The organism is Mesorhizobium sp. M1227 (assembly GCF_040318315.1).
Lineage (GTDB): Bacteria > Pseudomonadota > Alphaproteobacteria > Rhizobiales > Rhizobiaceae > Mesorhizobium.
In genome coordinates this window covers 1-57,671 of sequence record NZ_JAMYLZ010000022.1, presented here as the reverse complement: position 1 = coordinate 57,671, position 57,671 = coordinate 1, and the positions used below count along the sequence as shown (strand labels likewise).

The following is a 57,671-nucleotide window of genomic DNA, read 5'->3' as shown; positions in this document are numbered from 1 at the left end:
TGGTGTTGTGTTCCCGGAAAACGGCTTGCAGTTCCGAGGAGCTTTCAAGCGCGGTATCGCCGTTCTGCGTTCCCCACTTGTAGGTATAGTCGAAGGCGGGTGACGGAACCAGCTTGGCCCAATGATCCATCATGGTTTGCATCTGTTCGGTGGTGGGCATGACCTGTCTGCCGCCATCGGAAGTCTCCCAATTGCCGCCGCCAAAGGCCTGGAAGACCGGAACGATGTTGCTGATCGGGATGCCCGACTTCACCGCTGCAGCCACGGCTCGGTCGATCATGTCGTAGTCGACCGTGTCCGTTCCCGTGCGCACCGGATAGGGGTCTATTCCAAAATAGTCGATATGCGTGTTGGCCGGATTGTAGGTGTTGGTAAAATCCGGATTGGTAGGGGATCCCATATTCATCATGGTGACGAAGGTCTTGGCGCCTGGAAAATGCTCATGGATCCAGTCGGATTCCGCCTTCAGGTTCTCGGCGGTTGCATAGGTGCCCCACCTGCCCGTGGGATCGGGCTCGTCAACCAGATAGAATCCGAACACATTCGGATTGCCGAGGAAGGGGGTCATTTTCTCGATGAAGGATGAAGTTACGCCCTCGTGCTCGTTGAGGTACACCAGACCCTTCATGCCGTCCGGCAACGCGTCGACTTGCGAAGCGTACTGAACGTCAGCCAGATTGAAGCCGGCAGTTGCGATTTCGGTGGCGGATCCACCCGACGTATAATGCAGAGTTGCCATCCAATATTCCTTTTTCTGATTTCGATAGCGCCCGGCGTCTACCTACAGACGGCGTATATTAGCGCCAAATCACATACAGACACCCGTCGATAGAATCATTGACCGTTTGTAGGAATGCTGCACGGATTGTGACTTATTTTGACAGCAGCGACTTAGGACAAGATGCTTATTGTCTTCTGATGTCAGAATGATGCCAGAATTGCGACTTTATTTTGAAGGCGCTGTAGTTTTTGAAGTTCCTCGATATTTTTATAATGGCTATACATTTATAGATTTTAATGCGTTAGACGTCAACTTTCGTACGGAAATTCAAAATGACGTTAACCTCTGACTCCGGGCCCCTCCACAGTTTCACTGCCCAACCAATTAGCTGTGGACAATTCGTAGGCATCTGCGCGCTCGTCACCTGGTATCGGTCGGCAGATCTCCGTGATCGAAATCAAATCAATTTAGGAAACCTCCCAAAAGGTGAGAGTAGGGCTGGTTCCCAGCTGGAGAGCCTGAGGGCCTTGGCCGCCTGAGCACCGTCATGTGTCCGCCGCTCCGCTAAACACGGGGGCTGCGCGGCGGACACGCCGACGTCACCGCAATGCCACGCCATTTTGCTGAACTTGACGCACACAACTCGAACCCGCTGGGTGACGAAGGTTGAGCATCAGCCAGAAATGGGCATCCCGCTTTGGAAAAATCCGGTGCTTGAACAAAGATAAGGCGGCGGACCGTCTCGAATTGAAGGTCCGCCGTTCCGGGTCGTTCAGATCACAAGGAACGAACCTGCCGTAAGCGACAGACCTGGAGAGAGAGTGGCGAACTGTATTTGAGCTGCGCCACCGATCCCGTCGCTGTCGAAAGAGAGCGCCCCGGTTGAGCTGTTGTAGATTATATGGTCGGAGCTGTCATGCGCAGCCGTGCCAGCAAAGAAAGCATCGGATGAAAGGCCGCCCAACTTAAGCCCGGCAAAAACGGCGTCGTCGAGCTGGATCTTGTCCTGGAGCTTGTTGAAGTCGGTGACCTTGTCGATATTGCCGGCTCCAAGGGCGCTGTTGAACACGAAGGCATCATTGCCTCCGTTACCGGTCAAGATGTCGGCACCGCCGCCACCATTGATGACATTGGCGCCGGCATTGCCCTGGATGGTCTGGGCAAAGGCGTTGCCGGTCAGGTTGATTGCAGACGTACCGGACGGGCTGGTGGTGGCGAGGAGCTCGACCTGCGAGCCGGCCAAAAGGGCATGGCTCACCGAGGCGAGCACTTTGTCGCTGCCGCCGCCCACTGCCTCGTAGACTTTGTCGCCGGCGTTGTCGACATAGAAGGTGTCGTTGCCGCCATAGCCGACCATCTTGTCGGCGCCGCCGCCGCCATTGATGATGTTGGCGCCGGCGTTGCCCTGGATGGTCTGGCCGAATTCGTTGCCGCTGAGGTTCATTGCCGTCGTCCCGGACGGGTTGTTGGTGGCAAGAATCTCAATCTCCGAGCCTGCTAAAAGCGTATGGCTCACCGAAGTGACCACCCTGTCGGCGCCGCCACCCACCGCCTCAATTACCCTGTCGCCGGCATTGTCGACATAGTAGGTATCGGGGCCGCCATAGCCAGCCATCGTGTCGGCGCCACCGCCGCCATTGATGATATTGAATCCGGCATTGCCCTGGATGATTTGGCCGAATTCGTTGCCCGCGAGGTGGATTGCCGTGGTGCCGGACGGGCTGTTGGTGGCGAGAAGTTCGATTTCCGATCCGGCCGCAAGCGCATGACTTACGGAGGCGAATGCTTTGTCGGTACCGCCGCCCGCGGCCTCGATCTCCTTGTCGCGGATGTCATCGACATAATAGGTGTCATTGCCGCCATAGCCGATCATCGTGTGGCCGCCGGCGCCGTGAAACACATCGTCGCCGCTGGTGCCATACAAGGTGTCGCTTGTGTCGACGGGAGGCGGTTCGGTCCCAGTCGTTGCGAGGTTGTGCTCCCGGAAAACGGCTTGTAGTTCCGGAGAGCTCTCTAATGCGGTGTCGCCGTTCTGCGTTCCCCATTTGTAGGTGTAGTCGAAGGCAGGTGACGGAACCAGCTTGGCCCAATGATCGATCATGATTTGCATCTGTTCGGCGGTGGGCATGACCTGTCTGCCGCCGTCGGAAGTCTCCCAGTTGCCGCCGCCGAAGGCCTGATAGACCGGAACGATGTTGCTGATCGGGATGCCCGACTTCACCGCTGCAGCCACGGCTCGGTCGATCATGTCGTAGTCGACCGTGTCCGTTCCCGTGCGCACCGGATAGGGGTCTATTCCAAAATAGTCGATATGCGTGTTGGCGGGATTGTAGGTGTTGGTAAAATCCGGATTGGTCGGGGATCCCATGTTCATCATGGTGATGAAGGTCTTGGCGCCTGGAAAATGCTCATGGATCCAGTCGGATTCCGCCTTCAGGTTCTCGGCGGTTGCATAGGTGCCCCACCTGCCCGTGGGATCAGGCTCGTCAACCAGATAGAACCCAAACACATTCGGATTGCCGAGGAAGGGGGTCATTTTCTCGATGAAGGATGCGGTTACGCCCTCATGCTCGTTGAGGTACACCAGGCCTTTCATGCCGTCAGGCAATGCGTCGACCAGCGAAACATACTGAACGTCAGCCAGATTGAAGCCGGCGGTTGCGATTTCGGTGGCAGAACCACCCGATGCATAGTGCAGAGTTGCCATCCATAATCCCTCATTTTGATTCGATAGCGCCCCGCGGATGTCTGCCTACTAGAGGGTGTATATTAGCGCCAAATCACATACCTGCAGGCTCTGATAGAATGGTTGATCGCCAATAGGAATGCTGCACGGAAGGAGTAACTTCCATGGACATAATAAATAAGTAACAAGAATATGATCCCATCAAAGGGCCGTGTTTTATCCAGCCCATCTGGTTAGATTGAAAGACAGATAGTTAAATATCTAGAGCGTATCTTGCAGATCGCTGAAATAAACTTGTAAATTATGTTTCTATCTAACTGTTCACCCGCGCATTGAGAGATCAGACAGACGTTCACCTAAGAGCCAGACCCCTCCACAGTCTCAATCCCGCAACCAATTAGTTGTGGATAATTCGTAGGTGTCCGCGCGTTCGTCGCGTGAAATCGGTCGGCAGATCAGGTCGCCGGCGTCGGAACGGTCCGAATCGGCTTATCCGCTGGTCGCAAGGAGGCAGGTTGCGCCAGGAGTTGTGGCTGAGGGGTCGACTATCATGCCTGGTAGCACAAGCGGGACAAGCTGAGGCGCGAACCCGGACCGGGAGCTTAGGAATCCGACGCGCCCAGCGTAGAGCAGCCGTACAACGCACGACTGTCGGAAGCGCTTTCTTCGGTTGCCTTATCAGTTGCAAGTCCGGCTTGGCCGAACCCCTAGAGTTCGAGGCGCAATTCATCACCGTACCCGTTCCTATGCACCACCAGATGCCGTCGAGGCGGTTCGCGATACCCGTAAGGCCGTGATCCCCATGCAGTTTGCCTCATTCAAACAGACGAGGACAGTATGCAAGCCTCCTCCTACCGTATCCTTTCACGCGCACAGAAGTAACGAAGCAAAACCATGAAAGCAGATGCGAAAGGCAGTTACTTCACGCGACCGGAACACGGCGCACGGACGGGAGCTTCGGGATGAATCCGCATCTCGTTTGTGTGGGAGGCGAAGATCACGCCCTGAGAATTCCGTTCCTAATGTCGCTGCGCGAAAGCGGCTTCCGGGTCACGGCAGTTTCAACCGGCGATGAGGCTGCGTTTTTGCGGCATGGCATTCCGCATCGCCGCTACGGTTTCGACCGATTTGCCAGCGGCACTGGCGAGTGGACCGCTGTAAGAGTGATTCGGAAATTGCTTGCGGAACTCCGGCCTGACATCGTCCAAAGCTTCGATACCAAGCCTAACCTGCTGACACCCATTTCGGTGCGCGGAACGGTCCCGGTCGTGCGCACGATCAACGGCCTGGGCTGGACATTCTCATCGTTGGAACCGCGGGCTCTGGCCTTACGTCCAATTTTTTGCGGACTACAATGGCTTGCCTCCTTCTGGACGGCAGCGACGGTATTTCAGAATCGGGACGATGAGGCTTTCTTCAAGCGCTTTCGATTGATTGAACCTGGCAGCGGAAGAGTGATCCGCAGTTCTGGCATCGATGTCGATGCGTTCGCTATGGCCAGGCAGCTTGCTCCGCCGGCGGCGAAAATGCGCCAGGAACTCGGGCTCCAGTCAGCAGAGATCGTAATTTTTGTGGGCCGGCTAACCCGCCAGAAGGGCATCCCGACGCTGCTCCAAGCAGTCCCCCGCGTCCTTTCTAAAAGGCCTAATGCGCGTTTCGTGCTTGTCGGCCCTTGGGAGTCCGAAGGTCCATTTGCAGTCGACAAGTCGGAAATCGATAGACACGCTCCTCATATCATCGCGCTAGGCCCACGACGCGATGTTCCAGCCCTTCTTGGCATGGCCGACGTGTTCGCCTTCCCCACACAATATCGAGAAGGAATCCCGCGCGTCCTGCTCGAGGCAGGGCTGGCGGGATTGCCCATGGTCGCCTCAAAGATGCCCGGCTGCAATGAGGTGGTCGAGGATGGATGGAACGGCTACCTAGTCCAACCCTACGACGCCGATGGCCTTGCATCTCGAATAGTCGACATCCTGTCCGACCGCAGTCACGGAAAAATCATGGGCGGTCGTTCTGTCGAACTCGTCCGTGAGCAGTTCGCGCTGCCGCGGGTGGTCGCTCAGTATTGCGATCTGTACGAAAATATCCTTGGCGCCAAATCCCACGGTGGCCTCGCCCGACCGGCGTATCCGATCTTAATTAGAGACGATGCTGTCAGCGGTAGATTGGATGTGCGCCGATGATCCGGGACGCGATCCTGGCCTGCGGGCTCGCAACGACCTATGCGGAGCAACTCGACATTCCCGGGTCGCCCTTGGGGATTGGCGAACTGTTCCTCGTGCTTTGGATCATGCTGTCGATCGCGCGCGTCCTTGCCGGCGGTCGCCTGGAGACCAGGCCGGCGCTGACACTCCTTGCAAGTTACTGGACGATCATGGCGCTGGCTCTGGGGGTCGGCACCGTTGTCGGCTATCTGACCACAGTTCTATACCTGACGGGCCTGATGCACGATACGATGGCCTACCTGCTGTTGGTCAGCGTCACCTGCCTTGCCGTTGCAGAACCCGACGCCGACCGCCATCTCCGTCGTACTGGCTGGTGGGTCGTGGGTATCGCGAATATGGCCCTTGCCATTCAGCTGGGACAGGGCTGGGGCTGGATCCCCCGAGCTGGCGTCGATCCCTGGTACTGGGACCGCTTTCGCGGCTGGTCGCACAATCCAAATCAGCTCGCGCTCTACTGCGCAATCTTTGGCCCGCTAGCCTTGCATCTTGCGACCACCACCAGCAATCGATGGGGCAGGTTTCTTGGGATCGCCAGCCTGTTCCTAACCTTCTATGTCGGGAGGCTGACAAAGAGCGATACCTATTTGTATACCAGCATCCTGACTTGCCTGACGTTCCTCGGGCTGCGGATCAGGACATGGCTCAAGACCGGTGGTAACAGGGGCAGCTTTTCACGGCAAGCCGTCCTCCTGTTGCTCGTCGGTATCCTTCCGTTGGCGATCGCGATAACTCCCTACGCCGTGACGGAGGCGAGCGTCCTCGAAAACTTCGCCAAGGGCCTGACCAAGGACAAGGGCGGCGAGGCCACTGCCGAAACCGCCGCACTCCGCGTGCATCTCTGGGACGAAGCAATAGAGAAGGGCGCGGAATCCGGGTCGTTGGGCCTTGGTCCAGGTCCGCATCTCGAGCGCCCATCAGTGTTCGAATCGCAATTTCTGGAACGACCCTTCGAGGCTCACAACACGATCCTCGACCTGTACACTCAAGGTGGACTTATTGCGGTTCTGGCGCTGGTCTGGATCGTCAGCGCCGCCATCGTGTCGGTATGGCGTGCGAAGCTCGACGCGCTGTTAGCGCTCGTGGTGTCAATCGCTATTTTCGGAATGCCGCACCTGATCATCCGTCACCCGATCGTGTGGTTTGCGCTGACCATCTGCCTTGTCGCCGGTGCTCCGAAAGCAGTTTCTGCAATCTCCAACAATCCGGGTTAATGGCATGTGTGGTATTGCCGGAATTCTTCTTGCCCCCGATTCAGCCGACACGAAGCCGCTCAAGGCAATAGAGCAAATGACGGCCGCGCTTCGTCACCGCGGACCGGATGGCGAGGCATTCTGGATACATAGCGAAGCCGGGCTTGCCTTCGGTCACAGGCGTTTGGCCATTGTTGATCTGTCGGAGGCGGGCTGCCAGCCAATGCATTCCGAAAGCGGCAGATACGTCATTACGTTTAACGGCGAAATATACAATTTCCGCGATCTGCGCTGCGAACTGGAAAGTACAGGTCGTCATTTCAGGGGCACCAGCGATACCGAGGTCATGCTTGCCGCTATTGAGAATTGGGGCCTCGAAAAAGCACTCACACGCTTCGCCGGCATGTTCGCGCTAGGACTATGGGATCTGAAGACGAGGACGCTCCATCTCGCCCGCGACCGAATGGGCAAAAAGCCGCTTTATGTCGCCTCAACACGTGATGCGCTTGTTTTTGCCTCTGAGTTGAAGGCGATCACCCGTTTTCCAGGTTTTTGTCAGGAGCTCGATATCAATGCGGCCGCGGCGATGCTTTCGAACGGATGGGTACCGGATGACAGCTGCATCTGGCGAGGCGTGTTCAAATTACCGCCGGGTTCGGTCCTGTCGGTGACGGCCGCTGACTTCGCCGCGTCGCGAAGTGCCGCCTCGCTAGCGCATCGTATTCGATACTGGTGGTCGCTAGCCGAAACCGCCGCCAAAGGGCGGGCGGAGCAGGTCGTCGGCAGTGACGAAGAACTTACCACTGAACTGGATGGCCTGCTTCGACTTGCCGTTCGGGAGCGCATGATCGCTGACGTTCCGCTCGGGGCCTTCCTGTCGGGCGGAATAGACAGCTCGACGGTTGTAGCCCTGATGCAGGCTCAATCGGACAAGCCGGTGCGCACGTTCACGATCGCTTTCGGAGAGGGCGGGTTCGATGAGGCTCCCCACGCGGCGGAAGTCGCGCGGCATCTGGGCACCGACCATACCGAACTCCACCTTTCGGCTGCCGTAGCGCGCGAAGTCATTCCAGAATTGCCGCAGATCTGGGACGAGCCTTTCGCTGACGAATCGCAGATACCAACTCTGCTGGTGGCGCGGCTCGCCCGCCGGCACGTTACGGTGGCTCTGTCGGGTGACGGTGGCGACGAATGCTTCGCCGGCTACGCCCGCCACTTCATGGCTGCCCGCCTGCGACGACAGCATACTCTGCCGTCGGCACTGCGTCGGGCGCTCGCGGCAGGCACTGGGTTACTGGCCCGTGCAGCCCGTCACGATCTCGTCGGGAAGCTGCCGCTTTCGGAGGGTGCACGGCATGCGCTGCGGGGCGACCGGCTGGATCGCCTCGCTCAGCTACTCGCTGCAGCCGATGAGGACGAGTTGTTTCGGCGACTGACGAGATCGTCGACCGAGAACCTCAGCCTGCACCAGCCCCCCTCATCAATCCACGTCGAGCACCGGCTTGATGGGCTGCTGTCCCGTCTTTTGTATGACGATATGGACGGCTACCTGCCCGGCGATATATTGGTGAAGCTGGACCGCGCCAGCATGGCCAACAGCCTCGAGGGGCGGTGCCCGCTACTCGATCATCGGGTTGTCGAATTCGCCTGGCGCCTGCCGACGAATACCAAGGTTCGTAATGGCAAAGGTAAGTGGATCCTTCGTCAGTTGTTGCGCCGGTACGTTCCGCAGCGACTGATCGAGCGGCCAAAGCAAGGTTTCGATGTTCCTATAGCAGTCTGGCTGAGGGGCCCGCTGCTCAGTTGGGCAAACGATCTTGTCGCCGATATGCGCATCTCCGGAGACGGAATTTTCGACCTTGCGAAGGTGGATGCGTGCTGGCGCGGTCACGTCGATGGCAGGCACGACCATTCTCGCGAATTGTGGCCGGCTTTGATGTTCCAGGCCTGGCACAACGAGGCAAGGCGGCCATCGCCGCCAGCAACGGGTTCTCGCGTGCCCGAACTTACAGGAGATTAAGATGGAAGGGTCCATAGTTAGCCGCATCCACCTTCCGCACGTTACCGAAATGCACTTGCCTGCGCGCGAAATCACTCCGCGCATGAAACGGCCGTTACGTGAGCAGATGGACACGCAAACCCCGCTCCATCAGCTCCTCGTCACCCTCTCAAGAAAAAAGTGGTTCCTCCTGGCCATGGTCGTCGCAGGCGGTGTCTTGGCCGCGCTTGGAGGGCTTGCACGGCCTGCCCTATACGAGGCCACCACGCAGGTAATCGTCGACGCACCTAGTAGAGCAGCCCCTGCCGGCGGCTTGATCTCTGCTCAGGATCAGCTGGATTCCAGCATTGACGACCATATCACCATGCTCTCATCGCAAAGCCACCTGCGAAGCGTAGTGGCAGCGCTGCGCAAAACAGATGCTGCCAATGGGGCTAAACAGGCTGGTGCTCGAACCGGAAACCATCCTCCGAAGCCTGTTGGCGTCGAGCCGCTGAATTTGCGCTCGGTTCCAGCCGATTTGCTGGCCAAAATTTGGCCGCGAAGCACGCCGGCGGCGCCAGATGCGGCTGAACTCAAGGTGCTGCGTGAAGGTATGAGGATCGGCCAGGAGCTGCGATCGAGAGTTATCAGTGTCGGCTTCACCGATCACGATCCGGCGCGAGCCGCTCTGATCGCCAACACGTTCGTCGAAGTGTATATTGGCGATCTGGCAAGGAAAAGCCAAGCGTCGGACAGGCTGGAACTCGACTCGATAGTCTCCGGGCTGCCGACTATACAAAGCAGTCTGGCAGAAGCGACCGATCGTCTGGAGAGATATCGGTTGAGCCATGGCGCGGTCGATCAAGGTGCGGCGGACAATGCTGCCAAGGAGACAGCCGAACTCACTCAGCAAATTTCCTTGTCGAAAGCGGACCTCTCCGCAACGGAATCCCGACTCCAACACATTCAGGACTTGCGAAAGGGGGGCGCGCCCGTTGCCTCGGTAGCCGAAGCCATCGGATCACCCTTGCTGGCCGATCTCTTGGCAGGCCAGGCCAACGGCACGGCAGATGAGAATGTCACAAATGCGATCGATCGTGAGATCGAACAAGAAATCGCCCGCGTCGCTGCTGAGGCAAACATCTATCGCTCCCAGATTGCGGCGCTGCAAAAGCGTAAGGATGTCCTAGATGCGGTTGTGGCCGATACAGCCGGCCGGCTTTCCGGACTGCGTGCTCTCGAGCCGCAGGTCAGCATCCTGACGCAGCGCTACAACGACCTTTTGACCCGGCAACAGGACTTGATGCGGCGTATTGCAAGTCCATCCCCCGGAGTCAGGCTTCTCTCAGCGGCGTGGCCCCCTACCAATCCAACGACTCTTTCGCCAATTTTTCTTATTCCGCCTGGCATGGTCGTGTTTGGCCTGATTGGAGGGATTTTCATACTTGTCCGCCAACGCTTCGATCGCACTTTGCGCGGAGAGGCCGAAGCTGAAGCAGCGCTCAAGGTTCCGTGCCTCGGGCTAATACCCCAGGCTCCCACAACGCACGCGAAGCGACTGCAGCAGCTGGTTTCAGGCCAGCAGGGGTGCAGATACAGCCGCGCCGTGACGTCCCTGCTTGTCGCCGCGGCGCCCCAACAGGCAAGGGATTACTCGAACATAATCTTGATAACATCCTGCGGTGAGGATGATGGCAAGACCGAGCTCGCATGGAGCATGGCCTTGGCGGCCACCAGACTTGGAGGGCGAGTACTCTTCATTGATCTGGACCGCACGGACCACCGCCTTACGGGCGAGTTTGTGAAGGAATTCAGCGCACGTAAGCCGCACAATTTTTTCGGAGACTATGTGAGTGACCGTTGTGCACTGCACGATGCGATAGCAGGAATGTCGGCGATCGGGATCGACTTCATGGCGCTCGCACCGTCGGAGGATCTGCTGCCCTTGCTGTCCAGTGTCGACGGCTCCCCTTTCAAAGATGAACTGCACTCGATCTATCGGGTCGTCATCATAAATGGACCGCTGGGGCTTGAGGGACCAGAGGCCAGGCTCCTGACAGGCTGGGGTGACGTGGTTCTTTTCGCCGTTCGCTGGGCGAAAACGCGACGCAGCATCGCGCGAGGCGTTCTGGACCTGCTTGCGGGCGATGCACCAGCTTCGGTCCCCGTCGCAAGCGTTCTCACGAAGGTTAATCTCAGGAAGCACGCTGGTTACCGGTTCGGGGACAGCGCTGACCTCTTGCTGGAGAGGACATGACGAGCGCGGCTCTTGTTGTTGCGCACTTCCCGCTTGGTTGAAAATCACCGCGCTAGGCGCTGCGCCGATCGGCTGCTGGGCGCGGGCCATCCGGCAGTAGCTGGGGTTGTCGCGGAGAGATCCATCCGGAGCGTGGGTCCGAAGTGTCACAACGGAACCTACGGCCAGGAGCCGCCGGACGGGCATTCATGAATTCCGGACCCCATCTGAGGCAACGCGCCTGACGCCGTCCTTCGTCTGCTTGGCGTTCACCGCGCGCCTAGTGGTGTCGAAATCACCCTTCACGCGGACCCGCTCATCGCTGCTTGGCTTGGCGATGAATCCGTAGCGCAGGTGACGAGACTTTGTCGATCTTTGCCCAGAGTGCGCTCCCCCCCATCGTCGATGCATTCCTGACCGCGTATGCCCATGCCGGCAACCGCGATGGTGAAATCGCAAGGGCAGTCAAACCTTGCGCAATCCGTTGCGCTTTGCTTCGCGGCAGGGCGCGCACGAACTCACTCACGCTACCTGGTTTCTCTCCCTTTCGGAAAAAGCTGTGGACGATGTCTTGTTTCAGGAATTTGGCGAGATTGAACGGCTCCCGCTCGCACTTGCTCAATTGCAAGCCGTGCCGCTGACATATGGCATCGAAGGCTTCTTTCGTCCATCGGCCGATGTGGTTTGGTGGCATGTCTATGAGCGAGCCATGGGACTCCATGTAGTAAGTTCTGTTTTCATTTGGCACGGCGATAAAGGCAGATCCTTGCGCCTTCAAAAGATATTTCAATCGAGCAAAAACGTCGTCCACTTGGTCCATATGCTCGAAGACTTGAAACATGAAAATAAAGTCGAAGGACTCTTTCATAGAATCGAAGCTGTCCATCCGAAAATCGCCTGAATAGGTCTTAAAGCCTTTCGACGCCAGTACAGACCTCGCCGTTTCGTTGTAGTCGACCGCAGAGATGTCGGAAACATGGAAGAATTTATTCTTGATGCGATCGAGAAAATATCCGAACCCAGACCCCACTTCGAGGGCAGTTTTTCCGCCAGTCTTCAGGCCCGCGAGCTCTTCGATAGTCCTTGAATATTCCCATTTCATGGTCGGATAGGAAGGGTACGCCCAGGCTAAGTTATAAAATTCAACGCCGCCAGCGACGAAGGGATCTGCAAAACCGAATCCGCAATCTGCGCATTTGCGGATATCGCATGTGTTGCTGCCCCAGAGATCCGACAGGTGGCTTGTTAATTTTCGAGAGCGATCGGGGTCCTGACGCGGATTGATGAAATGTCGAGAGGCCTCATCTGCTGTCACTTCGAACAATTTCGCGGTTGATACACTGGCACACGCCGGACAAATGGTCATCTCGCTTACCCCTAAAGGCCAGACCGAAGGAAAGCCGCCTTCGACGGTATATGATGCGCCCCAGCCCGCCCGCCGTCGCGCTCGACGATGCCGCCATGCTCAGAAGCTAAATCGTCTCAGGCTACGCAATCGACCCAGTCTCGGGCGGATCGCGAACACGTAAGTAAGAATGTGCTGGCTCGCTATTTTCATAACTGACGGGCGAAGAATTTGCATCGCATCTCGGATCGTCGCCCGCCAGGGTTGCTGGTGGAATCTGCTGGGAAGACGAGCAACCCGCAGCGCCCGTAACAGAGTCTCAGGGCAGGGAAGATGTTTACGATCCTCGATGAGGTTCCAGTTAAGCTCTTTGACGGCAAGCGTTACCTGATCGACCTCATCGAAACTCTTGGTTGTAGTGATGCTCGGGTGGTTCGTCGCGTCGTAGAAGATCAAGCCATCGTTTATCGCGACCATGTCTCCGTGGCAGGCCAGATCGACAAAGAACAGCTGGTCGACTCCAGCTGGGATTGAATTATGGGCGCGCATCAGGCAACCCGCGTGAATGACGTCGCGGTTGATCAAAAGCGTCGATGGGATGATCCCAAGGCTCCGCGTCGTGCGGACCAGATAGAGGTCCGTCAGGCATTGCTGGCTTGAGTAGACGGAAATTCGTTGCCGCCCCTGCGGTGGCAATCGGAATTTCATCCGATCGTCCTCAATTATATTGGCTGCACAGGTCATGAATGCAGCTGAGGGATGCTTGGTGGAAACCTCGGCAAAGGTCTTGAGTGCGCCCGGGGCGAGCCAGTCATCGTCATGGAGCAGCTTGATCCATTTTCCGGCGCAAGCGAGCATGGCATTGTTGGTATTCTCTACCTGACCGCGGCCCCGGCAGTTTTCGACAATTCGGATGCGAGGCTCGGTCCGCGCATACTCGGCCACGATTGCCCAGGTCGGTCCGTCCCGGCCCTCGTCGTCGCTGACGACCAACTCCCAACTGGAAAAATTCTGACTCAGAATGCTATCCATTGCCCGGCGGATCGTGTCCGGTCGGCGAAAGGTTGGGATTGCAACTGAAATGAAAGGGCGCAGTCGCGAAACATCAGCGCGATGATGTTGGTCAACCACAGCGGTCGTTTGGAGCTGATCAAGCTGCGATTGTTTCATGGTGCTTTTCCCTCGAGATGATGACCTTGTTTTGGTATGGCAGCTCCCGCTGGTTTAATGGCATGGCTCAAAATATACAGAGAGGCCGCCGTTTTCAGTGCAAACCCGACGCCGCCGCCGGCCGCCATCAGATAAATGACCTTGAGTGGTTCCCAACCTGCCTCAGCACCGGCAAGAAGCGGACCAAACACCAGCGCCGTCCGCGCGCTGTCGACGAGAAGCCGTAGCTCCTGCCGGCGCAGGAGAGCTGGGACATCTTGAAGCGGCGTCGCCAACGCCTGCGCAGCCCCCATGAACGCCAGCGCGGTCATAATGTCTGCGGCGGGAACCCAGGGCGGGCCCAGCAGGGGGACGACAATATATGGCGCAGCCAGGCCAAGCGCCAATATTGGCAATGCAGTGAGGCAGGCTGAAAGCATCAAGAGGCCGCGTGCGGTGCCGAGCAGATGTCTGCGATCACTGTTTTTGTTCGCCTCGGAGACAAAAACATTGCTGAGCGGGGTGGCGATCAGCGTGACCGGCGCAGTCACCAGCCGCGCTGCCACTCCCAGGTAACCCGCAAAAGCGGCGCCAAACAGCGAACCAACAAGTATTGCGGGAAGATTGATAATGGCGAAACTCGCGAGAGCTGAGGGAATGTCAAATAACGGAAACTTGTATTCTCGCCTGGCGACGGCAAAGACGGTACGCCACGGCGCTCGGGCGACGCCGTGTAAGTCCTTCCAGCTCAGAATCCGAGAGCCGAGGAGTCCGATAAAAATGAATTGGCTCAGGATATGGGCATGTACCATCGACTCACCTCCGAAATGGGCGAGCCCAAAAATCAATTGCAGCAGGGCCATGGTCGCCGGCAAGATCAGCCGGCCGAGGGCGAAGTCTCGTAGCAGGCCTGCGCGCAGGCTCCAGCAGTTCATGGCTTCGACGAGACCTGCGCCCGCCATCCCAAGTGGAACGAGCCAGGCGAGGTGGCCGACCCGCGCTGGAGCGATGCTCGCCCACAGCAGTCCTGCCGCAAAGGCGAGGACACTCGTCACCGACACAGCCAGGAGAATGAGCTTAACAGTCACATACGCCCGCGCATTGTCCTTGACACCATAGAGAGAGGCCTCGAAACGCAGTGCTGCGATCGCGCCGAGGATGTTTACGATCGAAAGATAAATCGTGAAGATCCCGAAATCTGCCGGGGAATAGAGCCGGGCCAAAACGGGAATAGCGGCGACGAGAGTCAACTGACCGGCAATCGCCATGGCCGAAACGCCTCCTGCCGCGCGCAGAATACTGCCGATCGGGCTTGGAGGAACACGGGTGATTATTTTCTCGACCGTAGGAACCGTCCTGGATCTCAGAAAGTAGCTTTGGGACATGAGCTCGCGATTCCGAGGAGGCAAAATGCGGTTGACCGGAGCTTACGATGGGGCCTGAACGTCACCATCATCCATCTGAATGACATCGTTCGGCGGAGCGGCGATGTAGCGAATTCTTTGTGCTCCGGGCGGGGCACAACTGCAGCTCTGAAATTGAGACCGCTCGTTGGACTTGCCCGCGATGAACTGATTTCTGCGGGGATCGCGCGGGCATCGATGCTCGGGAATGTCGTCGTCACGTTATGCGGTACCAACTGGATCTTTTGACCAGACCAGCAGCCGCGACAAGGATGGCCGACGCGTGGATTCGTCGCTCCGACAAGGCGCGGATTACACGGTGGGCTTACACATGCATTAACGTTTGTTGCTGTGTGCTGGCTGCGATGTTCGTTCCATGAAAGTCCCGGTACCATTCGACAAAGCGTTGCACTCCGTCCTCGAGCGTTGTCGCCGGGGCGAAGCCGACAGCGTTACGAAGATCACTCACGTCGGCGCGAGTCTCCAGAACGTCGCCCGGTGGTAGAGGCACTTCCACGCGAATCGCCCGGCAGCCAAGGGCGGTCTCGATGAGCGAAATCAGCCGGTTAATCTCCTCCGGCCGGTCGTTGCCAATATTATAGACGCGGTACGGTGCAGAACTTGTGGCGGGATCTGCGGTAAGAAAATCCCAACCCGGGTCGGGTCGCGGCGGTGCAGCGAGTGCTCGAACCACCCCCTCAGCGACGTCGTCGATATAGGTGAAGTCTCGCCACACGCGGCCGGCATTGGCTACTTCGATTGGTTTCCCCTCGATAATCAAACGCGTGAACATGTAGACTGCCATGTCGGGCCTGCCCCAGGGGCCATAAACGGTGAAGAAGCGGAGTCCGGTCACGGGCAAGCAGAATAAATGACTGTATGAATGCGCCATGAATTCGTTTGAACGCTTGGTTGCGGCGTACAGACTGACAGGATGGTCTGCGCCGTGATGCTCAGAAAACGGTGTGGTTCGATTTGAGCCGTAGACGGAGCTCGACGAAGCGTAGACGAGATGACTAACGCCGAAGTGCCGGCAGCCCTCAAGGACGTTGAGAAACGCCACTATGTTCGATTGCACATAGCAATGCGGGTCAGCAAGTGAATGACGCACGCCGGCCTGAGCCGCGAGATGGACAAAGTGTGAGGGGCGAAATTCTGAGAACAGCAGCTGAACGCGGGCGGCATCCGCCAGATCAATTCGCATCGAAGTGAAGCCCGGCTCGGCACAGAGACGTGCAAACCGCGCTTCCTTGAGTCGTGGATCGTAGTAGGGGGTGAAATTGTCGACGCCGATGACTTCGACACCCAGACGCAAAAGCCGCAAGGCGACGTGAAAACCAATGAAGCCTGCAGCACCGGTGACGACGATCGGTCCTATCGGGACGAGTTCCTTCACGGCGCGGTCTGACCGGGATCGGGCGGTTTCCATATTTTCCGCAGAAAGAACGGAACCACCGTTTAAATCATGATCCAATTTTTTGCCCCTTCGACGTCACTCGACAGTGTCGAATTGCCTATTCCGAGATCCCGGCCAATTGTGCCGGGATGTTATGTGCCGGGGCGTCGGCGTCGGCACAGGTGAGCAGGCGCCGGCCATGCGCTGCGCAACGTGACCTGCCAAGCTAGGTTGGAACGGCCTCCAGCACCGGTCGACCAAGCCCCGTCGCATGTGGATGCCGCCAACTAGACCCCAACAACTGCGCGGCCCTTACGGCAGGACCGAAATACGCCCAAGAAGGGCCACCAGTTCCGCCTGGCGTTTTGTTTCGGTCTTGGCGAACAGCGAGGCAAGCTGGGAACGGATCGTGGTGCGGCTGAGACGCCAGCTGCGAGCGATCTCCAAAGGTGCGTCGCCCTGGGCCAAGCGCAAGGCGAGGTGCGTTTCTGCGCTCGTCAAGCCAAACATTCTTTGCAGCGTCCGAGGATTTGGCCCCGACCTGTTGTCGCGATCCAGCAGCGCCACAATGCTTGTTCCGTCGGGAGCGATAACGCCGTTCTCGTTCAGTATCACCGGTCGGTCGCCCCTGCTGCGGATCACCACCCAAGACAATGAGCCCGGCAGGAATTGGCCCGGAACATTCGCGATCAGCCGCCTTAGGGCGGCCGTAAGTCCGCTCGCCGTGTCGGCCGCTTCGCCCTGGCGCTCAAGCGTGGTTTGGGCGGCTGCGTTCCACTCGACTACTTTTCTTTCGCGATTCAACACGAGATAGCCACAGCCAATGCGATCAAGCACGCCGGTTATGGATTCCAGACTGCGGCCTTTTGGTTCGCCGAACCTTGCGCCCAATGGATCCGATGCGCGATCGGGAAGGTGACCAGAAGAGGGCCGCGTATTCCGCGCTTCAAAATCATACTTGGTCCTCGTAACAATATACCGATTGTTCGAAGAAGCATCGACCTGTCTATCGATCAGATTCATTTTCTACCCCTAACCCAAAGTTTCACACGCCCGAAATAAGTATTCGGGATTCATGTAGTCTTCTATGTGTAGCTGGATTATAGTCTTCTATGCGCTGACGGATAATACGTTCATCATCACCTTGAAAACTTAATATGATCCGACAGTTCTAAGGCAGCTCTTAGGCCCCGCTGCGTCCGATAAAATGCGCGCTATGATAGCGGTATGGCAATCCGGCAGTGGTACTAAGCTGTACGTTTTTTGCTCTAGTCTCGACGGGCTAGTCAGAAGGTTGTAGTCTGTGTCCATGAGCTCGCAGTCGCGCAGGTCGAATTCGAACCCGTCGGGCAGATTGCTAACTCATATTGCGTCTGCATCGGTGTTAGCTGCCACACTGATATTTGAAATAAAATCGTCAGCCTATATTGGGCAAGGCGCAAGTTTTCTGGAATTTATTCCGGCTATTATTATTATCGCTTATCTCGAAGACCGCGTACCTGCGCTCGCTGCGACCATTCTGATGGTTGCTGTCGGGCTGTGGGCACGAGGACACGATCAGATTTCAAGTGGAGACTGGGCACGCGCAATCCTGCTTCTGGTTTCGGGTGGCGTGATTGCCATGACCTTCCATCGTCTGCGGCAGGACTTGCGTGAGTTGCTGGAAGTCGCGGAGGCCAGGCTCGCTGCCGTCGAGGCGACCGAAAGCCGCTATCGTTGGGCCTTCGAACGTGCTGCCATGGGATTCGCGAACACCAACAAGAAAGGTGAGTTGCTGCAGTCCAACAGACGCCTTTGTGAGATGACCGGGTACAGGGAGGAGGAGCTTGCCCAATTACAGCTTGATACGCTCGCCCATCCGAACGACCGGGATACCTTGGCGCAATTGCTGGCGAGGCTGGGCAATGACATTTCTTCGTTCGTTTCGGAGGTGCGTCTGTCACGAAAGGACGGTACGGCATTCTGGGCCAGGCTAACGCTTTCTTCGTCCGTGCCCGAGGGTGGCCTCTCGGAGAGCATCTTCGTGGTGGTCGACGATATTTCGGAACGACGCGCTGTTCACGAAGCGCTTCGGGCCCAGAAGGAATGGCTGGACCTCGCTCTGTCTGCTGGACGCTTGGCCACGTGGCGCATAGACCTTAAAGACGGGGTAGTCACGGGCTCGGACACGTTCTGGGACATTCTCGGCCTGGCCCAGGCCAATAGCCGCAGTTTGGAGGAGCTGTCAGCTGTCGTTCATCCGGCGGACTGGCCAAAGCTGGCGGCATCGAGAAAGGCCGCACCATCGGTCACGAATTACGATGTCGAGATACGCGTCCGCCGACCGGACGGACATATCCGCTGGGTTGCCCTGCGCGGAAGGGAGGAAAGACATGATGATGGTGGACAGCGGCTTGGAGTGGCCGCCGACCTGAGCGAGAGACGACAAACCACGCTGCTGCGCGCCGCGGCAAAGAAGCGGGAGCGCATTATGCTCGAACAGCGTCACAGATTCGGCAACGTTTTCGCGGTGATCACGGCGCTCGTGAAAATGGTCGATGCTCCTGGAAACAATGTTGCCAAATACAAGGAAATGCTGATCGACCGGATACGCGCGCTTGAGGCAACCCATCTGCTTCTTTCACGCAACGGCAGCGTATCGGGGACGCTAAACGATCTCGTTGCGCAAGAATTGCAACCATATATGGGAACACGCGCCATATCGGTCGGCGGTCCTTCCGTGACGATGTCGGGAGGCGCCGCCGAGAGTTTTGCGATGATCGTTCACGAGCTTGCCACCAATTCCATGAAGTATGGAGCGCTTGGCGATCCAAAAGGCCGGATCGACGTAAGCTGGACGTTCGCACCTGAAGACACAGGCAGCGAGATCGCGTTCGAGTGGGTGGAATCGGGGCGGCGGCGGACCTCGAGCGTAGTCCGTCATGGCTTCGGTTCCATGATAATCGGAGTGGATGGAGCGCCGCTTGTCGGTCACTCTCCCAGGCTGGAAATATCGGACCAAGGGTTACGGTATTCGCTGCGGCTGTCACGCAAGGAAATCGGATTGTAGTGCAGTGCTCCAATCGCAAAGCAGATATCTAAAGGCGGGTCGCGCTGAGCGGCCTTTGAGATGCGCAGGGTTCCTTCCAAGAATGTCGTCGGCCCAAAGCTGCGCCGCGGCTTTGGGATATGCAGTAAAATGCATGAGGAGTCTTGCGACGCCGTTTGCACGTCCAAAAGGACGCGGCGCTCTAGCTGGCATGTCTCGAAAGCCAAGTCTTCAGCATAACGGCAGCCTCGGTCCGATTGCGTACCCCCAATTCACGCAGAACCGCAGCAGCGTGGATTTTCGTGGTCGCCTCCGCGATTTCCAGATCGCGCGCAATTTCCTTGTTTGAATAGCCTTCCGCCATCAGCTTGAGGACTTCCTTTTGCCTCGAAGTCAGCCTGCCAAGGTTGACGCCAGCGGTACGCCTCTGTGGGCCTTTGTCGTCGGAATGGGTATGCGCGTGGGTTGTTTGCGTCGCTCCCGGGCGTGACAGAAGTGCAGGAACATAGATGCGGCCGGAGAGGATTTCATTGACGGCCAAAACAACCTCTTCGTCCGTCTGCGATTTTACGATGTAGCCGTGAAGCCCGATCGACAGAGCCGTGAGTATTTCCGAGCGTGAATCGTTTCCGGAAACGATCGCAAATCGCGTGTCCGGATAGGCAGACAGGATCCCGCCGAGCACTTCTTGATTGAACAGGCCCGGCATATTCAGATCCAGGATCGCAAGATCCACGAACGACTGCTCTGCCAGCAAACTGAGCACCGCGTCGAAACAGGACGCTTCAAAGATCTCCACACCTGGAATGCCTGCGGTCAGTGCCAATCGCAAGCCGCGACGATACAAGCCGTGATCGTCGGCGATGACGATTCGATACATTGAACTACCCCAACGCCTATCTGAATGGATTGAACGGTAATGGCCTGAAAATCGTGGCCATCCACTCGTCGATTCATCCAGCCGACGCTGCAGCACCCCCAACACCGCAAACGCCAGATTTCTAATATAATCTTAAATGACGGGAAACGCTCCTCTTTTTTTGCCCCTTGTGAGCGAAACCCGCCGAACGTCGTCGAACATACGTTCTGACCTTTTGGACAGCTGACAGACCGGCCGGTCGTTCAGCAGTGCTATAGGCCTAAAGATATAGAACAGCAAAACGGCTGAATTGTTACCATTCGAATGCACGACGACATCCACCCTGACGGCCACATACCATCCAGATGCAATGTCCGGATCAGGGGACAGTGGAGTAATCTCACCGGTCTTCTACGGGAAATCTCACCGGTTCTTCTGAGGGGACAAGAACGCGTTTCCCGGGTGCTGACCAGGGCAGGATAGCCGGCCCGTGACGATGGCGTTCAGGCCGAATGAACAAGGGAGGACCAGGATGAAAGCGGTTATTCAATGTGGAGGAATGGGAACACGCCTCCGCCCCTTCACTTCGGTCTTGCCGAAGCCGCTCATGCCGATCGGCGCACGGCCGGTTCTCGAGATGCTTCTGAAATGGTTGCGACGCAACGGCATTCAGGAAGTTTATATTACAACCGGGTATCTCGGCCACTTGATCCGCACCGTGTGTGGAGATGGCTCGCAGTGGAACCTGAAAATTCGATACACGCAGGAGATGGAGCCGCTTGGCACCATCGGGCCACTGTCTTTGATCAGGGATGAACTGACGGAGCCATTCATCGTTCTCAATGGCGATGTCCTCACGGATCTAAGCCTCAGTCGATTTGTAGCAGCGCACCGTAAGCACACCGATCCAGTGACAATCGCAACAGCCTGTCGCCTGATCAAGATGGATTTCGGCGTCATCGACGAAGTCGACAATACCGTGCAGGTCTTTCGCGAGAAGCCGACGCTTTCGCATCTGGTCAGCATGGGAATTTACTGCATGAACCCGGATGTTCTGCAGTTTATCCCATCCGGCATACCCTTTGGGTTCGACGACCTGATGCTGCAGATGATGCAGAACGGCACAACCGTGCACGTGTACAAGCATGAGGGTCTCTGGCTCGATATCGGGCGCGTCGACGATTTTCAGAACGCACAGACCATTTCCTGGGAAGACCAGTCGGCCTCGATCGAGGTCACTGCGACGGCTGCATGATGATGATGAAGTCACGAGCCCGGTTCCCACAGTTATCAGTCTAGGAGGTTGTGATGCTCTTGGTCAGTGCCCCGATCTTGGGTGTGCCGGAGAAGACTGCTTTGACCAGGGTCATCGACAGCGGCTGGCTGACCATGGGGGAGCAGGTACGAGCCTTCGAACAAGCTTTTGCCGACGTTCATGATGCGGAGGATTGCGTCGCGGTCAGTTCTTGCACCGCAGCGCTTCATCTCATTTTGCACGCACTTGGCATCGGACCGGGCGACGAGGTGCTGGTGCCATCCTTGACGTTCGTGGCGACCGCAAATGCGGTCCTCTATGTCGGTGCGACGCCGGTTTTCGTCGACATCGAGTCAGCCGACGTGCCGCTGATGTCGATCGTGGAAGCCGAAGCGAAATGCACGGCCCGCACCAAGGCAATCATTCTCGTTCATTTCGCCGGCTACCTCGCCGATCGGGAACAATGGCAGAGGTTCGCCCGTGCCCGGGGGCTACACATCGTCGAGGACGCCGCGCATGCGCCGGGCTTGAAGGAGGTGGGGACATTTGGTGCCGCGGCCGCCTTCAGCTTCTACGGCAACAAGAACATGACCACGGCGGAAGGCGGGGCTGTGATCGCCAGGGATGCCGGTCTGCTCGAGACAATCCGCCAGGCGCGTGGACATGGGATGACCACCGGGACACGTCAAAGGCTGAACAGCCGCACCCCTCAGTATGATGTCACCATGCTCGGATTCAACTATCGCATGGATGAATTGCGGGCTGCGATCGGACTGGTCCAGCTGCAAAATCTGCAGGAGTGGAATGAGATCAGGCGTATCCTGGTCATGCTGTATCGTCGTCTCATAGCGAAGCATTGCCCAGCCGTGACCATCCCGTTCCACGAGCCGCGGACGTCGGCCTACCACATCATGCCTATCCTTTTGCCACGTTACGCCGACAGGCAAGACGTCATCGACGCACTGCGCGGGCAAGGGATACAAACCACTATCCACTACCCGCCGGTGCACCAGATGACGCTCTATCGTGAGCTCATTCCCGGTACTCACTTACCGCGCACTGAAGATTTCGCGCAGCGCGAACTGACGGTACCGCTGCATCCGCAGATCACCGCACCTTTGGTCGAAACGGTGGTGGTCGCTCTTGCCGCGGCGGTCAATAACTGCGCTCAGACAGGAACGGCCGCATGAATGCCCTGGACCTAGCCATTCACAGGCCTAACGGCTCGAGCGCCGCCCATGGGTCTGCGAGACGAGCAATCGATCTCGTCATTGCTGCAGCCGCGGCGATCGTCTTCGCCCCGTTGATGCTGCTGATTGCCGTGGCGCTGCTGCTGGAAGGCGGTCGGCCCATCTTCTTCACACAGACCCGCGTCGGGGCCGGTGCTCGCCCATTCCGCATGTACAAGTTTCGCAAGTTCAGCGTGCAATGTGACCCCGGTGGCTTGGCTCTGACCATGGCCGATGACAGCCGCATGACGCCGATAGGACGGTTCCTCGCGGTCACCAAGTTCGACGAACTGCCACAGCTTTGGAACGTCTTCAGAGGCGAGATGGCAATCATCGGGCCACGCCCGGAGAGCCTTGCCTTCGCCGATTGTTTTCGCGGGGGCTTCGAAGACATTTTACAATACAAGCCAGGCTTGCTGGGTCCAGCCCAGGTTCTCTTCCGGCATGAAGCCCGTTTCTATCCGCGATCGATGGACCCGCTACTGTTCTATCGCCAGGTTCTGTTTCCTGCCAAAGCCAGGCTCGACCTTTCCTATTATCCGCAGCGCACGATCGGCTCCGATGTTGTGTGGATGGTGCGCGGCTTGCTGGCGGTGCTTGGCGTGGTTTCGCCGTCGCCGATCGGAACTTGAGAGCAGGTGGAAAACCCGGGCTCTCGTGGATTTGCAAAGTCAGTGCCTCACGTCATAGGGGGAACGCTTGGGTCATGGCATACAAGGGCAGGAAAGTTCTGGTTACCGGTGCCGACGGATTCATCGGGTCGCATCTCACCGAAGCACTCGTCCGTAGCGGCGCGGACGTCACTGCGCTGGCTCTCTACAATTCCTTCGACAGCCACGGCTGGCTGGACGATTTGCCGGACACCATTCGAAGCCAGTTGAACCTCATCCGCGGCGATGTTCGTGACAGCGCCTTCCTTAACCGGATCGTGCGTGGCCAGGCGGTCGTGTTTCATCTCGCCGCACTGATAGCTATCCCATATTCGTACGCCGCGGCCCAGTCCTATGTAGAAACGAACATCCTGGGCACGGTCAACGTCCTCGAAGCGGCGCGCCAATGGGATACGGAGCGTGTGGTGCACACCTCGACAAGCGAGGTTTATGGCACCGCGCTGACAATGCCTATCAGCGAATCGCACCCGTTGCAGGGACAGTCACCATATTCGGCATCCAAGATCGGCGCGGACATGATGGCGGAGTCCTACGCCAGATCGTTCGACATCCCTGTGGTTATCATGCGGCCCTTCAATACGTACGGCCCGCGCCAGAGTGAGCGGGCCATAGTACCGACCATTATACGCCAGGCTCTCGACAAGAAATGCCCGGCGATCATGGTGGGAGACACAAGCCCGATCCGCGATCTTACTTTCGTGGAAGACACCGCGGCGGCGTTTTTGACCGCAGGTTCCGCCGAGCTCGAATTTGGCCATGCCTACAACGCCGGAAGCCAGCGCGCCGTGACGATCTCGGACATATTGGATCTGGTGATCGAGTTGAGTGGCTGCAAGAAACCAATCCACCGGGACGAGCGCCGCCTGCGGCCGCAGAATTCCGAGGTGCGTGCCTTGCTGGCCGATTCTTCGCTCCTCGAAAGCAAGACTGGATGGCGTGCCCAGACCAGCCTGCGCGAAGGCCTGGAGCGGACCATCGGATGGTGGCAAGGGCGCCTCAGCGAAGGCCGGGTGCGACACGAGATGGGCTACATGACATGAGCTTTCGCCCGGGAGGATTGGCTCCGCTGTTGATTGCGGCTGCCTTGTCGTTGGATTTGACCGTGGCAGGCAGTCGGCAAAGCAGCGCGTCGAGACAATTTGTTGCGCCAGTGACGATGGACTTGCCCGATTATCTCCAACCCGCGACCGACCCAGCCTTCGGGACAATTTTCATGCGCATTACCAAGCCTGGGGCCCTTGGGAATGGAGTCGTATGCGAGAAAAAATTCTGCAGCCACCGTTATTCCAGCGCCCAGGCCTGGAATTCGGACCAGACTCTCCTCGTCATCACCAACGGCTGCAATGGCATGTGCTTTTTCGACGGGCAGACCTATGTCCCGCTCTTCCGTCGTGCTCGATCGGCTGAATGCGAATGGCATCCGCAAAATGCCGATCTGATGATCTGCGTTCAGGACCGGAAAATTTCGACCTGGGCGCCGCGGACCAATCGCGAAGACGTCCTGTTCGTTTCACCGAATTATCGTGATCTTCAGTTCGGGCCGTCCAAAGGCAATCCCAGCCGTGACGGCGATCGCATAGCAGTGCGCGCAATCCGTGGGGATGGCGCGATGGTTGTATTTGCCTATGATCTCAAGCAGCGCCGGAAATTTCCGGACATCGATCTTGCTCAGCTTGCCGGAACCGTCAGCGCCTGCTCGATCTCCCCGCTCGGTGCGAACATCCTGTGCTTTCAGAATGTGAACGAGGACACAGAGCAGCGGGCTATTTTCTCCGTCGACGGGACGTTGCGGCAGAGGTGGACTGACCATCATCGCCCCGGCCATGGCGATATGACGGTGGATAAAGATGGCAGCGAAGTTTTCGTGGGCATCAGCAAGTCCGACCCTGACAAATATCACGTCATCAAAAGGAGGCTGGCCGACGGAAAGGTCACCTCACTTATGAAGTTTGGCGAAGCCGAGCATGCATCCCTGCGGGCATTGGACAGGCGCGGTTGGGTGTTCGTAAGCTATGGCGGCAAGCCGGAAGAGATATCTGCCAATCCCGACTGGGCGCCATATGCGCGAGAGGTGATCGCGCTTCGCCTCGACGGCAGCGGGGAGGTTCGACGCGTCACGCAAACTCACAACGTCCCGTCCGATTACTGGAGCGAGACCCATGCCTCGCCATCCCCCGACGGCTCACAGGTAATCTGGTCGAGCAACTGGGGCGTGCCTGGCGGGCCGGTCTACGAATTCGTCACCCGTCTCGATTGGCCGGAAGAGCCGCGGTCGAACCAGAAGGAGATTGCCGCCAATGGTCCTCGTTGATCGAATGCTTCTTGTCGTGTTCGGTATGCTGGCTGCCATGGATACGGCTGCTGCAGCGGAACCGCGGGTCGCCTATCGACTTTCTGCCGGCGACACCGTCGAGATTGGAATTGCCTCCATCCCGGAGCGAACGCAACGTGCGGTGGTCCAGATGGACGGCACGATCGCGCTTCCCGAAGTCGGGATGGTTTCGGTGGGGGGCTTAACTCCGGCTGAACTGCAAACGCGCATGCAGACGATCTTGCCGACCAAGATATTCCACCAGCGTCTGCCTGATGGGCGGGAGCAAATGATCGTCATCAAGCCGACAGACGTGACCGCCGTGGTTGCGGAGTACAGGCCGATCTATGTGACCGGCGACGTGCTCACTCCCGGACAGCAGGCCTACCGCCCGCTGATGACCGTGCGGCAGGCGATTGCCGTGTCAGGCGGTTTCAGCCTTTTGCGGTCCCGGGCAAACCAGGTTGGCCCGGATCCGGTGGATCTGCGGCGCGATTACGAGTCGCTTTGGGGGGAATATACGAGAGATTATTTTCATAGCGCCCGCATCCGCGCCGAACTTCAGGACAAACCGACTTTCGACATGCAGCCACCACAAGGATCTCCCTTGCCGGCAAGTTTTGCGTCGGCGATCGCGCAGGCTGAAGCGGAAGGGCTGAAGCTCTCGTTGGACAACTTCCGGCAAGAGCAGGGCTTTCTCGAAAAAAGTGGCAAGGATGCTGCTGCACAAACCGAGACCCTGCTCAAGCGCGAGCAGGCCGAAGCGGATGGAGTGAAGGCGGACGAAGACGAGCTGGCGCGCGTAAGGAAAGCGTTTGAGTCCGGAAATCTAACCAATACCCGGCTTGCCGATGTCCGGCGCGCTTTGGTTCTTTCTTCCAGCCGGGCACTCGAAACGTCGGTTGAGCTTATGAGAGCACGACGTCAGCAGGACGATTTTACCAGACAGCACGAACGCAATGTCAACCAAAGAAGGATGGGTCTGCTGACTGAGTTGAAGGATACCAACGTGCGTCTTGCCGACGTTGGCGCAAGACTTCGCGCCGCCAGCCAGAAGTTGCAGCCCACGGGAGCGGCCGCTCTGCCGTTGCCGGTTGCCGGCGAAACGATCCAGGCCGAGGTCACGATCATTCGCAAGGTCGGCGAAGAATGGCGAAAACAGCTTGCCCAAGAAGACACCGAGGTCATGCCGGGAGACACGATCGAGGTCAGATTCAGCAGCGCTCTCGAAAATGCGGCGACCCGATAGATCGGCTGCGCCCCGATCCAATCGGCCGCCGCACTGTCGGTTGAGTGTGGCAACCGCTTTACTGCCTGAAAGCTCTGGAAAACTGGTCGGTGAGGGGCTTCATCAAGTAGGACCAGACACTGCGCTCGTCGGTTCTTATGTGGACTTCGGCGGGCATGCCCGGTTTGAGGATTTTCTCTCCTGTCAGGCACGTCGCTTCATTCTCGACGTCGATACGCGCCGAAAAAAAGGAAAGCTGGCGTTGCTGATCCTTGATCAGATCCGCTGAGACGCGCTTGACCGAGCCTTCGCAAGCAGGTGTGGTGCCGGCGTCGAACGCTGGAAAGCGGATCGACACCTGCTGTCCGGGATGAATCTCGTCGATACGCGACGGAGGAATGGAAGCGTCGACGACAAGGTTGTCGGAATCGGGCACAATCATCATGAGCACCTCTCCCGCGCCAATCACGCCTCCTACGGTATGGACCGAGGATTCTTGTACTGTGCCCGATTGCGGGGCACGAATGTCTGTCCTGCTGAGTTCGTCTTCGGCCACCACCTTGCGCTCACTGAGCTCGGTCTGCTTGGCTTCCGTTTCGCGAAGTTCGTTGGTCACGTCGCTCCGCATTTGTTCGTCGAGCTGAAGCACCTGCAGGTCCGTTTCACTGATGTGAGCTTGGACCTCTGCTATCGCTGCGACAAGGCGTCCCGATTCGCCGCGAGCCCGGGTCTTGTCCAGGCTGACATTGCTCAACCTCTCCTTGGACACCAACTTCTTTGCGTAGAGAGATTCGACATCCGCAAGGTTCTTGGTCAGCAGATCCAGAGACTCGTCCGTTGCAGACTGCTGCGATTTGAGGCCATCGATCTGACGTTCCAGCTGCTTCGCGCGGCTTTGTAATTGTGCCTTCTGGCCAGCCAGCGCCGCAGCACGGCTTTCAAACAAGGCACGCTCGCCACTGACAAGTGCCGCCACTTGCGGGTCGCCCATTTGAGCGCGAAGGTCGGGCGGGGTCTGCATTTCCGGCAGACCCTGGCGCTCGGCCTCCAGTCGGGCCAGACGAATGGTGGCGCGATTGAGGTCCTCGGTGACTATCTGCAGGTTTGCTCGGGTCAATGTGTTGTCCAGCCTGACCAACACATCGCCGGCCTTCACATGATCGCCGTCCTGAGCGAAGATTCCGCCGATGGTGCCGCCGGTTTGATGCTGGACTTTTTTAATGTTGCTTTCGACCACCACGGTTGCGGGCGCAATCACCGCGCCGGCAATCTTGGTCAATCCCAACCAGAGCCCTCCGCCAAAGATCAACAGCAAGCTGGTTGCCAGGCCCAAGAGCAGATTGGCCCGGATGCCATCCGGCTCTGGCTTCGTCTCCAACGAACGGCCTTCGCCACCGGCTGCGGCGTATGACACGGCAACAGCAGAGCGATACCTCGCATATGCCCGGCTGCACCCTTGTGCGGCGGAACGACAATGTGCTGCTAGGCTCCGGACCAGAGTACCCCAGGGTAGATTGGCTCGAATCCCATCCGGCTGCGGCTTCTGCCCGGTCGGCGGGCCTTCGCCGCCAACCGCAGCATATGACGACATGGTCACGTTAGACACTAAGCAATACCTCACGCATGCCCGCTTGCACCGTGCTGCAGCGGAACGACAATGTTTGGCTTGTCCGGGCGCGGGAAGGGCCGGACCACATTTGCCAGAACGTCTTCGCGCGAGCCGAACGAATGGAGCATCCCGTTCGACAGGACGAGTACCTGATCGATGTTGACGAGAGCGGAGGGGCGATGCGCAACGACGATCACGATACCGCCGCGCCGACGCACTGCCAGGATTGCGCCGGCCAAAGCAGCATCACCGTCTGCATCCAGATTGGAATTTGGTTCGTCAAGAACGACGAGGAATGGATCGCCGTAAAGTGCCCTGGCAAGCCCGACGAGCTGCCTCTGCCCAGCCGAAAGGGCCGCGCCGCCTTCTCCGATGCGTGTTTGAAAACCCTGCGGAAGACGCATGATCATCTTGTCCACGCCCGCAGCCTTGGCAGCTGCCAGCACGCCTTTTGCGTCGCTTTTACCGCCGAACCTCGAAATGTTGTCGGCGATCGTCCCGTCGAACAGCTCAACGTCCTGCGGCAGGTAGCCAATATGAATGCCGAGCAGTTCTGAGTTCCACTGATCGAGCGAGGCGCCGTCCAATCTTACCGTGCCACGAAGCGGCTTCCATGCGCCGACCAAAGCGCGCACGAGCGTGGTCTTGCCGGAGCCGCTCGGGCCGACGACCGCCAACCCTGCGCCTCTCGCCAAGCGGAAGCTTACATTGAAGATGGTGGGCTTCTGCAGGCTTGGTGGCGCGACGGTCAATTCCTCGACCGCAAGCTCAGCCTTCGGGCCGGGCAGTTCCATTGGCTCTTGCTGGCTATCAAAAGCATCCAGGGCTGCCGCCAGCTCGGAATAGCTTTTGCGGGTTGCCAGAAACCCTCTCCAGTTTGCGATCGCCACATCGACCGGTGCCAGCGAGCGGCCCAGCAATATGGACGATGCAATGATCACGCCGGGCGAGGCCTCGCCGCCGATCACAAGGTAGGCACCAAGCCCCAGCACACATGATTGCAGGGCCATTCGGAGCGTCTTCGACAGTGAGCTTGCTGCGCCGACGACGTCGGAGAGCCGTTCCTGGTTCTTCAGATAAAGATGACTGACCTCGTTCCAGCGCCGGCTAAGCGGGGCGGAAAGGCCCATCGCCTGAACAACCTCTGCGTTGCGGCGGCCGGAGTCGGCCAGAAGCCGCTGCGCTACGAGTGTCTCAGATGCACGAGCCGCTGGTTTGCGGCCGATGATCTCGGCAACCACCGTCAAAAACACAACGGCACATGCGCCGAGCGTTGCCAGCACGCCAAGCGCGGGGTGCAGCAGATAGATGACCACCATATAAAATGGTATCCAGGGAGCGTCGAACAAGACTGTCGGCCCGAGCCCGGAAAGAAAGCCACGTAGCTGGTCCAGATCACGAAGCGGATGTACCCGGTTCGCATCCGGCCCGGCGACGAGGGGCAGGGAAAGCGAGGCTGCGAACGCTTTTTGCTGCAGATTTCTATGCAGGCGGCTGCCGATGCGGACCAACAGGCGAAGCCTCACGAAATCGAGGAGCCCATAGGCCGCGTAAAGTCCCAGCATCCCGACTGTAAATCCGATAAGAGTCGGCACGCTCTGCGAAGGCAGCACGCGGTCATAGACCTGGAGCATGTAGACGGAGCCGGTCAAGGCGAGGATATTTATCAATGCCGAGAAAACGCCTACGCCGACGAGGCCGTGCACACAGCCGAACATTGCGGAGCGGAGATCGAGCGAGCGCCCTTTGGTCGACTTCATGATGTGCGCTCGTTGACGCGAAATTGCCGCGCAATCTCGTCGATTCTTTCGATGAGGGACAAACTTTAACCTTCCGGGAAGCAGCAGCCCCGCCCCGCTGCTGAACATTACGAATTGCTTACATACGTGCCTTCTTTGATTAAAATGTAGCAAAATCGTGACGCCAGGCTGAGAATTCGGCAACTGGCTCGCCAGGCTGGGGATAACCGGGTCAGGTAAGGAGATATTCCTAATCATGACACCCGGCAGAAGCTTATGATCATCTTTGTAGCATCAAGGCTTCAAAGCGTCTGGCGACGGATGGGTTTTGATTTTGTCGATCGAGAGTTAAACGGTTTTGAGATACACTTCATCGGTACGTCGGCCACCAACGCCGGCTAAATCGGGGAGGCGAGTGTCGTGAGCGAAGAGATCAATGTTGCCGATGCCTACGGCAGGGGGCGCAGCACCTTCATGGGATTGCAGTTGCTGGTCTCGCCCGGTGCGCTTGTTCCTCGGCCGGAAACGGAACTGCTCGGCAAGGCCGCTCTCGATGTCCTGAGCCAACTGAACCTGCCGGTGCCTCGCGTTGTCGACATGTGCTGTGGGGCGGGCAATCTGGCGTGCGCCATCGCGCACCACGCTCCCACCGCGCGCGTGTGGGCAAGCGATCTTACCGACGGATGCGTGGAGGTCGCGCGCCGCAACGTCACCCATCTTAAAATCGAGGACCGGGTAACGGTGCTTCAGGGCGACTTGTTCAGCGCCTTCTCAGGCTTGGAGCTCGACGGCACGATCGACGTGATCGTTTGCAACCCGCCCTACATTTCGGAAAAACGGCTCGAGGGCGACCGTTCGCATCTGGTCGAGCTCGAGCCGCGTGAAGCATTCGCAGCCGGCCCCTACGGCCTGAGCATCCACATGCGGGTGCTCAAGGAGGCGCCGCGCTATTTGCGGCGCGGAGGCATCCTGCTTTTCGAAGTGGGGCTTGGCCAGGATCGGCAGGTCATGAGTTTGCTCGAGCGTTCCAAGGCCTATGAGAGTATCCGGGCAGTCACCAACCAGGCCGGTGAGGTCAGGGTGGTTGTGGGACATACGAGGGCGCAGGCGTAAGCATCGCAGCCGCGGCAGGTAGACGCGCTGTCGCGGCTAGAAACGGCCGGGAAGTTGAAACAGAGTTGCGCGAGATTTCGGAAATCAGTTTCTCTTGCGTCAGTTTCTCTTGCGCATGACGTATTGCGCAATTCCCTCGATGGAATCGAGATTCTCCGGCAGCAGCTCGCTGTCTTCGACCGTGATGCCGAAGGTCTCCTCGATGAAGCCGATAACCTCGAGCACACCCGTCGAGTCCACGATGCCCTGGTCGAGGAGCGAGGTGTCGCTCTCCAGGCTCTCGGGATCGGCTATATAGAAATTCGAGGCCAGGAAAGCGCGAATTTGTTCGCTGCAGGTATCGGTTCTATCCTTGGTAGATAACATTTATTTCGCCTCCGGTACAAAAGATGAATGCTGATCAACTTCGCCCTGGTACCGACTCATGACAGGGCCGTTTTTTTGAGCTTACCCGTGTCGGTCATCGGCAGACTGGGTACGATGACGATGGACTTCGGAACCATGAAGTTTTCCAGCCGTCTCTGGCACTCTTTCTGCAACTGCTTTTCACCGATCATGCTTCCCTGCTCCATCACGACAAATGCCTTCACTGCTTGCCCGAGCAGTTCGTCCGGAACGCCGATGACCGCGGCTTCCCGTACGCCCGCAATGTTCATCAACACGTTTTCCACCTCCTTCGGCGCTATCTTCTCTCCGCGCGATTTTATGATCTCGTCGCCGCGACCGACGAAGTAGAGGTAGCCCTCGGCGTCCATCCGGCAGTAGTCGCCGGTGTATAGGACCTGCTCACCCGGCAGCGGGCCGGGCTTGAGCTTCCTGGCTGTCGCCTCCGGTTTGCCCCAATAGCCCTTCATCACCGTCGCTCCGCGGATGACGAGCTGACCAACGATGCCGGGGCCGACCCGGCTGTCATGCTCGTCGACAATCCACATTTCCGTATTGGGGATGGCGATCCCGACGCTCGACGGCTTTCGCTCCAGATCCTCCGGCGGCAGGTAGGTGCAGCGCTTGCATTCGGTAAGGCCGTACATCGAATAGATGCGGGCGCCAGAAAACAGTTCCTGCAGCAGGAGAATGTGCTTGAGCGGCAGGGCGGCCGCAGTGTTCGTGACGTAGCGAATACTCGAAAAATCCTGATCCCTGAGAGACCTGAGCTCCCCGAGTGCGGCGAAGATGGTCGGTACGCCGGGAAAACCCGTCACCCTTTCTTGCTTGATCAGCCCAAGGATCTGCGCCGGGAAGGCGAATGAGCGCTCAAGCACCAGCCGGGCGCCCGCGCCGAATGCCATGATCATCTGGTAAAGACCGTAGTCGAAGGCGAGCGGCAGGACATTGAGGATCACCTCGTCTTCGGCAAGCGCCAGGTATGAGGAAATCGAGGCGCACGCGGCGATCATGTTTCGATGCGTCAGCATCACGCCCTTGGGCTCGCCCGTCGAGCCGGACGTATAAATGATCGCAGCGAGATCGATGTCGATGCAGCGGCGCCAGGGCGGCGTGCTGCGGGCTGCCGCGACCGCGGCGTCCCAGCGCACAGCATGCGGCAATTCTTGCAGGTCGCTGTGTTCGATCGGCCCGGAGACGATCATGCGGCGCAACGATGGGCAATTCCGCGCCGGCTCCCTGAAAATCGAGTGCAGGTGTTTGTCGGTGATCAGTGCCGTCGGGCGGCAATCGTTGAGCAGATAATCAAGCTTGTCGCTTTTGGTGAGCGGATTGACGATGCACACCACGGCGTTGGCCTTTAGCACCGCCCAGAACGCAACGACGGCCTCGACAGTGTTGTCGGCGAAGACCACCACGCGATCGCCACGCGCAATTCCGGCATCGGTCAAATGGTGCGCTATGGCGTTCGAACGCATATCGAGATCGCCATAAGTGACGCGTTGATTGCCGCACACCAGGGCCACCTTCTCGCCGAGCCGGCTGGCAGAGTGGGTGAGACAGTCGTGCAGGAGCGGTACGGCGCCATGCATCATGCGAGCACCTCTTCGCGGTGTTCGCGGTCGATATCGATGCTGAGCTTGAGCGTGCGGGCCCCACTTGGACGGCTCGCGATAAATTGCCGATGGAGAAGCTGCGTCGACAGCACTCCGACCAGCGCCATATTGTCGGAGTTGGACAGGTCGCCGCCGCCGGCGCTGGCCTGGCACTTGCTCAGGAGCCGGGTAACCGACTTGGGATCGAAGACGTTCGTTTCGCGCAGCGCCGCCTCCGAAAGTGCTTCGCGAATGTAGGCCGGAGCGCCATCTGCGACAAAGCAAAGCGCGTTGGGAGCCCGGTAAGGCTGCTTCTTGCGGGTGACGATTTCCGACGGCACGATCGGTTGCGCTACGCGCTTCAGCACATGCTTTTCATCGAGCACGCGCAGCTTGTAGGCGGCCGGAAGCGAATTCGCGAGTCTCACGAGTTCATGATCGAGGAACGGGAAGCGCCCCTCGACGGAATGAGCCATCAGCATTCTGTCCCCTTGTGAGGAAAGCAGGTATCCCGACATCAGCGTCTGAATCTCTATGTACTGGTCCTGCGCAAGAGAGCCCCATCGCGAAAACTCCGGCGGCAGGCGGGCAAGCAGCTCGGACACGGCGTTGCGGCGCTCCGTTTGGGCGCGCATGTCTGCCGAAAACAGCCGCTTGATGGCGCTTGTGGTACGCCAGCGCGTGCCATGCGCAAAACCAGGCGCGTCACAGGCGTGAATGTCGCGCCCGAAGAACTGGCGTGCCATTGCCTGCTGCTGCACCGGCGAGCGGCTGAGATAGGGATAGAGGCGCTCCAGCAGCCGCGAGCGTCGCGTCGAGGCGGGCTGGCGTCCCCAGAAGCGGCGGACCTTGCCCTCGCGGAACAAATCGTAGCCGGCGAACATTTCGTCGGCCCCTTCGCCGGTAAGCACGACCTTGATGCCGTGCTGGCGCACCAGTCTCGAGAGCAGGAACAGCGGCGCCGGCGCGGTCCTGAGGATTGGCCGCTCGGTGTGGTAGATCACCTCAGGGAAGATGCCAGCGATATCGCTGCGCGAAACAACCACCTCATGATGGTCACTGCCGGCCACGCCGGCAACCAAGCGCTGGAAATGCGTCTCATCATACTCGGCGTCGGCAAAACGTAGCGAGAAAGTCTGGAAGCGCTCGCCCGCGAAGCGTCTCCCCAGCGTGGCGACCAGCGAGCTGTCGAGCCCGCCGGACAAATAGCAGCCGACCGGCACGTCGGCGCGTACTATCCTGAGCGCCGTCGCGGCTTCCAGGGCGCTGCGCACTTCCTCCACCGCGTCATCAAGCGAGCCGGTGAATTCATCATCGCCGGGTCCGTCAACCTCTGGATAGTCAGGCTTCCAAAAAGCCCGCTCCCGGACGACGCCGCTGTCATAAATGCGGACATGCCCCGGCGTGAGTTCGCTTACTCCTCCAAACACGCCTTGTGGCGGCGCGACAGTCCAGAGTGTGAAAGTCTGATCGATGCCGGCTGGATCGAAGGCGCGGGGTATATCCGCATCGGCCGCGAAAATGGCCTTCACCTCGCTGGCGAAGTAAAGCCGCCCGCCATGCTCGCAAAAGTGCAGCGGGCAGATGCCGAACCGATCCCGAGACAAGACGAGACGACCTGCCACGGAGTCCCAGATGGCGACTGCCCACTGCCCATTCATTCGCTCGAAGGCGGCCTCGCCCCAGGCATGATAGGCATGGACGATGACCTCGGTGTCGCTGCGTGTGCGGAAGCGATAACCGAGCGCGACCAGATCTTGTCGCAGCTCGACGTAATTGAAGATTTCGCCGTTGAAGACGATCCACATCGTGTCGCCCGCGCCGGCGAGTGGCTGCTGGCCGCTTGCGAGATCGATGACGGACAGGCGGGCATGCGCCAATCCCGCACGTCTGTCCCGGTAAAGGCCGCGCTCGTCCGGGCCGCGATGCGCCAGCGCGCCCGCCATACGTATCAGCGCATCCCGGGAAGGGGGCGCCGCTGCGGCGCTCAGCGACACAATTCCGGCGATGCCGCACATCGCCCTAGCCCTCGCCCATTGAAGAGGACACCAACGGCCGCGCGTGAAGATAACGTGCGACGCGCCGCTTGCTGTCGATATCCTTGAAAACCTTCTGGACCTGCATCACCGTGAGGCTGGTTGCCTCAGCGACGTCTTCGTCGGCGATCCCATGGTTCAAGCCGTAGAGGCACAGATCCATCAGATAATAAGGAAGCGCGAAGTAGAACTCCTCCTGACTCTGCGCCATCGAGAAGGTGTCCGTGGTGGGCGGTCTGCGCCGGACCTCTTCGTCCACCCCAAGATATTCGGCCAATTGGTAGACCTGGGTCTTGTAGAGGTGGACGATTGGCATCAGGTCGGCAATTCCGTCGCCCTGCTTGACGAAGAAGCCCTGGTCGTACTCCAGGCGGTTCGGCGTGCCCGCTACCGCGTAGTTGAGGCGGTCGGCATGGTAATATTCGGTCATCTTGCGCAGGCGCTGCTTGTAGTTGGTTGCAGCGACGATCTGCAGATAGGCTGCCGACGGCAGGCGCACTGTGTCGGTCCTGCCCTCGGGGTCCTGAACCGTGAGGCGCGTGATGTTGAGACCGTTGCTCTCGAGAACCGAGGCGAGCACCAGCTTGCATTTCCAGCCGTCCCCATATTCGGGAACGACGGTCTGGATTGCTTCGGTCTGTCGTCTGTAGGCGCCGATCGCTTCCAGGGCCGGCGTCATATCCTCCAGGATCGTTTCGATACCAAGGTGTGCGGCGACAATGCGGCCGAGCCTCAGTGAGTCGCCGGAGGAATGGCGCTCCGGCATGAATATCCCGAGGACCTTGCCTTTCCCAAAGGCGCGAACACACAACGCCGCAACGACGGAGCTGTCGATGCCGCCTGAGAGGCCGACCACCACGCCTCGACGTCGCAGCGTGCCAAGGACCTGCTGGCGCAAGATCTGGACGATGCGATCGACTTCCGCGCCAGCGTCGAGCACCAGGGCGTCTTTGCCGAATGATGAGATCAGGTCGATGGCTTGTACTCCAGTTTGCGAGACTCGATTGGCGAATAGGTTTTCGCCACCGCTTTCTCGATAAGGGGACGATTGGTGGTAAGGTGAGGCTCTACAACCAGATCGATGTGGCTGCCGACGATCGGAATCACGTCCAGATGGGCGAAGACGTTATCCCAGCCGATTGCCAGAGGCATTCCGGGTCGAGCACAGCGGAACAGGGTGCCTGTGATCGGCAGAGCCGGCTTTGGCTCTGCCACCCACTGGAAGAAAGCTCGCGCCCGCAAAACCTCTTGCAGTTCCAGTTTGGTTCTAAAGCTCGTCGCGTTGAACTGTCCTTGAGCGAAGCGGTCGAGAAACTGGACCAGTTGTGCCTCACGCTTCATTGCCACGGCAACTTTCGCGAGGGCGCGGCAAGCCATCCGGTAAGCGGACACGCGGTTGGTTCGGATTCGATTGACTGTGCGCGTAAACGTCTCCCAGCGGGCGCTTCGCTCCCCGACGAGGCTGGTGTCGAGGATGCCGAGGAACTTTACGGTTCGCCCCGCTGCCAGCAGCCGCGCCGCAACTTCGAAGGCAACAGCGCCGCCGAGCGAATGGCCGAGAAGTCGTACATGGCCCGAGGGTTGGGCGCGGCGGATCTGGTCGACGGCGGCGTCGGCCATATCGGCGAGGCTGTCTTGTCCGCGCAGTATCATAGCCAGGGCCGGATACCTGATCGGGGCAACACGGGTCACCTTGCCCATCGCTGCTGCAAAGGCAGCAAGGCTCGGGCCATAGCCGACGGACCCCGGGAACAGAAAAAGAACGGGAGGGTCGTGCTTCTGGGCGCGCGCGCTTTGATCGCCTGCCTGGGCGGACACGACCGCCTTGACCATTTGCTCCAGGCTCATCCCGACGGTGAAGGCCTCAAGGCCGAGTTCCTGCCCGATGGCGCTTTCGATTTCCATGACGCAGTGCAGCAGCTTTAGCGAATCTCCTCCGGCGTCATCCCAGCGTCCTGCCGCTACGCGCGTATTGAGAATGCTGGTCCATGCCCGCTGAACGACCTGCTGCGCAGTCAGCTTGCCTCGCGGCTCGAGCGGACGCGCGGTCGCCGCTGTCTCTCTGGCTGAAAGATCCATCTCTGCAAGTGTCGTGATGTCGACTTTGCCGCTCGGCAGACGCGGAATCTCGGCGATCGTGTGCAACCGCAAGGGACGCAGCGGCGGCGGCAGATTGGTCCTGACAAGCTGGCGAAGCTCGTCCGAAAAGGTCGCTTCGGCCGAGCGCCGAGGAACAGCAAAGGCGACAAGCTCATTCGCGGCCGTCACGATTGCCACGGCATCCGCGACAGAGGGTGCACAACGCAGCACCCGTTCGAGTTCGGCAGGCTCGACGCGTCGACCGTTGATTTTTACCTGGCGCCCCTTGCGACCGACGATGTGCAGTAGGCCTTGATCATCAAGTCGAACGAGGTCACCTGTCGCGAAAATCCGAAGGCCTGGATCGTGCGGGTCTGATGTTGCCGGCACAACCGCCCCGTCCTCCCAATGGCCAAGCAGGACATACGGGCTCCTGATCAGAAGCTCTCCGCTGCGGCCCGGTTGAACACGGCGGCCCGCTTCGTCGACAATTGCGAAGGTGATTCCAGGCAGCAGCCAGCCAACTGGAACCGAATCTCCATGCTCTGGCCAGTCTCGCGGCAGGAACCATTGCGAGCCGGTGGTCTCGGTTGACGAATAACCGATCTGGATAAGGCACGTATCGGAGACGGCCTTGCGCAGCAGGGCGATGTCGGTCCAGGGCACCTTCTCGCCACCGATCCGGGCGACTCTGAGTGAATGGAACGCTTCTGCAGGTCCGTCTGCCATAAGCGCGCGAAGCAGTGCCGGCACCAGATAGGTGATTGTCACGTCTTCGGATCGCACCAGGCGTTGAACGGCGCGCAAGCCGACCGCTTCGACTTCGACCAGATGCAAGGTGGCGCCGGTGAGAAGAGCAGCAAGAATCTCCCGGCACCCGGCGATTGTGGCCGGTCCTGTCAATGGCAGGAAAACATCATCCGAGTTGATGTGGCACGCATCGACATATTGCTGGACCCGGCACAGCAAGCTGCGCTGGCTGTTAACGATGCCTTTGGGCCGGCCCGTACTCCCTGACGTATAAAGCACGATGGCGGGCGCATCGACCGAGACGGAATAAGAACGAGGCACTTGCCCAGCCTGCGAGGCCGCACTGGTCGACACATCGATCCAACTGACCAGGTGAGGCAAACCATCGGGTCGGACATTGCCCTCGCCCAGGACAGCTGAGAGCCGCGCCCCGGCCACGATTTCAAGGATACGCGAGCTAGGATCTCGCGCGTTGAGTGGCACCGAAGGCCGCCCAGCCGTCATGCTTGCCAGCATGGCAATGGGATACCAGGCCGAGTTGGCCTGAAGAATCCCTATCGCCTGTCCGTCTGGGACGGCCGCCGCGATCTGGTGGGACAGCGTCTCGACTGACCGGAGGAGCTGGGAATAGGTCAGACGATTGGCGCCGTCGCTGATTGCAAGCTTGTCGGGGTACTGGCGGACGACATTTCTCAGGTGATCGAAGGCCGCAATGTTGGTAAAATCGACGCCCAATCTTTGAAATGGACGCAGTACGGGACCACCCTGATCCAGTGCGTATTGTGGGACACTTGACCAATTATCGGAGGTCGTTGTCTGACAATCCACCGCTAGATCCTGATCCGCGACTTCTGATCCCAAATATGCCGAAGACATGAGTTGCCTACGCTAAGATTAGGGTCACTTATCGCCCCCCGCCCCAATCTTTTCATCGATCATTCTGATGATGCCCCGATCTTCCTCAAGGACGCTTGGTTAGTCACTTCGCCTGTTTCGCAAGCCACCGGCCGAACCAATCATGCCGGGCTCGCTGGCTGTTGTGGTGCGCATGACACGGACACATGCCAAGGCGGGCTCGAAGACCACGGTGGGGTCGAAGATGGAATTGCCGCTATTCAGGCATATTGCCTATTCGGTGGTTCTCCCGCGCGATACCGGCGATGCTTCGGTATCGGAATAGCTGCCGGGGACGAAACAATATGCATAGATCTGTCCCCGATTTTCGTCGGTCACGCGGATCCAATCCTTTTCCCACGTTCGGAAGGTAATACGCCCGTCCGTCATCATGGCTGCGGCTCTGAACGGACTCGGCGCGTTGACAACGCGCACCGAGATAACATCGTCGCCGTCCATACGCTCGACGAGATACGTCTGCATGAAAGCCTCCCCATGCCCCCGCTAGATCACCCGCACTTTAACGCCGGCTAATGAATTCGGTTGCAACTGCTTGGCGAAACTTTGGGTCCGATACTTTCCGTACCCACCGGCAACTTGGTCCTCCGTATCCGTCAGGTTTTTCAGCGACGGGATGCCAGTTCAGGGGAAGGCAGGCTGATTGCGGCCATGCCGGCGACATGCCAATCTGCGCCGCAACGTTTAGGCCTCCGCCTCCGCGGGCAATGGAAAAGGCGCTCGAATGGGCTCCTTTATGCTGTCCGTGTATGCTGTCCGTGATCTGGCATTCTGCCCGTGATTTGGCCTCATCGGACGACCCTGCAGGCCTTTGCGGGACATCCACATAGCGTGGCGTCGCCATCACCGAGGCATAACAATATGCGTCGGCGGAGAAATGGGACGACGGTTCGAGGTTTTCTGAATGTGCCTCACGACGACTGCGTCGTGTCGACGATCCGTTGGAACAGAAGGCCTGGTGCTGGAACGTCAATCGTATTTGGCCAGGAAGCGCCCGACGGCGCTGAGGCAGTCGTGCTTTTCCTCCACATGCGGCATGTGGCTGGAATTCGGGAAGACCAGGCCTTCAACGTACGGGATAAGATCCAGAAAGGGCTGGACGCAGGCCTCGGTCGCTTCGTCGTAGAAGCCGCGGAAAACCAGGGTCGGCGCCTCGATCCGATGCAGGCGGTCGACGATGGTCCAGTTCCGCATCGTGCCGATGACGTGGAACTCATTGGGACCGTTCATGGTGTGATAGACGGTCGGATCTTCCTCGATTGCCGCAAATGTCCGGGCGACCTCTGGCGGCATCGGAACGACGCGACAGACATGACGGTCGTAGAAAGCCTTCGTCGCCGCAACATATCCGGGGTGATCGGTGGTTCCCGCCGCTTCGTGCCGGTCGAGCGCACTTTGCACATCGGCTGGCAACTCGGCGCGCAATTGCCGAGCTCCTTCCACCCACAGCGCCATCGAGGCCAGCGAATTGGCCAGGATCAATGCCTTGAGCCCCTCAGGGCGGCGCACGGCGTGCTCGGCCGAGAGTATGCCGCCCCAGGACTGGCCGAGCAGTGCATAATGGCCGGCAATGCTGAGATGGGCGAGCAACGCATCGAGTTCGCCCAGGAAGAAATCGACGGTCCAGAAGTCGCCGCCCTTGTCCGGCAGATGGGTCGATTTGCCGTTGCCGATCTGATCGTAGTGGATGACGGCTCGCCCGGTTCCGGCAAGCTCCTTGAATGAGTCCACATAGTCGTGGGTGCAGCCCGGTCCACCATGAGCGACGACCAGGGGCAGCTTGCCCGACCCGATGTCCCCGGTCACACGGTACCAGGTGCGATAGCCCTTGTAGTCGCTAAATCCTTCGGTGATCGTATGTGCCGTCACAGTCCAAGCTCCGCATCATGGCGCGGCAGGAGCCACTTTGGTGCACCCCTCCCAAGCCTTGTTTGCGGCCGACGGTACTAAGCGGCCCAGCGCATTTACAGCTAGCACTATTTATAGGTTCGCCGGTTATGGGTTCGCCCGAGGCAAGGCCGATCGCCCGCAGGTCGCGAGCCTCAATGCTCCGGTTCGAGCAGCCGGTAATGGGCGGCGAGCGCGATGGCATGGAAGCGGTTGCGCGCGCCAAGCTTTCGCGTCGCCGCGTTGAGGTGCAGCGTTGCGGTAGGCACCGCGCGGCCAATCTCACGCGCAACCTGCTTGGCCGTCAGTCCGGCAGCGGCCAGGCGCAGGCACTGACGTTCGCGCGACGTCAGATGGACATGTTGGCAGGTGCGGATTCCGGCGTCGAAACCGGCGTAGGCGGAGTCATGCAGCAGATGACCCAGATCTCCGATCTCGGCGATCAAGGGTCTGGCTTCGAGCTCGAACCCGGCCTCCGGATCGGCACGGATCGCAGTGAAGGTGGCGAGATCGCCGCCGGCAAGGCGAATGGGTACGGTGACGCCGCAGGTCATCCTGGTGTCAAGCAAATAGCTGACCACAGGATCGTGCTTGGACTGGAGCACGCGCTGCATGACGGTGCTCTGAACGCCGCTGTGCGACCAGAGAAACGGTCTCGATACGGTGAGCGCGGCCTCCTGCACCGGGTCAAGCTGATAATATCCGCCCTTGCACCAGAGATCCTGCATGTCGCGCGGCACGTTGCGCAGAGCCATCAACGAGGGCGTGATAAGCTCGCCCTTGTGACTGACCGGCACGGGCGTATAGTCGTAGATGAATGCGGTGAAACCGATAGGCTCCAGCACCTCCGTTGCCACCGCCATGGCAGCGTCGATGCTCATTCCGGTTTGGAACCGGCTCTCTAGATCGCCTGGAAGGCTTTGCATCGGGCAAGCTTACCCGCTGATGATTGCTTGTCAAATAGCCATGTCGGCCGGCTGCTCAACAAATAGGCGGGGATAAGCCTGTCCGACCCTATCTATCTTAATAGCTATCCCGTCCGGCTTCGCTCGCCGTAGTCTTTTGCGATTGGGCCAAGTAGCGGACACCGTTCGCAAACCCAGACTGTTTCAGCCGCGCAATGGTCGATCGACCGGGCTCAGCGCGGCAAAAGCCGAGACGCCTCCATGAGGGAACAAATATGCGACCCCAAAAAGCATTTGCAGCGTTGATGCCCTGCCTGGCTCTGCTCGGCGTGTCCATGATGTCGCCGGCAAACAGTGCCCTGGCCACCGAGGGCAAGCCAGGCGGCACACTCCGACTGCTGGCCAATGCCGCGGCAGGCACCGCCGATCCGCACATCAACTACACGCTGCAGTATTTCCAGATCAATTATGTCCTCTACGATGGCTTGGTGACCTACAAGAAGGCCGGGGACAAGACCGGCTTCGAAGTCGTCGCGGACCTGGCGGAAAGCCTCCCGCAGGTCGAGAACGGCGGCAAGACCTACGTCTTCAAGCTGCGCAAGGGCATCAAATTCGCGGATGGCTCGGATGTCACCACGAAGGACGTGGTGGCTTCGTTCCAACGCATCTTCAAGATCAGCGGGCCGACGGCCGGGACCTTCTACAAAGGCATCGTCGGCGCGGATGCGTGCTTGAAGACGCCTGCGACGTGTACCCTCGAAGGTGGCCTGTCAGTCGACGACGCCGCCGGAAACATTACCTTCAATCTGGTCCAGCCGGATGCCGAGTTCCTGCAGAAGCTGGCTGTTCCGCACGCGTCGATCCTGCCGGCGAGCGCGCCGCTGAAGGACGCCGGCACCGATCCGATCCCGGGCACCGGACCCTACATGATCGCCAGCTACGATCCCAACAAGCTGATGAAGATTGTGCGCAACCCTCATTTCAAGGAATGGAGCAAGGAAGCGCAGCCGGCCGGATATCCGGACGAGATCGACTACGAATTCGGCCTAACCGACGAGGCGGCGGTGACCGCTGTCGAGAACGGCCAGGCGGACTGGATGTTCGACCCGCCGCCGTCCGACCGTCTCGCCGAACTCGGCACCAAATATGCCAAGCAGGTCACGGTTCATCCGCTGACAGCGATGTGGTACGCGCCGATGAACACCAATCTGGCGCCGTTCAACGACATCCGCGTTCGCCAGGCAGTGAACTTCGCGATCGACCGCGCCGCGATGGTCAAGCTGTTCGGCGGCAGCAATCTGGCGCAACCGGCCTGCCAGATCCTGCCACCGGGCTTCCCGTCATTTGTGGCCTATTGCCCGTTCACCGCCAATCCGGGCGAGAAGTGGTCAGCACCGGATATGGACAAGGCCAAGCAATTGGTCGCTGAATCGGGAACCGCAGGTCAGGAGGTGACGATCATCACCGAGGACACCACGGTCTCCAAAGCGATCGGCGTCTACCTGCAGGATGTGCTCAACCAGCTTGGCTACAAGACGTCGGTCAAGCCGATCTCGCAGAACATACAGTTCACCTACATCCAGAACACCAATAACAAGGTGCAGATTTCGATCTCGCAATGGTTCCAGGATTACCCGGCGCCATCGAATTTCCTGCAGGTCTTGTTCAGCTGTGCCTCGTTTACGCCGGGCTCCGACGCCTCGGTCAATATTTCGGGGTTCTGCGACAAGTCGATCGACGCATCGATGGACGAGGCAGAGGCAGCCACCATCGCCGATCCGGCCAAGGGCGCGACACTCTGGACCGCCATCGACAAGGCTGTGACGGACAAGGCTCCGGTCGCTGTCCTGTTCACGCCAAAGCGCGTCGATGTGATCTCTTCCAGGCTGAAGAACTTCACCTTCAGCCCGCAATTCTACTGGATTGTCAGCCAGTCCTGGGTGGAATAGCCGACCGGAGCCAATGCGACGGAGTGCCGCTGGCTCTCCGTCGCATTTCCTTTTCCGGCGGATCAGCGCATCTTCCAGGCCGCGATTTTTCCCAGGCAATCCTGTTCATGGTCAATGTCATTGCGGACCAGCCTGCCATCCCGGTTCGCCGGGCCACCGATGGCCCGTGGCGCACCGCATGGCGCAAGCTGAAAGGCGATCGTTCGGCAATATCTGCCTTCGCCGTGCTCGTCGTCATCGTGATCGCCTCGCTCGCGGCGCCGCTTTATGCGCGGTACGTCTCCGGCACCGATCCATTTGTGACCAATCTCAATGGCGAGATCGTCGTCGATGGGGTGACCCAGCCGGTGCTGCAGCCCTCCACCGAAGGCCTTGGCCTCGGCATGACGCCGGTCGGGCCGACCTGGCGCATCGGACCCTATATGCTGGGTGCCGACAACCAGGGCCGTGACGTCGCGGCGCGGCTGCTTTACGGCGGACGGGATTCGCTGTTGATCTCGGGTGCTGCAGCCGTGCTGTGCCTTGTCCTCGCGACATTCCTTGGGGTCGTTTCCGGCTTCTTCGGCGGCATCGTCGACATCGGCCTGTCGCGCATTCTCGACGTGCTCTGGGCTTTTCCGATTTTCCTGTTGGCAATTTCATTGTCGATCGTGCTGATTGCGCAGAGTATCCAGATCGGTCCGTTCGAAATCCGCTCCGGCAGCCTGTGGCTACCGGTCTTCATCATCGGCATCGTCTATGTGCCCTATGTGGCGCGGCCGATCCGCGGCCATGTCCTGACCTTAATGCATGCCGAATTCGTCACCGCTGCGATCGGCCTTGGCGCATCGCCCTGGCGCATCCTTTTGCGCGACATCATGCCCAATGTGGTGACCCGCATCATCGTTTTCGTGCCGTTGATCCTGGCGCTCAACATGATGACGGAATCCTCGCTGTCGTTCCTGTCGATCGGCGTGCAGCCGCCGGATGCCAGCTGGGGCACGATCATCCAGGACGGCCAGGGCCTGCTCTATTCGCGGCCGGTCGTGGCACTGGCGCCGGGGCTAGCCATTGTGATCACGGTGCTGGCTCTAAACATTCTGGGCGACGGCGTGCGCGACGCGCTCGATCCGAAATCCTCGCCGAGGGGCGTCTAGTGGTTGCCGCGCTCGGCTTCCGGCTTGGCCAGATGGTGCTGGTTATGTTCGGTATCAGCGTCGTCGCTTTCCTGATCTTCTTTGCGACGCCTGGCGCTGATCCATCGGCGCGCATTGCTGGCCGCAATGCTTCGCAAGAGACGCTGATCCAGGTGCGCCACGATTTCGGTCTCGACCGGCCATTGCCGGTGCAATATGGGCTGATGATGAACCGGCTTTTCGTCAGCCGCGATCTCACCTCCTTCGTCAATCGCGGGCAGCGCGTCATTCCGACCGTGATAAGCGCCATTCCCGTGACGCTGTCGCTGGTCGGCGGCGCGGCAGTGCTGTGGGTGCTCGGCGGATTGATCGTCGGTGTGATCGCAGGCGCAACGCGCGGTACATTCATTGATCGCGCGCTGATGATCCTGAGCCTGGTAGGTGTGTCGATCCCGGTCTTCTGGCTGGGCGAGGTCGCCAACCTGCTGACGCAAAGCCGCTGGCACGACAACTGGCTGTTTTCCTGGGTTCCTCCGCTCGGCTACATCCCCCTGACCGAGAATCCCTGGGGCTGGTTCAAGGCGCTCGTCATTCCGTGGTTCACGCTGGCAACCCTTTATGTCGGCCTCTACGGCCGGGTGCTGCGGGCAAGCCTGATCGAAATGATGCAGGAGGATTTCATCCGCACCGCCCGGGCCAAGGGGATCGGCGAACGCCGGGTGCTGCTGCATCATGGCCTCAGGACCTCTTTGGTCGCATTCGTCACCATGTTCGGCCTCGATTTCGGTGCCTTGGTCGGCGGCGGCGCGCTGTTGACCGAAGTGGTCTTCGGATTGCAGGGTGTCGGAAAACTGACGTATGAGGCGCTGCAGACCCTCGATCTGCCGATGATCCTGGCCACGGTGATTTACGCCGCCTTCTTCGTGGTGATGGCAAACTTCGTCGTCGACGTCGTCTTCGTCATAATCGACCCGAGGGCGCGCAATGTCGGCTGATGCTCCCCTTCTGGTGGTCAAGGACCTCACTGTCTCCTTCCGCAGCGACGAAGGCCTGGTGCGGGCGGTGGGAGGTGTTTCGTTCTCCGTCGAGCAGCGCGAGATCGTCGGTGTGGTCGGCGAATCCGGTTCGGGCAAAAGCCAGACCTTGCTCGCCATTATGGGGTTGATCGACAGCCCCAACGCTATCGTCTCCGGTTCCATCCGTTTCATGGGACAGGAGCTGATCGGGCTCAAGCGGCGTGCGCTCGATGCCATCCGCGGCCGCCAAATCGCGATGATCTTCCAGGATCCGATGTCTGCGCTCACCCCGGTGCATACGATCGGCAACCAGATCGGCGAGCAGGTCCGCGCGCATGAAAAGGTGTCGGCGAAAGCGGCACGGGCGAGGGCCGTGCAATTGCTGGATGCGGTCGGCATCGCAAATCCGGATCGGGTCATCGACAGCTACCCGCACCAGCTTTCCGGCGGTATGCGCCAGCGCGCGGTGATTGCCATGGCGCTCTCGTGCAACCCGGCGCTGCTCGTCGCGGATGAACCGACTACAGCCCTCGATGTTACCGTGCAGGCGCAGATCCTCGAACTGATCGGACGATTGCGCGACCAGTTCGGTTCCGCTGTGATCCTGGTCACGCATGATCTTGGCGTCGTCGCCGAAGTCGCGGACCGGGTACTGGTTATGTATGGCGGACGCTTTGTCGAGGAGGGCGGCAAGAGCAGCGTGTTCCGGGCGCCGCTGCATCCCTACACATGGGGCTTGTTCGGCTCGATCCCGCCGATGGAGGGACCACGTCCAGCCCGGCTCGCTGCCATTCCGGGAATTCCGCCGTCGCTCTCCAACCTGCCGAAAGGCTGCGCCTTCAGCCCCCGCTGCGCCTTTCGCCACGACGCCTGTCTGGTTCAACTGCCGATCATGCAAGGCGAGAGCCATCGCGCCGCGTGCCTGTTGCCGGAGCCTACGCGCAGACAATTCGCTGCCCAGAGGCCTGGCGGCGTGGTGGAGATGCAACGATGAATGCCAGGCCACTCGAACGTCCGCTGCTTCGTGCCGGCGACCTGTCGAAGCGCTATAGCGTCGGCCGCTCGATCTTCCCGGCGCAGCGCCGGACCGTGCATGCGGTTGATAGGGTGTCGCTCGACATCTGGCCCGGGGAGACCCTCGGCATCGTCGGCGAGTCCGGTTGCGGCAAATCCACGCTTGGCCGGTGTCTGGTGCGTCTGACCGAAATCAGCTCGGGGTCGCTGGAATTCGAGGGCCGCGACATCAGCGACGCCTCCCAGCGCCAGCTTCGTCCGTTGCGGCGGCAGATGCAGATGGTCTTTCAGGATCCCAGCGCTTCGCTCAATCCGCGCCGGCGGGTCGGCGATCTGCTGGCCGATCCGTTCCGCATCCATGAACGCCTCTCGGCATCGGAAATGGCGGACCGCGTGGCCGAGCTCCTGCGCCGGGTCGACTTGTCGCCCCAGCACGCATCGCGCTACCCGCACGAATTCTCCGGCGGCCAGCGCCAGCGTATCGGCATCGCCCGCGCGCTGGCGCTGCGGCCACGGCTGATCGTGGCCGATGAGCCGGTCTCGGCGCTCGACGTGTCGATCCAGGCGCAGATCGTCAATCTGCTCGCCGACCTGCGCGAGGAGTTCAACCTGACCTATGTGTTCATCGCCCACGATCTTTCCGTGGTGCGTCAAATCTCGAGCCGTGTGGCGGTGATGTATCTGGGGTCGATCGTGGAGAGCGGGCCGACCGACGAGGTCTTTGCGGCGCCCAGACACCATTACACCGCGGCGCTGCGTTCCGCCGTGCCGATACCCAGCATTGACCGGGCGCGGCGCGGCCGGCTGGTGCTCAAGGGTGATCTGCCCAGCCCGATGAACCCACCCTCGGGGTGCCGGTTCCACACCCGTTGCCCAGCTGCCACCCCGATCTGCCGCAGCGAGCGCCCGCTTCTCCAAAGCATTGGCGAGGGCCGCCTGGTCGCGTGCCATCATCCAGCCGACGGTTGACTAGGGGAATTCTCGTTCAACGATATCCGGACCGTCAGCCGTAATCATTGCTTCGGCGAGAATAGAGGCCGATCTGGACGCCGCACGATCCGGCGCTATGTTGCGCTTCGGCGGCCGGGCATCGCAGATGCCTAATACTAAAGTAACTGTTCTCGCGTTGCCGAGCGATGCTACGATTTGAAGGACGGCGGCCGTACAGCGCTGCGTGATTTTGCGCCGGCGAGGACGGAATGTGGGAGGCCACTCTTCGTGCTGCAGCAGGCTGCCGCCGACATGTTGCTCGGTTGTCGACCATAAGGGAGGAAGTCACCAATGAAGATATCGTACCTGGTCTCAGCCGCGCTTCTTGCAGCGACCGCGATGCCTGCCGCAGCCGCCGAGATTTCCGACGGCAAGATCAAGATCGGCATTCTCAACGACCAGTCGGGCGTCTATGCCGATTTCGGCGGCAAGTGGTCGGTTGAGGCCGCCAAGATGGCGGTCGAGGATTTCGGCGGCAAGGTACAAGGCTCGCCGATCGAGATCGTCAGCGCCGACCACCAGAACAAGCCGGACATCGCCTCCAACATTGCGCGGCAGTGGTATGACACCGAACAGGTCGATTCCATCATGGAACTGACCACCTCCTCGGTGGCGCTCGCCGTCCAGGGAATTTCCAAGGAGAAGAAGAAAATTGACATCGTCACCGGCGCCGCGACCACCGAACTCACCGGTAAACAGTGCTCGCCCTATGGCTTCCACTGGGCCTACGACACGCATTCGCAGGCAGTGGGGACTGGTGGCGCTCTCGTCCAGCAAGGCGGCGACAGCTGGTTCTTCGTCACAGTCGATTATGCATTCGGCTATTCGCTGAAGGAGCAGACCGCAAAGTTCGTCGAGAGCCATGGCGGCAAGGTGGTTGGCGAGGTGCGTTACCCGCTCGGGTCGACCGACTATTCATCCTTCCTGCTGCAGGCGCAATCGTCGGGCGCCAAGGTTATCGGCCTGGCGAATGCCGGCCTCGACACCTCCAACTCGATCAAGCAAGCGGCCGAATTCGGTATCGTGCAGGGCGGTCAGCGGCTTGCAGCACTTCTGTTCACGCTGGCCGAGGTGCATGGGCTCGGTCTCGAGGCGGCGCAAGGCGTGGTGCTGACCGAAGGTTTCTACTGGGATCGCGACGACAAGAGTCGCGAGTTCGCCCAGCGCTTCTTCAAGCGCACCAACCGCATGCCGAATATGATCCAGGCCGCCACCTATTCAGCGGTGACCCAGTATTTGAAGGCGATCGACAAAGCCGGCACCGATGGAACCGAGGCGGTCGCCAAGGAATTGCATGCGATGCCGGTGAACGATGTCTTTACGGCGAACGGCAAAGTGCAGGCCGACGGCAACATGGTTCACGACATGTATCTTTATCAGGTCAAGTCGCCGAGCGAGAGCACCAAGGAGTGGGACTATTACAAACCGCTCGCCACGATCCCCGGTAACGAGGCGTTTCTGAGCCCCAAGGAGAGCGGCTGTCCCACGGCAGGCGAGTGATTGGCGGACCGATGGCGCCGCCTGGACCGGATGGGCCGCGGGTAGTGCTTTCCGCCCGCGGTTTGCGGCGTGACTTCGCCGGCTTTGTTGCGGTCAGGAATGTCGATCTCGACCTCTACCACGGCAATATCCACGCGCTGATCGGACCCAACGGCGCTGGCAAGACCACCGTCTTCAACCTGCTCACCAAGTTCCTGCCGCCGACCAGCGGCAGGATCGAACTGCTCGGCCACGACATCACCCGCACCTCGCCGGCCAAGGTCGCGCGGATGGGCCTGGTGCGCTCGTTCCAGATCTCGGCGGTGTTTCCGCATCTCAGCGTGCTCGACAATGTGCGCGTTGCATTGCAGCGACCGGCCGGACTCAGCGTTCAGTTCTGGCGCTCGCTGTCTGTGCTCGATCGGTTGACGCCGCGCGCCGAGGAGCTTTTACGGTCTGTCGGCCTCGACGATGCCAAGAACAGGCCCGCCGCCGATCTCTCCTATGGCAGGAAACGCGTGCTCGAGATCGCCACGACGCTGGCGCTCGACCCGAAAGTGCTGCTGCTCGACGAGCCGATGGCCGGCATGGGGCATGAGGATGTGCGCACGGTTTCCGACATCATCCGCTCGGTCGCCAGGGAGCGTGCGGTGCTGATGGTCGAGCACAATCTGACTGTTGTAGCCGATCTTTGCGACTGGATAACCGTCATGCAGCGCGGCGAAATCCTTGCCGCCGGCGACTACTCCACGGTCAGCCGCGACGAGCGGGTGAGGATCGCCTATATGGGCACCGCCGATGAGTGACGCCGCGCCGCTTCTCGCAGTCCGCGGCCTCAACGCCTGGTATGGCGAGAGCCATGCGCTGCACGGCGTCGATCTTGAGGTCTTTCCAGGTGAAACTGTGACGTTGCTGGGCCGCAACGGCGTCGGCAAGACTACGACATTGCGCGCCATTATCGGGCTGATCCGCCAGCGGAGCGGCCAGATTTTTTTCGACGGCAAGGATCTGATGCGCCTGCCATTGCACCGGACCGCGCATCAAGGCATCGGCCTGGTGCCGGAGGAACGCGGCATCTTTGCGACGCTGACCGTGGACGAGAATCTGGTTCTGCCGCCGATCGTCGCCGAGGGCGGCATGAGCGTGGAGGAAATATTCGATCTTTTCCCCAATCTGAAGGAGCGCCGCAACAGCCCGGGCACCAGGCTGTCGGGCGGCGAGCAGCAGATGCTGGCGATCGCGCGCATGCTCAGAACCGGCGTGAAAATGCTGCTTCTCGATGAGCCGACCGAGGGCCTGGCTCCGGTCATTGTGCAGCGCATCGGCGATCTGCTGGCGACGATGAAAAAGCGCGGCATGACGATCCTGCTGGTCGAGCAGAATTTCCGCTTTGCCAGCCGCGTCACCGACCGTTTCTACCTGATGGAGCACGGCAAGGTCGTGGCGGGCTTTCCGGTCGGCGAACTGCCGGATCGCATGACGCTGCTGCATGAAGTGCTGGGTGTATGATGGCGCCATGACGATGATCTTCGAGATACCCGTTCAGGCATTCCTCGGCCAATTGCTGGTCGGCCTCATCAACGGCTCGTTCTACGCAATGTTGAGCCTGGGCCTGGCTGTCATATTCGGCCTGTTGCGCGTCATCAATTTTGCCCACGGCGCGCTCTATATGCTCGGCGCCTTCGTCGGGTACCTGCTTCTCACCCGCTTCGGCATCGGCTACTGGCCGGCTCTGATCCTGTCGCCGCTGATCGTCGGCGGCTTCGGCGTCGTGGTCGAGCGCCTGGCGCTGTCGAGGCTTTACGACATCGACCCGCTTTACGGGCTGCTTTTCACCTTTGGCCTCGCGCTCGTGCTCGAAGGGGTGTTCCGTTACTACTATGGCGTATCGGGAAGTCCTTATTCCGTGCCGCCGCTGCTCTCCGGGGGAACCAATCTCGGCTTCATGTTCCTGCCCAATTATCGCGGCTGGGTGGTGGTCGCCTCGATGATCGTCTGTTTCGGCACCTGGGCGCTGATCGAGAAGACCAGGCTGGGCTCCTATCTGCGCGCGGCGACGGAGAACCCCGGCCTGGTGCAGGCTTTCGGCGTCAACGTGCCGTTGCTGCTGACCCTCACCTACGGCCTCGGCGCCGCTCTTGCCGGGCTTGCAGGGGTTCTCGCCGCGCCGATCTATCAGGTGAGCCCGCTGATGGGATCTGACCTCATCATCGTCGTCTTCGCCGTCGTCGTGGTCGGCGGCATGGGATCGATCCTCGGGGCGATCGTCACCGGTTACATGCTTGGCCTCGCCGAAGGCCTGACCAAGGTCTTCTATCCCGAAGCCTCCAATCTGGTGGTCTTCGTCATCATGGCAATCGTGCTTCTGGTCCGGCCAGCCGGCCTGTTCGGAAGGGATGCCTGAGATGGCCGAACTGACACTTCGCGAGACGCGTGCCAAGAATTCGGCACGGCTTGAATGGGCGCTGGTCGGGCTCGGCATCCTGGCGCTGCTGGTGGCGCCTTTCTTCGTCTATCCGATCTTCCTGATGAAGATGCTGTGCTTTGCGCTGTTTGCCTGCGCGTTCAACCTTCTGCTCGGCTACACCGGGCTGTTGTCCTTCGGCCATGCGACATTCTTCGGCGGGGCGGCCTATTTCACCGCATACGCGGTCAAGGTCTGGGGCTGGCCGCCGGAAGCGGGCATCCTGCTCGGCGTCCTGGGTGCCGCGCTGCTCGGCCTTGTGATGGGCTTCTTTGCCATCCGCCGGCAAGGCATCTATTTCGCCATGATCACGCTGGCGCTGTCGCAGATGTTCTTCTTCTTCTGCGTGCAGGCGCCGTTCACCGGAGGTGAGGACGGCATCCAGGGCGTGCCGCGCGGCAGGCTGCTTGGAATGCTCGACCTGAACGTCCCGATGAACATCTATTATTTCGTGCTGGCGGTCTTCCTGATCGCCGTGTTCGCCATCTGGCGCATCATCAACTCGCCTTTCGGCATGATCCTGCGTTCCATCCGGGAAAACGAGAGCCGGGCCATTTCGCTGGGCTATTCCGTCGCCAACTACAAGCTGGCGGCTTTCGTCATGTCGGCAACATTGGCCGGGCTGGCCGGCGCGCTCAAGGCGATCGTTTTTCAGTTTGCCACGCTCACCGACGTCACCTGGCAGATGTCGGGCGAGGTGATCCTGATGACTCTCCTCGGCGGCATCGGCACCATGGCCGGGCCGATCATCGGCGCCAGTCTGGTCGTCGGCCTGGAAAACACGCTCGCCACCTCGAACTTTCCGGTGACCATCGCCACCGGCCTGACCTTCATGGTCTGCGTGCTGGTTTTCCGGCGCGGTATTGTCGGTGAGGTCTATGCGCGGTTTCTCGGGCCAAAGGGTGACGCGAAAGCCTGAACGGCTCAGTTCCGCCTCGCTAGGTGATGCGTAAGCCTTGCGCGTCGAGAAGCACGCAGCCCAGCAGGTCGAAGCAGACATCGACCGCTTCGCCTTCACGCAGCGGCTGGCCGTCGATCAACGTGTTGGCGCGCACCAGCGTGCCGGCGCCGATGTCGATCTCGTAGACCGCATTGCCGCCGAGATAGGAGGTCGAGACGATCCGTCCCGCCAGCCTGTTGGCAGCACCGGCGGTACCGACGGTAAGCTTCTGCGGGCGAACGACGACGGTGACCACGCTGCCGGTCTCGAGCGCCTTCGGCGCGGCCGCCTTTACGATATGGCCGGTGGCCAGCGCGATCGTCGCCATCTTGCCGTCCATCACGGTCACGCTGCCGGGCAGCATGTTGGCCTTGCCCAGGAAATTGGCGACGAATGCGGTGGCCGGCTGGTCATAGACCTGCGCGGGGGAGCCGATCTGCTCGATCAGGCCGGCGTTCATCACGACGATGTGGTCGGACATCGACAAGGCTTCTTCCTGGTCGTGCGTCACGAAGATAGCAGTGATGCCCGTCTCCCTCTGGATTTTCTTGATCTCGACGCGCATGTCCTCGCGCATATTGGCGTCGAGCGCCGACAAGGGCTCGTCCAGCAGCAGCACTTCCGGCTCGAAGACGATGGCGCGGGCCAGTGCGATGCGTTGCTGCTGGCCGCCCGAGAGCTGTGACGGCAGCTTTGTCTCACTGCCGGGCAGCCGCACCATATCCAGCGCCTTCTTGACCCGGCGCACGATTTCCAGTTTCGGCACGTTTCGGTATTTCAGGCCGAATGCGACGTTGTCGAAGACGTTCTTGTGCGGAAAGAGCGCGTAGTTCTGGAACACCAGACCAATGTTGCGCTTATAGATCGGGATGTCGTCGACCCGCTTTCCGCCGATCGAGATCTGGCCACTGGAGATGTCGACCAGGCCCGCGATCGAGCGCAGGATCGTCGTTTTGCCGCACCCGGACGGCCCCAGCAAGGTGACGAAACTACCTTTGCGGATTGCCAGTGAAAAATCGCGCACAGCGGCGAACTTGCCGTAGAAAATATCGATGTCGCGAAACTCGACCGCAGGCTTTCCTATCGGCTGCCGCTCGCTCTGGGCGAGCGGGTCGCCATCAGCCCCGGCCGAAGCCGGCCGGGGCTGCTGGTCGTGGCTGTTGTCGTCATGCACCTTTCGACACCCTGTCCCATTGCTTGGTCCAGGCGTCTTCGTTCTTCGCCCAGTAGAGCGGATCGGCGAAGGTCAGCGATTTCATCGATCCAGTCGGGTCGAAGGCCGGAAGCGCCGCGATCTTGTCGGTCAGCTTCACCTTGGTGGGGTCAAGCGATGGCGGATAGTTCTGGCCCTCGGCGACGGCGATCGAGGTGGCAGGATCCAGCATGAAGTTGATCAGTTCCTCGCATTCGGCCATCGGCGAACCCTTGAGCACCAGCATGTCCTCCATCCACGCGTATGAGCCGGCAGGGTCGAGATAGCCGATCGGCTGGCCCTGCTGCTGCAGGGCGGCGACACGTCCTGACCAGGCGTCGGTGACGACGATCTCGTTGCGCGACAGGAGGTCCATCAGTTCCGCGCCGGAACTCCAGAATTTCTTGGCCAGATCGCGGGTCTCGCGAACCTTGGCCCAGACGACGTCCATGTCCTGGATGTTGTTGGGGTCCTGTTTCGTCTGCAGCGCCGCATACCAGACGCGCGTCGTCATATCGGCGTAGCCGCCGATCTTGCCGGCATATTTCTTGTCGGTAAGCAGGTTGGCGCCCTTTTCCTTGGCTTCCTCCGGCGAGATGACCTTGTTGTTGTAGGCGATGCCGGTGGTGCCGTAATCATATGGCACTGCCGACAGCTTCGGCGTGATCTTGCGGAACGGCTCGATCATGGCGGTCAGGACATTCGCCATGTTCGGAATGTTTGCCTCGTTGATCTCCGAATTGAAACCGCCATTGACGTATTTGATGTAGTAGTTGACGCCGGAAGAATGGACGATCTGGAAGTCGCCTGGTTTCGACGTCTTGATCTTGGTGATGATCTCGTTCTCGTCGCCAAAGGTGCCCTGGACGACCTTGACCTTGGACTTGGCGGTATAAGGCTGGAACGCGTACTTATCGATCGCCTCCTGCACCACGCCGCCCCATCCGTCGAAGCGCACTTCCGAAACCGCGGCCAGCGCCCGTCCCATCCAGGGCATGGAAAGCCCGGTGGCGGCGGCAGCGGCGGCCGTCAGCGTCAGGAATGATCGCCGGCTGATGTCGCCATTGGCATAGCGTTCGTTGAGCCGTTCCAGTCGTTTGGCGGTTGTCAGTTTCATTTCCATTCTCCCATTTTCATCTTCACTTGCTTGCCTTGAACCAGGTGAGGCTTTGCAGGATGAGCCCGCCAGCCAAGGGAATGCCGACCGTCAAAAGGATCATGACGGTTCCGAGCGCGTTCACCTCGGGGCTGATCGAGATCTTCAGCATCGAAAGGATTTGCGTCGGCATGGTCTCGACGCCCGCCGGCCGCCAGAACAGGCTGGCCGAGGTGTTGTCGAACGAAATGGTGAAAGCGAGCAGAACACTGGCAAGCACTGCGGGAATGAGCAGCGGCAGCGTGATTTCGCGGAACGTCGACACACGCGGCGCCCCGAGCGACAGCGCCGCCTCCTCATAGGAACGTTTTATGCCGACCATGCGCGCCTGGACGATCAGCACCACGTAAGGGAGCGTGAGCAGAATGTGGCCGAGCACCAGCAGCGTCATGCTGCGCGGCTGGTCGACGGCTTTGATCATGACCAGCAGGCCGACGCCGAGTATCGTTTCGGGGACCAGCGCGGGAAGAATGACAAGCGTGTTGATCGCCTGCTTGCCACGGAACTCGAAGCGCACCAGCGCCAATGCCGCCATGATGCCGAGCAGCGTCGTCACCGTTGCCGTCACCAGGGCAATCCACATCGATGTCCGGAAGGCGTCGAGAACCGGCTCGTTGGTGAGCAGCTTTTCGTACCATCGCAGGCTGAAGCCGGTGAGGGGAAAGCCGCCGAACATCGAGGCGTTGAAGGAAAGCACGACCGTGGCGAGGATCGGCGCAAACATGAAGACGTAGACGCACACCGTGATCGCGCCGGTCAGCCGCCACACCCATCTGCCTTCGCGATCGGGATGATCCGCTCTCATGCACTGAGGCCCTTCATGATCTGCGATAGGCCCATATAGCGGCTATAGGCGGCCGCGGCCGCGCCGAGCAGGACGAACAGGACGATGGAAAGCGTGGCGCCCATCGGCCAATTGAGCTGCCCCATGATGGTGTCGTAGATCAAGTTGCCGAACAGCGCATCGCGGCTACCACCGAGCAGCTGCGGCGTCACATAGGAGCCGGCCGCCAGCACGAAGCAGAGCAGCAGCCCGGCGCCCAGCCCCGGCATCGATAGCGGCAGGGTCACTTCGCGAAACGCCTGCGCGCTGGTACAGCCCATCGAGCGGGCGGCGGCGATCAGCGTGCGGTCGATGTTTTCCAGGCTGACATAGACGTTCAGGATCATATAGGGCAGCAGAAAATGCAGCAGCCCCATGATGACGGCGCCCTCGGTGTAGAGCATCGGCAACGGCTCGTTGATAATCCCCAGCCTGATGAGCACGACGTTGATCAGCCCCTGTTCGCCGAGAATATGGATCCACGAGAATGTCCGGATGGTGAAGCTGATCCAGAACGGCACGATGAGCAGCAGCAACAACAGCCATTTGTGCCTGAAGGTCGTGGCCCAGATGAAATAGGCGGGGAAATAGCCAAGGATCGCGCAGATCACAGCGGTGATGGCGCCGACGCGAACGGTCTTCCAAAGAAAACCGTGATAGTAGCTGTCGGTGAGGAATTCCTTCCAGTTGTCGAAGGTCAGCACCGCCGACTCCACCCCCGCGGTGACGAAGGTGAAAAACGTGTAGACCGTCATCATCGCGATCGGCAGCAGCAGAAGCAGGGTAAGCAGTAAAAGCACAGGCGCGACGAGGACCCAGGCCAGTCGCTGATCGTATAATTTCCACCCTTTGGTCACGACCCGTCCAACCGCTTTATGTGCAAGCCGCCATCACCGGGCTCGGCTCCGGACTAGATTGGGCGATCGGCGTTCAGGTGTCCACTCTGCATATGGCTCCTGCACAAATTCTGTGCAGGGCCACCGCGCGACCCTCGCCCTGCCGGATTCAACAAATTGCCCGGCGTTCCGCCTGCACATTGATTAAATCAGATATCCCGATATACAGGGTAATTTCGGATATGGATTTAACATGGGCCGGGCAATTTTATGAGTCGCAATTTTCTGGTGATTGAACCTGAGGAAGGCATTGCCGTGCTCAAGGGGCTTGCCTCCTCGGCGCGGATCTCGATGCTGAAACTGCTGCATGAGAAGGGGCCGATGAATGTCAACGAAATCGCCGCCGTGCTGTCGCTTCCGCAGTCGACCGTCTCGACCAACATCCAGGTGCTGGAGGATGCGGGGCTGATCCGCACCGAGAACCTGAAAGCGAAGAAAGGCAGTCAGAAAATCTGTTATCCGACGGCGGAAGAAGTGCTCGTCGTGTTCAAGAGCGAATATCGTGCGGTCAAGAACGACGCGATCGAAGTGTCGATGCCGATCGGGCTTTATACCGGCTTCGAGGTTACCGCGCCCTGCGGCCTTTGTTCGCCGGACGGCATCATCGGTCTACTCGATGTGCCGAACACTTTCCTCGATCCGGACCGCATGAAGGCCGGTCTGCTATGGTTCACGCGCGGTTTTGTCGAATACCAGTTCCCCAACAATGCCAAGC

General features: G+C 59.7%; 45 protein-coding genes (1 of these 45 running past the window's edge). 23 read left to right on the top strand and 22 right to left on the bottom strand.

Annotated features, from left to right (window positions below; translation table 11 throughout):
* Window positions 1–739: the start of a calcium-binding protein gene (locus NKH28_RS22620; protein WP_352980484.1), read on the bottom strand. Its footprint begins 923 nt before the window's first position; only the first 739 of its 1,662 coding nucleotides appear in the window; the start codon lies at window positions 737–739; the stop codon falls past the left edge of the window.
* 754 nt (window positions 740–1,493) lie between these two features.
* Entirely contained in the window at window positions 1,494–3,428 is a 1,935-nt protein-coding gene (locus NKH28_RS22615) for a calcium-binding protein (RefSeq protein WP_352980483.1), read from the bottom strand.
* Between the two features lie 941 nt (window positions 3,429–4,369).
* Between NKH28_RS22615 and NKH28_RS22610 the strand changes: the two genes are divergently transcribed.
* The 4 genes from NKH28_RS22610 to NKH28_RS22595 are packed head-to-tail and all read left to right on the top strand — an operon-like array spanning window position 4,370 to window position 11,060.
* Window positions 4,370–5,590: a glycosyltransferase gene (locus tag NKH28_RS22610; RefSeq protein WP_352541729.1), complete on the top strand. Its 1,221-nt coding sequence runs from the start codon at window positions 4,370–4,372 to the stop codon at window positions 5,588–5,590.
* Window positions 5,587–6,843, top strand: coding sequence for an O-antigen ligase family protein (locus NKH28_RS22605; protein ID WP_352541728.1), 1,257 nt, complete (start codon window positions 5,587–5,589; stop codon window positions 6,841–6,843). Before NKH28_RS22610 ends, NKH28_RS22605 begins: the two co-directional genes overlap by 4 nt.
* A gap of 4 nt (window positions 6,844–6,847) precedes the next feature.
* Window positions 6,848–8,842: an asparagine synthase (glutamine-hydrolyzing) gene (asnB, locus tag NKH28_RS22600; protein ID WP_352501443.1), complete on the top strand. Its 1,995-nt coding sequence runs from the start codon at window positions 6,848–6,850 to the stop codon at window positions 8,840–8,842.
* Between the two features lies 1 nt (window position 8,843).
* Complete coding sequence (locus tag NKH28_RS22595) at window positions 8,844–11,060, top strand: GumC family protein (protein WP_352472462.1); 2,217 nt, start codon at window positions 8,844–8,846, stop codon at window positions 11,058–11,060.
* Window positions 11,061–11,355: 295 nt separating this feature from the next.
* Here NKH28_RS22595 and NKH28_RS22590 read toward each other — a convergent pair whose 3' ends face one another.
* The 5 genes from NKH28_RS22590 to NKH28_RS22570 all read right to left on the bottom strand — a co-directional run bounded on the left by NKH28_RS22590 (window position 11,356) and on the right by NKH28_RS22570 (window position 17,355).
* On the bottom strand, window positions 11,356–12,405 hold the full coding sequence (locus NKH28_RS22590) for a class I SAM-dependent methyltransferase (protein ID WP_352472463.1): 1,050 nt from the start codon (window positions 12,403–12,405) through the stop codon (window positions 11,356–11,358).
* Between the two features lie 99 nt (window positions 12,406–12,504).
* A complete protein-coding gene (locus NKH28_RS22585) occupies window positions 12,505–13,554 on the bottom strand; it encodes a glycosyltransferase family 2 protein (protein ID WP_352980482.1) in 1,050 nt (349 codons plus the stop codon).
* Complete coding sequence (locus tag NKH28_RS22580; RefSeq protein WP_352980481.1) at window positions 13,551–14,918, bottom strand: lipopolysaccharide biosynthesis protein; 1,368 nt, start codon at window positions 14,916–14,918, stop codon at window positions 13,551–13,553. Before NKH28_RS22580 ends, NKH28_RS22585 begins: the two co-directional genes overlap by 4 nt.
* A gap of 343 nt (window positions 14,919–15,261) precedes the next feature.
* Window positions 15,262–16,365 (bottom strand): NAD-dependent epimerase, encoded by a 1,104-nt coding sequence (locus NKH28_RS22575; RefSeq protein WP_352541735.1) that lies wholly within the window; start codon window positions 16,363–16,365, stop codon window positions 15,262–15,264.
* Window positions 16,366–16,644: 279 nt separating this feature from the next.
* Window positions 16,645–17,355: a helix-turn-helix transcriptional regulator gene (locus tag NKH28_RS22570; RefSeq protein WP_352472466.1), complete on the bottom strand. Its 711-nt coding sequence runs from the start codon at window positions 17,353–17,355 to the stop codon at window positions 16,645–16,647.
* A 286-nt stretch (window positions 17,356–17,641) separates the two neighbouring features.
* Between NKH28_RS22570 and NKH28_RS22565 the strand changes: the two genes are divergently transcribed.
* Window positions 17,642–19,381, top strand: coding sequence for a PAS domain S-box protein (locus tag NKH28_RS22565; RefSeq protein ID WP_352980480.1), 1,740 nt, complete (start codon window positions 17,642–17,644; stop codon window positions 19,379–19,381).
* 181 nt (window positions 19,382–19,562) lie between these two features.
* On the opposite strand, the gene NKH28_RS22560 is transcribed toward NKH28_RS22565, so the two are convergent.
* A complete protein-coding gene (locus NKH28_RS22560) occupies window positions 19,563–20,240 on the bottom strand; it encodes a LuxR C-terminal-related transcriptional regulator (RefSeq protein WP_023675618.1) in 678 nt (225 codons plus the stop codon).
* A gap of 511 nt (window positions 20,241–20,751) precedes the next feature.
* On the opposite strand from NKH28_RS22560, the gene NKH28_RS22555 reads away from it, so the two are divergent.
* The 6 genes from NKH28_RS22555 (at window position 20,752) to NKH28_RS22530 (ending at window position 26,934) form a co-directional block, all read left to right on the top strand.
* Window positions 20,752–21,474: a nucleotidyltransferase family protein gene (locus NKH28_RS22555; protein WP_023675619.1), complete on the top strand. Its 723-nt coding sequence runs from the start codon at window positions 20,752–20,754 to the stop codon at window positions 21,472–21,474.
* Window positions 21,475–21,527: 53 nt separating this feature from the next.
* Window positions 21,528–22,664 carry a DegT/DnrJ/EryC1/StrS family aminotransferase gene (locus NKH28_RS22550; RefSeq protein ID WP_352472522.1) on the top strand — a complete coding sequence of 379 codons (1,137 nt, stop codon included), beginning with the start codon at window positions 21,528–21,530 and terminating at the stop codon, window positions 22,662–22,664.
* Window positions 22,661–23,335 (top strand): sugar transferase, encoded by a 675-nt coding sequence (locus NKH28_RS22545; protein WP_352472468.1) that lies wholly within the window; start codon window positions 22,661–22,663, stop codon window positions 23,333–23,335. The genes NKH28_RS22550 and NKH28_RS22545 overlap by 4 nt, the downstream gene beginning before the upstream one ends.
* 74 nt (window positions 23,336–23,409) lie before the next feature.
* A complete protein-coding gene (locus NKH28_RS22540) occupies window positions 23,410–24,414 on the top strand; it encodes an SDR family NAD(P)-dependent oxidoreductase (RefSeq protein WP_352472469.1) in 1,005 nt (334 codons plus the stop codon).
* On the top strand, window positions 24,411–25,685 hold the full coding sequence (locus tag NKH28_RS22535; RefSeq protein ID WP_352501383.1) for a hypothetical protein: 1,275 nt from the start codon (window positions 24,411–24,413) through the stop codon (window positions 25,683–25,685). The genes NKH28_RS22540 and NKH28_RS22535 overlap by 4 nt, the downstream gene beginning before the upstream one ends.
* Window positions 25,672–26,934 (top strand): polysaccharide biosynthesis/export family protein, encoded by a 1,263-nt coding sequence (locus NKH28_RS22530; protein WP_352980479.1) that lies wholly within the window; start codon window positions 25,672–25,674, stop codon window positions 26,932–26,934. Before NKH28_RS22535 ends, NKH28_RS22530 begins: the two co-directional genes overlap by 14 nt.
* 58 nt (window positions 26,935–26,992) lie before the next feature.
* Here the strand turns inward: NKH28_RS22530 and NKH28_RS22525 are convergent, their stop codons facing one another.
* Together NKH28_RS22525 and NKH28_RS22520 are read right to left on the bottom strand one after the other, a co-directional pair.
* A complete protein-coding gene (locus tag NKH28_RS22525) occupies window positions 26,993–28,291 on the bottom strand; it encodes an HlyD family type I secretion periplasmic adaptor subunit (RefSeq protein WP_352472472.1) in 1,299 nt (432 codons plus the stop codon).
* A gap of 239 nt (window positions 28,292–28,530) precedes the next feature.
* Window positions 28,531–30,282, bottom strand: coding sequence for a type I secretion system permease/ATPase (locus tag NKH28_RS22520; protein WP_352472473.1), 1,752 nt, complete (start codon window positions 30,280–30,282; stop codon window positions 28,531–28,533).
* A gap of 399 nt (window positions 30,283–30,681) precedes the next feature.
* On the opposite strand from NKH28_RS22520, the gene NKH28_RS22515 reads away from it, so the two are divergent.
* A complete protein-coding gene (locus NKH28_RS22515) occupies window positions 30,682–31,374 on the top strand; it encodes a N5-glutamine methyltransferase family protein (protein WP_352472474.1) in 693 nt (230 codons plus the stop codon).
* Window positions 31,375–31,473: 99 nt separating this feature from the next.
* On the opposite strand, the gene NKH28_RS22510 is transcribed toward NKH28_RS22515, so the two are convergent.
* The 8 genes from NKH28_RS22510 to NKH28_RS22475 form a co-directional block, all read right to left on the bottom strand.
* Complete coding sequence (locus NKH28_RS22510) at window positions 31,474–31,740, bottom strand: acyl carrier protein (RefSeq protein ID WP_023675628.1); 267 nt, start codon at window positions 31,738–31,740, stop codon at window positions 31,474–31,476.
* Window positions 31,741–31,796: 56 nt separating this feature from the next.
* Window positions 31,797–33,353, bottom strand: a complete 1,557-nt coding sequence (locus tag NKH28_RS22505; protein WP_352980478.1) for a class I adenylate-forming enzyme family protein — start codon at window positions 33,351–33,353, stop codon at window positions 31,797–31,799.
* Window positions 33,350–35,371, bottom strand: coding sequence for an asparagine synthase (glutamine-hydrolyzing) (asnB, locus tag NKH28_RS22500; RefSeq protein WP_352541719.1), 2,022 nt, complete (start codon window positions 35,369–35,371; stop codon window positions 33,350–33,352). The genes NKH28_RS22505 and asnB (NKH28_RS22500) overlap by 4 nt, the downstream gene beginning before the upstream one ends.
* Window positions 35,372–35,375: 4 nt before the next feature.
* A complete protein-coding gene (gene nadE, locus NKH28_RS22495) occupies window positions 35,376–36,359 on the bottom strand; it encodes an NAD(+) synthase (protein WP_352541734.1) in 984 nt (327 codons plus the stop codon).
* Window positions 36,356–39,094, bottom strand: a complete 2,739-nt coding sequence (locus tag NKH28_RS22490) for an AMP-binding protein (protein ID WP_502904310.1) — start codon at window positions 39,092–39,094, stop codon at window positions 36,356–36,358. The genes nadE and NKH28_RS22490 overlap by 4 nt, the downstream gene beginning before the upstream one ends.
* Window positions 39,095–39,346: 252 nt before the next feature.
* Entirely contained in the window at window positions 39,347–39,595 is a 249-nt protein-coding gene (locus tag NKH28_RS22485) for a hypothetical protein (RefSeq protein ID WP_352501378.1), read from the bottom strand.
* A gap of 504 nt (window positions 39,596–40,099) precedes the next feature.
* Window positions 40,100–40,999 carry a proline iminopeptidase-family hydrolase gene (locus NKH28_RS22480; protein ID WP_352980477.1) on the bottom strand — a complete coding sequence of 300 codons (900 nt, stop codon included), beginning with the start codon at window positions 40,997–40,999 and terminating at the stop codon, window positions 40,100–40,102.
* Window positions 41,000–41,172: 173 nt separating this feature from the next.
* Window positions 41,173–41,898 (bottom strand): LuxR family transcriptional regulator, encoded by a 726-nt coding sequence (locus NKH28_RS22475; protein ID WP_245274646.1) that lies wholly within the window; start codon window positions 41,896–41,898, stop codon window positions 41,173–41,175.
* A 299-nt stretch (window positions 41,899–42,197) separates the two neighbouring features.
* Here NKH28_RS22475 and NKH28_RS22470 point away from each other — a divergent pair, with 299 nt between their 5' ends.
* The 10 genes from NKH28_RS22470 to NKH28_RS22425 all read left to right on the top strand — a co-directional run bounded on the left by NKH28_RS22470 (window position 42,198) and on the right by NKH28_RS22425 (window position 52,868).
* On the top strand, window positions 42,198–43,871 hold the full coding sequence (locus NKH28_RS22470) for an ABC transporter substrate-binding protein (RefSeq protein ID WP_352541715.1): 1,674 nt from the start codon (window positions 42,198–42,200) through the stop codon (window positions 43,869–43,871).
* Window positions 43,872–43,978: 107 nt separating this feature from the next.
* Window positions 43,979–45,007 carry an ABC transporter permease gene (locus NKH28_RS22465; protein WP_352449667.1) on the top strand — a complete coding sequence of 343 codons (1,029 nt, stop codon included), beginning with the start codon at window positions 43,979–43,981 and terminating at the stop codon, window positions 45,005–45,007.
* The gene (locus tag NKH28_RS22460) at window positions 45,007–45,981 is read left to right on the top strand and encodes an ABC transporter permease (RefSeq protein WP_352541714.1); all 975 of its coding nucleotides are present in this window, start codon (window positions 45,007–45,009) and stop codon (window positions 45,979–45,981) included. The genes NKH28_RS22465 and NKH28_RS22460 overlap by 1 nt, the downstream gene beginning before the upstream one ends.
* Window positions 45,971–46,996: an ABC transporter ATP-binding protein gene (locus tag NKH28_RS22455; protein ID WP_352472482.1), complete on the top strand. Its 1,026-nt coding sequence runs from the start codon at window positions 45,971–45,973 to the stop codon at window positions 46,994–46,996. The genes NKH28_RS22460 and NKH28_RS22455 overlap by 11 nt, the downstream gene beginning before the upstream one ends.
* Window positions 46,993–47,985, top strand: a complete 993-nt coding sequence (locus NKH28_RS22450) for an ABC transporter ATP-binding protein (protein WP_352541713.1) — start codon at window positions 46,993–46,995, stop codon at window positions 47,983–47,985. Before NKH28_RS22455 ends, NKH28_RS22450 begins: the two co-directional genes overlap by 4 nt.
* Window positions 47,986–48,297: 312 nt before the next feature.
* On the top strand, window positions 48,298–49,506 hold the full coding sequence (locus NKH28_RS22445) for an ABC transporter substrate-binding protein (protein WP_352541712.1): 1,209 nt from the start codon (window positions 48,298–48,300) through the stop codon (window positions 49,504–49,506).
* 11 nt (window positions 49,507–49,517) lie between these two features.
* On the top strand, window positions 49,518–50,291 hold the full coding sequence (locus tag NKH28_RS22440) for an ABC transporter ATP-binding protein (protein WP_352501371.1): 774 nt from the start codon (window positions 49,518–49,520) through the stop codon (window positions 50,289–50,291).
* Window positions 50,284–50,994, top strand: a complete 711-nt coding sequence (locus NKH28_RS22435; RefSeq protein WP_352980476.1) for an ABC transporter ATP-binding protein — start codon at window positions 50,284–50,286, stop codon at window positions 50,992–50,994. Before NKH28_RS22440 ends, NKH28_RS22435 begins: the two co-directional genes overlap by 8 nt.
* Window positions 50,995–51,001: 7 nt before the next feature.
* Window positions 51,002–51,889, top strand: a complete 888-nt coding sequence (locus NKH28_RS22430) for a branched-chain amino acid ABC transporter permease (RefSeq protein WP_352980475.1) — start codon at window positions 51,002–51,004, stop codon at window positions 51,887–51,889.
* Between the two features lies 1 nt (window position 51,890).
* A complete protein-coding gene (locus NKH28_RS22425) occupies window positions 51,891–52,868 on the top strand; it encodes a branched-chain amino acid ABC transporter permease (protein ID WP_352980474.1) in 978 nt (325 codons plus the stop codon).
* A gap of 19 nt (window positions 52,869–52,887) precedes the next feature.
* On the opposite strand, the gene NKH28_RS22420 is transcribed toward NKH28_RS22425, so the two are convergent.
* From NKH28_RS22420 to NKH28_RS22405, 4 genes are read right to left on the bottom strand one after another with little or no spacing between them, the layout of a single operon-like run.
* Window positions 52,888–54,063 (bottom strand): ABC transporter ATP-binding protein, encoded by a 1,176-nt coding sequence (locus NKH28_RS22420; protein ID WP_352980473.1) that lies wholly within the window; start codon window positions 54,061–54,063, stop codon window positions 52,888–52,890.
* Entirely contained in the window at window positions 54,056–55,198 is a 1,143-nt protein-coding gene (locus NKH28_RS22415) for an extracellular solute-binding protein (RefSeq protein ID WP_352501366.1), read from the bottom strand. Before NKH28_RS22415 ends, NKH28_RS22420 begins: the two co-directional genes overlap by 8 nt.
* Before the next feature lie 22 nt (window positions 55,199–55,220).
* Window positions 55,221–56,042, bottom strand: a complete 822-nt coding sequence (locus NKH28_RS22410; protein ID WP_352472491.1) for an ABC transporter permease — start codon at window positions 56,040–56,042, stop codon at window positions 55,221–55,223.
* Entirely contained in the window at window positions 56,039–56,917 is an 879-nt protein-coding gene (locus NKH28_RS22405) for an ABC transporter permease (RefSeq protein WP_352980472.1), read from the bottom strand. Before NKH28_RS22405 ends, NKH28_RS22410 begins: the two co-directional genes overlap by 4 nt.
* A gap of 249 nt (window positions 56,918–57,166) precedes the next feature.
* Between NKH28_RS22405 and NKH28_RS22400 the strand changes: the two genes are divergently transcribed.
* A partial coding sequence (locus tag NKH28_RS22400) for an ArsR/SmtB family transcription factor (protein ID WP_352980471.1) occupies window positions 57,167–57,671 on the top strand: 505 nt, incomplete at its 3' end.

Excerpts from the sequence above, each read along its gene's own strand:
- NKH28_RS22615 (WP_352980483.1), bottom strand. The coding sequence starts at position 3,428 with ATGGCAACTCTGCACTATGCATCGGGTGGTTCTGCCACCGAAATCGCA.
- NKH28_RS22610 (WP_352541729.1), top strand. The coding sequence starts at position 4,370 with ATGAATCCGCATCTCGTTTGTGTGGGAGGCGAAGATCACGCCCTGAGA.
- NKH28_RS22605 (WP_352541728.1), top strand. The coding sequence starts at position 5,587 with ATGATCCGGGACGCGATCCTGGCCTGCGGGCTCGCAACGACCTATGCG.
- asnB (WP_352501443.1), top strand. The coding sequence starts at position 6,848 with ATGTGTGGTATTGCCGGAATTCTTCTTGCCCCCGATTCAGCCGACACG.
- NKH28_RS22595 (WP_352472462.1), top strand. The coding sequence starts at position 8,844 with ATGGAAGGGTCCATAGTTAGCCGCATCCACCTTCCGCACGTTACCGAA.
- NKH28_RS22590 (WP_352472463.1), bottom strand. The coding sequence starts at position 12,405 with ATGACCATTTGTCCGGCGTGTGCCAGTGTATCAACCGCGAAATTGTTC.
- NKH28_RS22585 (WP_352980482.1), bottom strand. The coding sequence starts at position 13,554 with ATGAAACAATCGCAGCTTGATCAGCTCCAAACGACCGCTGTGGTTGAC.
- NKH28_RS22580 (WP_352980481.1), bottom strand. The coding sequence starts at position 14,918 with ATGTCCCAAAGCTACTTTCTGAGATCCAGGACGGTTCCTACGGTCGAG.
- NKH28_RS22575 (WP_352541735.1), bottom strand. The coding sequence starts at position 16,365 with ATGGAAACCGCCCGATCCCGGTCAGACCGCGCCGTGAAGGAACTCGTC.
- NKH28_RS22570 (WP_352472466.1), bottom strand. The coding sequence starts at position 17,355 with ATGAATCTGATCGATAGACAGGTCGATGCTTCTTCGAACAATCGGTAT.
- NKH28_RS22565 (WP_352980480.1), top strand. The coding sequence starts at position 17,642 with ATGAGCTCGCAGTCGCGCAGGTCGAATTCGAACCCGTCGGGCAGATTG.
- NKH28_RS22560 (WP_023675618.1), bottom strand. The coding sequence starts at position 20,240 with ATGTATCGAATCGTCATCGCCGACGATCACGGCTTGTATCGTCGCGGC.
- NKH28_RS22555 (WP_023675619.1), top strand. The coding sequence starts at position 20,752 with ATGAAAGCGGTTATTCAATGTGGAGGAATGGGAACACGCCTCCGCCCC.
- NKH28_RS22550 (WP_352472522.1), top strand. The coding sequence starts at position 21,528 with ATGCTCTTGGTCAGTGCCCCGATCTTGGGTGTGCCGGAGAAGACTGCT.
- NKH28_RS22545 (WP_352472468.1), top strand. The coding sequence starts at position 22,661 with ATGAATGCCCTGGACCTAGCCATTCACAGGCCTAACGGCTCGAGCGCC.
- NKH28_RS22540 (WP_352472469.1), top strand. The coding sequence starts at position 23,410 with ATGGCATACAAGGGCAGGAAAGTTCTGGTTACCGGTGCCGACGGATTC.
- NKH28_RS22535 (WP_352501383.1), top strand. The coding sequence starts at position 24,411 with ATGAGCTTTCGCCCGGGAGGATTGGCTCCGCTGTTGATTGCGGCTGCC.
- NKH28_RS22530 (WP_352980479.1), top strand. The coding sequence starts at position 25,672 with ATGGTCCTCGTTGATCGAATGCTTCTTGTCGTGTTCGGTATGCTGGCT.
- NKH28_RS22520 (WP_352472473.1), bottom strand. The coding sequence starts at position 30,282 with ATGAAGTCGACCAAAGGGCGCTCGCTCGATCTCCGCTCCGCAATGTTC.
- NKH28_RS22510 (WP_023675628.1), bottom strand. The coding sequence starts at position 31,740 with ATGTTATCTACCAAGGATAGAACCGATACCTGCAGCGAACAAATTCGC.
- NKH28_RS22505 (WP_352980478.1), bottom strand. The coding sequence starts at position 33,353 with ATGATGCATGGCGCCGTACCGCTCCTGCACGACTGTCTCACCCACTCT.
- asnB (WP_352541719.1), bottom strand. The coding sequence starts at position 35,371 with ATGTGCGGCATCGCCGGAATTGTGTCGCTGAGCGCCGCAGCGGCGCCC.
- NKH28_RS22490 (WP_502904310.1), bottom strand. The coding sequence starts at position 39,094 with ATGTCTTCGGCATATTTGGGATCAGAAGTCGCGGATCAGGATCTAGCG.
- NKH28_RS22485 (WP_352501378.1), bottom strand. The coding sequence starts at position 39,595 with ATGCAGACGTATCTCGTCGAGCGTATGGACGGCGACGATGTTATCTCG.
- NKH28_RS22475 (WP_245274646.1), bottom strand. The coding sequence starts at position 41,898 with ATGAGCATCGACGCTGCCATGGCGGTGGCAACGGAGGTGCTGGAGCCT.
- NKH28_RS22470 (WP_352541715.1), top strand. The coding sequence starts at position 42,198 with ATGCGACCCCAAAAAGCATTTGCAGCGTTGATGCCCTGCCTGGCTCTG.
- NKH28_RS22465 (WP_352449667.1), top strand. The coding sequence starts at position 43,979 with ATGGTCAATGTCATTGCGGACCAGCCTGCCATCCCGGTTCGCCGGGCC.
- NKH28_RS22455 (WP_352472482.1), top strand. The coding sequence starts at position 45,971 with ATGTCGGCTGATGCTCCCCTTCTGGTGGTCAAGGACCTCACTGTCTCC.
- NKH28_RS22450 (WP_352541713.1), top strand. The coding sequence starts at position 46,993 with ATGAATGCCAGGCCACTCGAACGTCCGCTGCTTCGTGCCGGCGACCTG.
- NKH28_RS22445 (WP_352541712.1), top strand. The coding sequence starts at position 48,298 with ATGAAGATATCGTACCTGGTCTCAGCCGCGCTTCTTGCAGCGACCGCG.
- NKH28_RS22440 (WP_352501371.1), top strand. The coding sequence starts at position 49,518 with ATGGCGCCGCCTGGACCGGATGGGCCGCGGGTAGTGCTTTCCGCCCGC.
- NKH28_RS22435 (WP_352980476.1), top strand. The coding sequence starts at position 50,284 with ATGAGTGACGCCGCGCCGCTTCTCGCAGTCCGCGGCCTCAACGCCTGG.
- NKH28_RS22430 (WP_352980475.1), top strand. The coding sequence starts at position 51,002 with ATGACGATGATCTTCGAGATACCCGTTCAGGCATTCCTCGGCCAATTG.
- NKH28_RS22425 (WP_352980474.1), top strand. The coding sequence starts at position 51,891 with ATGGCCGAACTGACACTTCGCGAGACGCGTGCCAAGAATTCGGCACGG.
- NKH28_RS22415 (WP_352501366.1), bottom strand. The coding sequence starts at position 55,198 with ATGAAACTGACAACCGCCAAACGACTGGAACGGCTCAACGAACGCTAT.
- NKH28_RS22410 (WP_352472491.1), bottom strand. The coding sequence starts at position 56,042 with ATGAGAGCGGATCATCCCGATCGCGAAGGCAGATGGGTGTGGCGGCTG.